Source organism: Clostridium sp. CAG:221, assembly GCA_000435835.1.
Lineage (GTDB): Bacteria > Bacillota > Clostridia > Clostridiales > Clostridiaceae > Clostridium.
Window position 1 is genome coordinate 1 of the sequence record FR883390.1, and the last position, 57,461, is coordinate 57,461.

At 28.8% G+C, this 57,461-nt stretch carries 55 protein-coding genes, 1 pseudogene and 1 riboswitch; of the genes and pseudogenes, 8 read left to right on the forward strand and 48 right to left on the reverse strand.

Annotated elements, in window-relative coordinates:
• Positions 1-542 precede the first annotated feature (542 nt).
• Entirely contained in the window at positions 543-1,718 is a 1,176-nt protein-coding gene (locus Q5O44_RS05410; protein WP_022167375.1) for an MFS transporter, read from the forward strand.
• A gap of 50 nt (positions 1,719-1,768) precedes the next feature.
• Here the strand turns inward: Q5O44_RS05410 and clpB are convergent, their stop codons facing one another.
• Positions 1,769-4,369, reverse strand: coding sequence for an ATP-dependent chaperone ClpB (gene clpB, locus Q5O44_RS05415; RefSeq protein WP_022167376.1), 2,601 nt, complete (start codon positions 4,367-4,369; stop codon positions 1,769-1,771).
• 197 nt (positions 4,370-4,566) lie between these two features.
• On the opposite strand from clpB, the gene Q5O44_RS05420 reads away from it, so the two are divergent.
• Positions 4,567-6,636, forward strand: coding sequence for a helix-turn-helix domain-containing protein (locus tag Q5O44_RS05420; RefSeq protein WP_022167377.1), 2,070 nt, complete (start codon positions 4,567-4,569; stop codon positions 6,634-6,636).
• A gap of 38 nt (positions 6,637-6,674) precedes the next feature.
• Here the strand turns inward: Q5O44_RS05420 and Q5O44_RS05425 are convergent, their stop codons facing one another.
• The 5 genes from Q5O44_RS05425 to Q5O44_RS05445 form a co-directional block, all read right to left on the reverse strand.
• Entirely contained in the window at positions 6,675-7,937 is a 1,263-nt protein-coding gene (locus Q5O44_RS05425; protein WP_022167378.1) for a helix-turn-helix domain-containing protein, read from the reverse strand.
• A gap of 17 nt (positions 7,938-7,954) precedes the next feature.
• Positions 7,955-9,256, reverse strand: a complete 1,302-nt coding sequence (locus tag Q5O44_RS05430; RefSeq protein WP_022167379.1) for a tetratricopeptide repeat protein — start codon at positions 9,254-9,256, stop codon at positions 7,955-7,957.
• Positions 9,257-9,446: 190 nt separating this feature from the next.
• Positions 9,447-9,617, reverse strand: a complete 171-nt coding sequence (locus tag Q5O44_RS05435; RefSeq protein ID WP_022167380.1) for a hypothetical protein — start codon at positions 9,615-9,617, stop codon at positions 9,447-9,449.
• Positions 9,618-9,699: 82 nt separating this feature from the next.
• Positions 9,700-10,614, reverse strand: a complete 915-nt coding sequence (locus Q5O44_RS05440; RefSeq protein WP_022167381.1) for a viroplasmin family protein — start codon at positions 10,612-10,614, stop codon at positions 9,700-9,702.
• Between the two features lie 21 nt (positions 10,615-10,635).
• Entirely contained in the window at positions 10,636-11,592 is a 957-nt protein-coding gene (locus tag Q5O44_RS05445; RefSeq protein WP_022167382.1) for a YkvA family protein, read from the reverse strand.
• Between the two features lie 207 nt (positions 11,593-11,799).
• Here Q5O44_RS05445 and Q5O44_RS05450 point away from each other — a divergent pair, with 207 nt between their 5' ends.
• Positions 11,800-13,551, forward strand: coding sequence for an ATP-dependent metallopeptidase FtsH/Yme1/Tma family protein (locus Q5O44_RS05450; RefSeq protein ID WP_022167383.1), 1,752 nt, complete (start codon positions 11,800-11,802; stop codon positions 13,549-13,551).
• Positions 13,552-13,643: 92 nt separating this feature from the next.
• Here the strand turns inward: Q5O44_RS05450 and Q5O44_RS05455 are convergent, their stop codons facing one another.
• The 17 genes from Q5O44_RS05455 to Q5O44_RS05535 form a co-directional block, all read right to left on the reverse strand.
• Positions 13,644-14,327 (reverse strand): N-acetylmuramoyl-L-alanine amidase, encoded by a 684-nt coding sequence (locus tag Q5O44_RS05455; protein WP_022167384.1) that lies wholly within the window; start codon positions 14,325-14,327, stop codon positions 13,644-13,646.
• Positions 14,328-14,624: 297 nt separating this feature from the next.
• A complete protein-coding gene (locus Q5O44_RS05460; protein ID WP_022167385.1) occupies positions 14,625-15,437 on the reverse strand; it encodes a MetQ/NlpA family ABC transporter substrate-binding protein in 813 nt (270 codons plus the stop codon).
• Between the two features lie 16 nt (positions 15,438-15,453).
• A complete protein-coding gene (locus Q5O44_RS05465) occupies positions 15,454-16,092 on the reverse strand; it encodes a methionine ABC transporter permease (protein ID WP_022167386.1) in 639 nt (212 codons plus the stop codon).
• Positions 16,092-17,057: a methionine ABC transporter ATP-binding protein gene (locus tag Q5O44_RS05470; RefSeq protein WP_022167387.1), complete on the reverse strand. Its 966-nt coding sequence runs from the start codon at positions 17,055-17,057 to the stop codon at positions 16,092-16,094. The genes Q5O44_RS05465 and Q5O44_RS05470 overlap by 1 nt, the downstream gene beginning before the upstream one ends.
• Positions 17,058-17,153: 96 nt before the next feature.
• A riboswitch (SAM riboswitch) is annotated at positions 17,154-17,375 on the reverse strand.
• 90 nt (positions 17,376-17,465) lie between these two features.
• A complete protein-coding gene (locus tag Q5O44_RS05475; RefSeq protein WP_022167388.1) occupies positions 17,466-17,753 on the reverse strand; it encodes a DUF503 domain-containing protein in 288 nt (95 codons plus the stop codon).
• A gap of 40 nt (positions 17,754-17,793) precedes the next feature.
• On the reverse strand, positions 17,794-18,258 hold the full coding sequence (locus Q5O44_RS05480; protein WP_022167389.1) for a hypothetical protein: 465 nt from the start codon (positions 18,256-18,258) through the stop codon (positions 17,794-17,796).
• A gap of 76 nt (positions 18,259-18,334) precedes the next feature.
• The gene (locus Q5O44_RS05485; RefSeq protein ID WP_022167390.1) at positions 18,335-18,763 is read right to left on the reverse strand and encodes an Rrf2 family transcriptional regulator; all 429 of its coding nucleotides are present in this window, start codon (positions 18,761-18,763) and stop codon (positions 18,335-18,337) included.
• A 64-nt stretch (positions 18,764-18,827) separates the two neighbouring features.
• Positions 18,828-20,201 carry a cation:dicarboxylate symporter family transporter gene (locus Q5O44_RS05490; protein WP_022167391.1) on the reverse strand — a complete coding sequence of 458 codons (1,374 nt, stop codon included), beginning with the start codon at positions 20,199-20,201 and terminating at the stop codon, positions 18,828-18,830.
• Positions 20,202-20,336: 135 nt separating this feature from the next.
• Positions 20,337-21,479, reverse strand: coding sequence for a putative lipid II flippase FtsW (gene ftsW, locus Q5O44_RS05495; RefSeq protein WP_291660812.1), 1,143 nt, complete (start codon positions 21,477-21,479; stop codon positions 20,337-20,339).
• A gap of 48 nt (positions 21,480-21,527) precedes the next feature.
• Positions 21,528-23,744, reverse strand: coding sequence for a stage V sporulation protein D (locus Q5O44_RS05500; RefSeq protein WP_022167393.1), 2,217 nt, complete (start codon positions 23,742-23,744; stop codon positions 21,528-21,530).
• A gap of 128 nt (positions 23,745-23,872) precedes the next feature.
• The gene (locus Q5O44_RS05505; protein ID WP_022167394.1) at positions 23,873-24,523 is read right to left on the reverse strand and encodes an HAD family hydrolase; all 651 of its coding nucleotides are present in this window, start codon (positions 24,521-24,523) and stop codon (positions 23,873-23,875) included.
• 147 nt (positions 24,524-24,670) lie between these two features.
• Positions 24,671-25,618, reverse strand: coding sequence for a siderophore ABC transporter substrate-binding protein (locus Q5O44_RS05510; RefSeq protein WP_022167395.1), 948 nt, complete (start codon positions 25,616-25,618; stop codon positions 24,671-24,673).
• A gap of 89 nt (positions 25,619-25,707) precedes the next feature.
• Positions 25,708-26,463 carry an ABC transporter ATP-binding protein gene (locus Q5O44_RS05515; RefSeq protein ID WP_022167396.1) on the reverse strand — a complete coding sequence of 252 codons (756 nt, stop codon included), beginning with the start codon at positions 26,461-26,463 and terminating at the stop codon, positions 25,708-25,710.
• Positions 26,464-26,501: 38 nt separating this feature from the next.
• Positions 26,502-27,470: an iron chelate uptake ABC transporter family permease subunit gene (locus tag Q5O44_RS05520; RefSeq protein ID WP_022167397.1), complete on the reverse strand. Its 969-nt coding sequence runs from the start codon at positions 27,468-27,470 to the stop codon at positions 26,502-26,504.
• Positions 27,470-28,414, reverse strand: a complete 945-nt coding sequence (locus Q5O44_RS05525) for an ABC transporter permease (protein WP_022167398.1) — start codon at positions 28,412-28,414, stop codon at positions 27,470-27,472. The genes Q5O44_RS05520 and Q5O44_RS05525 overlap by 1 nt, the downstream gene beginning before the upstream one ends.
• 155 nt (positions 28,415-28,569) lie before the next feature.
• Positions 28,570-30,063, reverse strand: coding sequence for a HAMP domain-containing sensor histidine kinase (locus Q5O44_RS05530; protein WP_022167399.1), 1,494 nt, complete (start codon positions 30,061-30,063; stop codon positions 28,570-28,572).
• Positions 30,047-30,667: a response regulator transcription factor gene (locus Q5O44_RS05535; protein ID WP_370545565.1), complete on the reverse strand. Its 621-nt coding sequence runs from the start codon at positions 30,665-30,667 to the stop codon at positions 30,047-30,049. Before Q5O44_RS05535 ends, Q5O44_RS05530 begins: the two co-directional genes overlap by 17 nt.
• Between Q5O44_RS05535 and Q5O44_RS05540 the strand changes: the two genes are divergently transcribed.
• Positions 30,597-30,794 carry a hypothetical protein gene (locus Q5O44_RS05540; protein ID WP_022167401.1) on the forward strand — a complete coding sequence of 66 codons (198 nt, stop codon included), beginning with the start codon at positions 30,597-30,599 and terminating at the stop codon, positions 30,792-30,794. The genes Q5O44_RS05535 and Q5O44_RS05540 overlap by 71 nt on opposite strands.
• 21 nt (positions 30,795-30,815) lie before the next feature.
• Here Q5O44_RS05540 and hisE read toward each other — a convergent pair whose 3' ends face one another.
• From hisE to hisZ, 10 genes are read right to left on the reverse strand one after another with little or no spacing between them, the layout of a single operon-like run.
• On the reverse strand, positions 30,816-31,142 hold the full coding sequence (gene hisE / locus Q5O44_RS05545) for a phosphoribosyl-ATP diphosphatase (RefSeq protein WP_022167402.1): 327 nt from the start codon (positions 31,140-31,142) through the stop codon (positions 30,816-30,818).
• Positions 31,126-31,461, reverse strand: a complete 336-nt coding sequence (gene hisI, locus Q5O44_RS05550) for a phosphoribosyl-AMP cyclohydrolase (RefSeq protein ID WP_022167403.1) — start codon at positions 31,459-31,461, stop codon at positions 31,126-31,128. Before hisI ends, hisE begins: the two co-directional genes overlap by 17 nt.
• 10 nt (positions 31,462-31,471) lie before the next feature.
• A complete protein-coding gene (hisF, locus tag Q5O44_RS05555) occupies positions 31,472-32,233 on the reverse strand; it encodes an imidazole glycerol phosphate synthase subunit HisF (RefSeq protein WP_022167404.1) in 762 nt (253 codons plus the stop codon).
• Positions 32,234-32,237: 4 nt separating this feature from the next.
• On the reverse strand, positions 32,238-32,960 hold the full coding sequence (gene hisA, locus Q5O44_RS05560) for a 1-(5-phosphoribosyl)-5-[(5-phosphoribosylamino)methylideneamino]imidazole-4-carboxamide isomerase (RefSeq protein ID WP_022167405.1): 723 nt from the start codon (positions 32,958-32,960) through the stop codon (positions 32,238-32,240).
• Positions 32,957-33,571: an imidazole glycerol phosphate synthase subunit HisH gene (gene hisH / locus Q5O44_RS05565; protein WP_022167406.1), complete on the reverse strand. Its 615-nt coding sequence runs from the start codon at positions 33,569-33,571 to the stop codon at positions 32,957-32,959. The genes hisA and hisH overlap by 4 nt, the downstream gene beginning before the upstream one ends.
• Positions 33,568-34,155, reverse strand: a complete 588-nt coding sequence (gene hisB, locus Q5O44_RS05570) for an imidazoleglycerol-phosphate dehydratase HisB (protein WP_022167407.1) — start codon at positions 34,153-34,155, stop codon at positions 33,568-33,570. The genes hisH and hisB overlap by 4 nt, the downstream gene beginning before the upstream one ends.
• A 1-nt stretch (position 34,156) precedes the next feature.
• Positions 34,157-35,206: a histidinol-phosphate transaminase gene (gene hisC, locus Q5O44_RS05575; protein ID WP_022167408.1), complete on the reverse strand. Its 1,050-nt coding sequence runs from the start codon at positions 35,204-35,206 to the stop codon at positions 34,157-34,159.
• Positions 35,190-36,482, reverse strand: coding sequence for a histidinol dehydrogenase (gene hisD, locus Q5O44_RS05580; protein ID WP_022167409.1), 1,293 nt, complete (start codon positions 36,480-36,482; stop codon positions 35,190-35,192). The genes hisC and hisD overlap by 17 nt, the downstream gene beginning before the upstream one ends.
• 12 nt (positions 36,483-36,494) lie before the next feature.
• On the reverse strand, positions 36,495-37,118 hold the full coding sequence (gene hisG, locus Q5O44_RS05585; RefSeq protein WP_022167410.1) for an ATP phosphoribosyltransferase: 624 nt from the start codon (positions 37,116-37,118) through the stop codon (positions 36,495-36,497).
• Between the two features lie 10 nt (positions 37,119-37,128).
• Positions 37,129-38,226, reverse strand: a complete 1,098-nt coding sequence (gene hisZ, locus Q5O44_RS05590) for an ATP phosphoribosyltransferase regulatory subunit (RefSeq protein ID WP_302637487.1) — start codon at positions 38,224-38,226, stop codon at positions 37,129-37,131.
• Positions 38,227-38,572: 346 nt separating this feature from the next.
• Between hisZ and Q5O44_RS05595 the strand changes: the two genes are divergently transcribed.
• Positions 38,573-39,202 carry a hypothetical protein gene (locus tag Q5O44_RS05595; protein WP_302637489.1) on the forward strand — a complete coding sequence of 210 codons (630 nt, stop codon included), beginning with the start codon at positions 38,573-38,575 and terminating at the stop codon, positions 39,200-39,202.
• Between the two features lie 60 nt (positions 39,203-39,262).
• Here Q5O44_RS05595 and Q5O44_RS05600 read toward each other — a convergent pair whose 3' ends face one another.
• A complete protein-coding gene (locus Q5O44_RS05600; protein ID WP_022167413.1) occupies positions 39,263-40,408 on the reverse strand; it encodes a YibE/F family protein in 1,146 nt (381 codons plus the stop codon).
• 275 nt (positions 40,409-40,683) lie between these two features.
• Between Q5O44_RS05600 and Q5O44_RS05605 the strand changes: the two genes are divergently transcribed.
• Positions 40,684-40,884 (forward strand): PspC domain-containing protein, encoded by a 201-nt coding sequence (locus tag Q5O44_RS05605; RefSeq protein WP_022167414.1) that lies wholly within the window; start codon positions 40,684-40,686, stop codon positions 40,882-40,884.
• Positions 40,885-40,929: 45 nt separating this feature from the next.
• Here the strand turns inward: Q5O44_RS05605 and Q5O44_RS05610 are convergent.
• The 5 genes and pseudogenes from Q5O44_RS05610 to Q5O44_RS05630 all read right to left on the reverse strand — a co-directional run bounded on the left by Q5O44_RS05610 (position 40,930) and on the right by Q5O44_RS05630 (position 46,729).
• A pseudogene (locus tag Q5O44_RS05610) lies at positions 40,930-42,146 on the reverse strand (NAD(P)/FAD-dependent oxidoreductase).
• 255 nt (positions 42,147-42,401) lie between these two features.
• Entirely contained in the window at positions 42,402-42,923 is a 522-nt protein-coding gene (locus Q5O44_RS05615) for a phosphatase PAP2 family protein (RefSeq protein ID WP_022167417.1), read from the reverse strand.
• Between the two features lie 124 nt (positions 42,924-43,047).
• Positions 43,048-44,088, reverse strand: coding sequence for a hypothetical protein (locus Q5O44_RS05620; RefSeq protein ID WP_022167418.1), 1,041 nt, complete (start codon positions 44,086-44,088; stop codon positions 43,048-43,050).
• 131 nt (positions 44,089-44,219) lie between these two features.
• Positions 44,220-45,377, reverse strand: a complete 1,158-nt coding sequence (locus Q5O44_RS05625) for an LCP family protein (protein WP_022167419.1) — start codon at positions 45,375-45,377, stop codon at positions 44,220-44,222.
• Between the two features lie 149 nt (positions 45,378-45,526).
• Entirely contained in the window at positions 45,527-46,729 is a 1,203-nt protein-coding gene (locus tag Q5O44_RS05630; RefSeq protein WP_022167420.1) for a DHHA1 domain-containing protein, read from the reverse strand.
• Between the two features lie 153 nt (positions 46,730-46,882).
• Between Q5O44_RS05630 and Q5O44_RS05635 the strand changes: the two genes are divergently transcribed.
• On the forward strand, positions 46,883-47,257 hold the full coding sequence (locus Q5O44_RS05635) for a PH domain-containing protein (protein WP_022167421.1): 375 nt from the start codon (positions 46,883-46,885) through the stop codon (positions 47,255-47,257).
• A 75-nt stretch (positions 47,258-47,332) separates the two neighbouring features.
• Here Q5O44_RS05635 and Q5O44_RS05640 read toward each other — a convergent pair whose 3' ends face one another.
• From Q5O44_RS05640 to Q5O44_RS05650, 3 genes are all read right to left on the reverse strand, one after another.
• Positions 47,333-48,052: a DUF975 family protein gene (locus Q5O44_RS05640; protein WP_022167422.1), complete on the reverse strand. Its 720-nt coding sequence runs from the start codon at positions 48,050-48,052 to the stop codon at positions 47,333-47,335.
• Positions 48,053-48,171: 119 nt separating this feature from the next.
• Entirely contained in the window at positions 48,172-48,525 is a 354-nt protein-coding gene (locus Q5O44_RS05645; RefSeq protein ID WP_022167423.1) for an arsenate reductase family protein, read from the reverse strand.
• A gap of 28 nt (positions 48,526-48,553) precedes the next feature.
• Complete coding sequence (locus Q5O44_RS05650; protein ID WP_022167424.1) at positions 48,554-48,760, reverse strand: hypothetical protein; 207 nt, start codon at positions 48,758-48,760, stop codon at positions 48,554-48,556.
• 168 nt (positions 48,761-48,928) lie between these two features.
• Between Q5O44_RS05650 and Q5O44_RS05655 the strand changes: the two genes are divergently transcribed.
• Positions 48,929-49,738, forward strand: a complete 810-nt coding sequence (locus Q5O44_RS05655) for a M48 family metallopeptidase (protein ID WP_022167425.1) — start codon at positions 48,929-48,931, stop codon at positions 49,736-49,738.
• A 40-nt stretch (positions 49,739-49,778) separates the two neighbouring features.
• Here the strand turns inward: Q5O44_RS05655 and Q5O44_RS05660 are convergent, their stop codons facing one another.
• The 6 genes from Q5O44_RS05660 to Q5O44_RS05685 form a co-directional block, all read right to left on the reverse strand.
• Positions 49,779-50,942, reverse strand: a complete 1,164-nt coding sequence (locus Q5O44_RS05660) for an AI-2E family transporter (protein ID WP_022167426.1) — start codon at positions 50,940-50,942, stop codon at positions 49,779-49,781.
• Positions 50,943-51,034: 92 nt separating this feature from the next.
• Positions 51,035-52,354 carry an APC family permease gene (locus Q5O44_RS05665; RefSeq protein WP_022167427.1) on the reverse strand — a complete coding sequence of 440 codons (1,320 nt, stop codon included), beginning with the start codon at positions 52,352-52,354 and terminating at the stop codon, positions 51,035-51,037.
• Positions 52,355-52,469: 115 nt separating this feature from the next.
• Positions 52,470-52,868 carry a GtrA family protein gene (locus Q5O44_RS05670; RefSeq protein ID WP_022167428.1) on the reverse strand — a complete coding sequence of 133 codons (399 nt, stop codon included), beginning with the start codon at positions 52,866-52,868 and terminating at the stop codon, positions 52,470-52,472.
• Between the two features lie 119 nt (positions 52,869-52,987).
• Positions 52,988-54,415 (reverse strand): glycoside hydrolase family 32 protein, encoded by a 1,428-nt coding sequence (locus tag Q5O44_RS05675; protein ID WP_022167429.1) that lies wholly within the window; start codon positions 54,413-54,415, stop codon positions 52,988-52,990.
• Positions 54,416-54,419: 4 nt separating this feature from the next.
• Positions 54,420-55,391 carry a carbohydrate kinase gene (locus Q5O44_RS05680; RefSeq protein WP_022167430.1) on the reverse strand — a complete coding sequence of 324 codons (972 nt, stop codon included), beginning with the start codon at positions 55,389-55,391 and terminating at the stop codon, positions 54,420-54,422.
• Between the two features lie 484 nt (positions 55,392-55,875).
• Positions 55,876-57,207, reverse strand: coding sequence for an FAD-dependent oxidoreductase (locus Q5O44_RS05685; RefSeq protein ID WP_022167431.1), 1,332 nt, complete (start codon positions 57,205-57,207; stop codon positions 55,876-55,878).
• Between the last annotated feature and the right edge of the window lie 254 nt (positions 57,208-57,461).

Genomic DNA, 57,461 nt, shown 5'->3' on the forward strand with positions numbered 1-57,461 from the left:
GAACTCCTGGCCCACGCCTTAGAAGGGCGTTGCTCTATCCAGCTGAGCTAAACACGCATGTGTCTGTCGACTACTTTTACTATTATATAGACAAGTTCGACACATGTCAACAGTTTTTTTAAAACTTTCCTCAAAGTTTTAAAAAGTTAACCAGTGAATATAGCTCCGCTAATTCACTTAATTAAGTCGTAACAAGTTACTAGTGAAACGCTTATATTGCTACGCTCATAAGCTAATTAAATTTTTATATACAAGTATATAAAAAATTAAGGAGAGAATTTCTACGAAATTCTTTTAAATATATATTTTAGAAATTCCCTAAGGAATCTCATCCTTAATTCATCATTCATAATTCATAATTCATAATAGTAAAAAGGAATTCCCTTAGGAGTTTCATCCTCAATTCTTCATTTTTCATTTTTAATTTTTCATTCTTAATTTTTTAACTAGCCGAAGGCGACTTAACTAATTAGCATTTTCAATTTCCTCTCCATTATGGTAATATATCTCCATAAAATAAATTCAATACACAGGAGGAAAAAATGAAAAATAAATCTTTAATTTTTATTTTGCTACTTACCCTATTTAGTTCATTAACTTTCAGTATGGCTCATCCAGTAACACCGATGCTTATAAAATCTTTAGGACTGCCATCATTTATGTTTGGTGTACTCTTTGCAGCAATGTCCATTGGAAACTTTATAGGATCTCCACTATGGGGAACATTATCTGACAACAAGGGAAGAATTAAATTTTTAATATTAGGTGCTTTAGGATATGGCTTAAGTCAATTGGGATTTGGATATGTAACTAATCCTTTAATAATTCTTCTTTTCAGATTTACAGGTGGATTCTTTGTGGTTAGTTATCTTACAACATCAATGGCTTATGTTAGCGATGTAACTACTAAAGAAACAAGAGTAAAATATGTAACTTATTACGCAGCATCTAACACTATCGGCTCTGCACTTGGCTCTCTTTTGGGAGGTATTATAGGAAATAATAATTACAAAACCACATTTCTTGTACAATTTATTTTCTGTATTATATTATCTGTTTTAGTTTACTTACTACTAAATGAAACTATAACTCCTTCTAAAGGAAAAATCCAATTTAAAAGAAAGAAAAACAATACTACTACAAACTTTATTAATAAAAGTTTAATCCCTGTATTTGCTGTAATAATATTATTCTTCTTTACTTCTACAAGTTATAATTCAACTATAAATTATTATATTGAAGATGTCTTACACTTATCTTCAACCTTTATCGGCGCTTTCCTGGCAGTAGCGGGAATAGTTGGCTTTACTGTAAATTTAATATTTACACCATTACTTACTAAATATTTTAAAGAAATTGATGTCTTTAAAATAATTACTTTAACTTTAAGCTTATCATTACTTTTAATGCTTTCATGTAACAATACACTATTATTTCTTTGTTCAGCAATACTATTTGCTTCTTTAGCAAGTATACATATACCTCTTCAACAAGCATTAGTAACTAAGCTTTCTCATGGTAACTATGGTTCACTTATGGGCATACTTAATTCTTGCAAGGCCGTAGGTATGGTAATAGGATCACTTACTGCAGGGTTTATCTTTGAATTTGGAAATAAACTTCCTTTCTTTATTTCTGCCATAGCTATTGCTCTTGGATTCATCATCTTGATAATTACAAAACCTAAGGAATCACCAGAGCAAGCTCAACAATACTAATAAATCATAATACAAAAAAGGATATAGCACAGGCCATATCCTTTTTTGTATTATTCACTTTTTATTACTATTTCATCATCATGGCCATCAACAACTACATGAGAACCATAATGTACATCTCCAGCAATTATTTGTCTAGCAAGCTTATTTTCTAGAGTATTTTGAATAAATCTCTTAAGTGGTCTTGCTCCATAAACTGGATCATAACCTTCTACAGCTAAAATGTGTTTAGCAGCAGCTGTAACTTCTAAAGTGATATTTCTATCCTTTAATCTATTTGCAACTTCACCAACAAATATATCAATAATCTTTGTGATACCTGATTCAGATAATGGTTTAAACATAATTATATCATCAACCCTATTTAAGAATTCAGGCTTAAATCTCATCTTTAATTCATCCATAACAGAAGCTCTTATGCTAGGATCTATACTTTCTTCAGAAGTATTTTCAAGCAAGTAGTTACTTCCTATATTAGATGTCATGATAATTATTGTATTTTTAAAATCTACAGTCTTACCTTTATTATCAGTAAGCCTTCCATCATCTAGTATTTGAAGGAATATATTAAAGACATCTTCATGAGCTTTTTCAATTTCATCAAAAAGAATTACACTATATGGTTTTCTTCTAACTGCTTCAGTAAGCTGTCCGCCTTCATCATATCCAACATATCCTGGAGGCGCTCCAACTAATCTAGATACTGTATGCTTTTCCATATATTCAGACATATCGATTCTGATAATATTTTCTTCTGAATCAAAAAGATTTCTAGCAAGTGTCTTTGCAAGTTCTGTTTTACCTACACCTGTTGGTCCTAAGAAAATAAATGATCCTATTGGTCTATTTACATCCTTTAGTCCAGCTCTAGCTCTTAAAATAGCTGAAGTAACTGCAGTAACTGCTTCACTTTGACCAATAACTCTCTTTTCCATTTCATCTTCTAGTCTTAATAATTTTTCTCTTTCGCCTTCTAGAAGATTAGATACTGGAATTCCTGTCCATTTTGAAAGTATTTGAGACACTTCTTCCTCAGTTACTTCCTCTTTAAGAAGTGCACCTTCATAATTTTCCTTAACTTCTACTTCCATTTGTTTAATAGCTTCTTCTAATGATGGAATTTCACTATATTGTATTTCAGCTGCCTTATTATAGTCATAATTTCTTTGAGCTTGCTCTAAGTTGCCTCTAGCTTCATCAAGCTTACTCTTTAACTCTTTAAGCTTATCTATGGCACCTTTTTCTCTTTCAAATTTGGCAGTCATTTCATCATTTTTACCTTTAAGCTCAGCATATTCTTTTTCAAGGGCTTCTAATTTCTTTTTAGAACCTTCATCTTTTTCCTTAGTTAATGCTTCTTTTTCAATTTCAAGTTGCATAAGCTTTCTTCTTACAACATCAAGCTCTGATGGTAGTGAATCTATTTCTGTTCTTATCATGGCACCAGCTTCATCAATAAGGTCTATAGCCTTATCTGGTAAATATCTATCTGATATATATCTATCTGATAATTTAGCTGCTGCAACTAATGCTGAATCATGAATTCTAACACCATGATGAATTTCAAATCTCTCTTTTAAGCCTCTTAATATAGAAATTGCATCTTCTACTGATGGTTCATCCACAATTACTGGTTGGAATCTTCTTTCAAGAGCCTTATCCTTTTCTATATACTGTCTATATTCATCAAATGTTGTTGCACCTATACAATGTAGTTCGCCTCTAGCTAAAAGTGGTTTGATTAAATTACCAGCATCCATTGCACCATCTGTCTTACCAGCACCAACAATAGTATGAATTTCGTCAATGAATAAAATAATTCTTCCTTCACTATTTTGAACTTCTTTCAATACAGCTTTTAATCTTTCTTCAAACTCACCTCTATATTTTGCACCAGCAATCAAAGAACCCATATCTAATGAAAAGATAATCTTATCCTTTAGCCCTTCTGGTACATCACCTCTGACAATTCTTTCAGCAAGACCTTCTACAATGGCAGTTTTACCTACACCTGGCTCACCAATAAGCACTGGATTGTTCTTAGTCCTTCTAGAAAGTATCCTTACCGTCCTTCTTATTTCATCATCTCTTCCTATAACAGGATCAAGCTTATGCTTCTTAGCTAATTCCACAAGATTTGTACCATATTTGGCAAGAGCATCGTATGTTCCTTCTGGATCTTGTGTGTCAACCCTTTGACTTCCTCTAACTTCCTGAAGCACTTTCATAAAACTTTTTTTATTAACACCGTATTTATTTAAAATTTCCTTAGTTGCGCCATTTTTATCTACATCTAATATAGCAAGCATAAGGTGTTCTACACTTATATATGAATCTTTAAATTCTTTTGCTATTTCATCTGCTGCAATAAGCACCCTATCAATATCTCTTGTTATATATGGTCCTGCACCTTCAGAGCCACTGCCTGATACCTTTGGCATACTTTCTAAAACTGATGCAACATCTAATTTCATCATTTTTATATTAATGCCCATCTTTGTGAAAATATTTGGCACCAATCCATCTTCTTGTTCTAATAAAGCAGAAAATAAGTGAATTATATCAATTTGTTGATGACTATATTTTACTGCTGTTAAATTCGCGTCATTTAATGCTTGCTGTACTCTTAATGTCATTTTTTCAACGTTCATTTATTCCACCTCGCTTATTTTTTCTTACTATATTATTATAGTAATACAAAAGTCAAGAAAGTCAAAGTATATTTTAATCTTTTTTTCTTTTTATATTATTACCAGTATTTTTGTTTTATAACAATTTAATTGATATAATATTTACCATAAGCTTAAAATAGTAAAAAATATAATTTCTATATAACAGAGGTGAAATTTTGAGAAAGCAATATATAAATTATCCTTCAAACCTTCCAGTGAATATTTCATATTACAATATTCATAATTATCCCACTCATTGGCATAATTCCACAGAAATTATCTATGTGTTGGAAGGATCTATCAATATTTCTATAGATACTGATAGCTTTACTTTAAAAGAAAATGAAGTTGAAATAATTAACCCTGATGAATGTCATTCTTTCTCTAGTGAAAATGATAATAAAGTCTTAATCTTTCAAATTGATCCTGATTTTTTTGAAAAATATTATAAAGATATTAGAAATGTATTTTTTTATACTAATTCTAATGATGAAGAGGATCAAAACGGAGAAAAATATGATGAACTTAAGTCTCTTTTATGTAAGATATTATGTGAATTTGTACAGACTCTGGAGGATTTTGACGAACAGATAGAAGATATTCTTATTAATTTACTTTATCATTTAATAAATAACTTCCACTATCTTACTACAGATAAAGAGGAACTTAAAGAAAAGTCAGAACAACTAGATAGATATCATAGAATCTCTAAGTACATCTTTAATAATTATAACAATAATATAACCTTACAGGAAATAGCTAAAAAGGAATTTCTTAGTCCACACTATTTATCTCATGAAATTAAATATGCTACTGGACATAGTTTTACAGATTTGATAAACCTTACCCGTATCGAAGAATCAATTAAGCTTCTTTTAGACACTACCATGAGCATAACTGAAATATCCGAAAAAATCGGCTTTTCTCATGTAAGATATTATAATAAAAACTTTAAATCATATTTTGGTTGTACTCCATTGCAGTATAGAAAAAAATATTATTTAAATGAAAATGATTTTGATAAATCTAAAAATGTTACTTCCTTAGATTTAAATGGTGCACTTAACTTACTATCATACAATCTAGAAAATTACGATAGATTTAATTTTGAAAATAAGCTTTGGAATATACATATAAATATGGATGAATCATTAAATATATTTGATAATAATTTTAAAGATATTTTAAATCTTGGTGAAGCCTTTGATTTATTAATTGAAGATAATAAAGATATTTTAGAAGAGGTTCAAGAGGAAATTCATTTCACTTATGGTAGACTAGAAAAAATGTTTCATAACGATATGGGAGTCTTTATAGATTCTGACTTTTATAATTGGAATAGGGCTAAAGCTGTATTAGAATTTCTTTATGACATTGATATTAAACCATTAATAGTCATTGACAATACAGCCTTTACCACTGAAAAATATACAAATGTTTTAAAAAGCTTCATTGAATATTTTTCAGCATTGGACTTTTCACCTATAGAAGACTTAAAATTTCAATTTTCTTCTACTATAAGCAAAGAAATAAAAAATTATCTTTTAGATTTTTTAAATAATGAATTTAGCTTTGAAGTTTTACAGGATGATTTTGTTATTGAGAATACCTTAAATCAAATATATGATACTTCATACATGCTTCCTTATATCATACACAACACCATATTTAAAAAAGATAACCTTTCATTTTTAAGAAATTTTGATGTATTAGAAAAAGCCACCAACATTACTAATGAAGTATTTATTGGGGCCCCTGGAATTGTCAATGATATGGGGATACGTAAACCTTCTTATTATGCTTTTTATCTTTTAAGCAAGCTAGCTAATGAAATAGTATCTATTGATGATGGTTGTATAGTTACTAAATCTGACGATTTATACGCCATACTTCTATATTGCCATAATAATGACATGGACTCTTTAGCCAAATATGAATCTATATATAAAAATGGTATATTAAAAAAGTCTTTTAAAAAGAAATACTCTTTAAATATTGCTAATTTAAAGAGTGCCACAAGGATAATAACTTACACCATTGATGAAAGTACTGGTTCTTCTTATAACTATTGGCTTTCCATGGGATCTCCTAAAAGACTTAACAAAGAAGAAAAAGAAATTCTTCATAAAGCCTCTTATCCTAAGATTGAATTTAAATATAGTATAAAGAATTCTGTCTTAAATATAATCACTGAATTAAATGGCTACGGTGCAAAGCTTATAATTCTACGTAACATAAAACAATAGATCTTTACAAAAAAAGATAAGCAAAAATGCTTATCTTTTTATAGTTTCTTTTCTAAATTCATTGCTAAAGTAAAATATTTTATACATTCTTTAGATTCATTTAAATTATAATATAAATCTGCCATTTCTAAGTATCTCTTATATCTCTCTTCTCTATTAGCAAATCTAAATAAAGAATCTGTAGATAAATTCATATACATTTCTGCTTCTCTATATCTCTTATTTTTTTGTAAAAGCATTCCTTTAAAGTAATATGCTCTTTCAATAAGATGTAAATCATTAAAACATATAGCTAAATTTAACGCCGTATCACAAATAGAGAAAGCTAAATCAATTTCATTATTGCAATATAGAGTATCTATACATTTTATAAGGAACTTTACATATTCTCTTTCACTTTCTTTTGGGAAAATATCTATAGCTTCTCTTATTTCATCTATAGCCTTGACATTATCCCTTATAGCAAAGTAATACTTTCCATTTTCCGCTTTAGAGTTTGCAACTTCAACTAAATCATCACCTTGATATTTTCTAGCAAGATTTATATATTTATCTGTCTCAACTTTGTTTAACAATATATTTAAAGTTGCAAATTCTTGATATATTTTGCCTTTATCCTTAGGATCTTCAATATAATCAATATATTTAACGGCACTGATAATTTTATTATAGCTTTCTTGTATTTCATTTGTTTCTTTGTAGCAAAGTCCTTCTCTAAAACAAATATATACATAGCTTTTCTTATCTTTTATGCCATTTTCTTCAATTATTTCCCTCATCTTGGAGAAATAATTGATTGCTTCATTATATTCTTTCGTCTTCATAAAAAATGAAGCCATATCATTATAATAAATCAAAGTATTTTCATCATTGCTACTTTTTTGATATAAATCATAATATTGCGAAATAAGAAGCTGTATATTTTCAATTTTGTTATTTTCAACATAAAAATTAAATAACCTATGAATTAACTCAAATGCTAAATCTAAGTATGAATAATCCATAGCATACTCTAAACTATAATTTATAAATTCATCTATTTTATCAAGTGGTACTTCATTCTTTCTTAATAAATTAAGGTTTTCTTCTATTTGTTCATAAACATCTTGAACTAGATAGTTATAATCTATATCAAGTTTTTTAGAAATATAATGTAATATTTCACTATCTGCCTTTATTTTACCATTTTCAATACAGCTCATCTTAGAGATAGATATTTCATCGCTACATAACTCCTTAAGCGTTATCCCTTGATAAACTCTGGCTCTTTTTATTTTTTCTCCAGTTGATAATATTTCCATTTCTACCCCCAGATAACCTAATTATTTAGAATACCTAACTCCTTAAATATAGTAACTCCTTGATCTAAATATTTAGCTGCTTCTCTATCTTTCTTTAAATCTATATAGAACTTACCAATAATTATAGCAACTTGTGCCGCTCTCTTCTCTAGTCCATTGTTCTTTGCTAAATTAAATGTATCTATTAGTATATTTTCTGCTTGATTATACATTTCTCTAATCATATAAATTCTATACCATAAAAGATTATATTCAACTAATTGTGGAATACTACTTTCATCTATTAAGCTACGTATTTCATCTAGAACCTCTTCACATTTGTCTAAGTCTTTAAGCTTAATATAATTTTCACAAATATTAATAAGTGTTTCAATAATACTTCCATCTTTACTCTTTAATCTTATTTCCTTAGCTATTTCAAAATGTTTAAATGATTCTTCTAAATTATCAAATTCATAGAATAGTTTACCTAAATTATTTTCTATATTTGATATACTCTTTTCTTCTTGTAATTCTCTGTAAACTTCAAGAGTTTTTTGAGAATATTTTATAGCATTAGCTAAATCACCTTTTTTATTATAATCTTCTGATAATAATAACAGTGCTTTTGCATATTCTTCCCTATTATGTACTTGTTCAAACTTTTGTTTAGCTAGGAAAGAATAATTTATTGATTGTGAAATATTTTCTATCTTATAGTATGCATCTGCCATTTGATAATATATTTCTCCAAGTAAAAAATCATTTCCTATATTATTATCCATATATACTTTTTCAGCTTGACGCAAGTAACTAGTTGCTGAATGGAATGCTTTTAGCTTTAATGTTATCTTTCCTAAATTTAAGAATGTTTTAATAACCTCTTCATAATTATTATTCTTTATAAATATAACATTAGCTGATAGGTAAAATTGTTGAGCTAGAACTAATTCATTTTTACTCATACATATATTGGCTCTTAAGAATAATTTCTTAGCTTTTCTATATTCCAAATGAAACTTTTCATCATAATATAAAGCATTTTCTATATACTTTTCTGCTGTAATATATCCACCATTTAATATATATGATTCTGCAATTTGTTCATAATAAATACTAATTTTTTCTGCTTGTGTTTCCTCTGATTCCATTAGATATTCCACAGAGGTATTTAAAGCTCCAGCTAAGTACTCCAATAAATCCATTGATGGATTAGATCTTCCAGACTCAACTAAACTTATTTGTCCAGGTGTTATTCTATCACCTGCTAAGTCTTTTAATGTCATATTTAATTCTTTTCTTCTTCGTTTAATTTTTTCACCTAATGATAGAATTTCCATGTAATTATTCGTCCTTTACAGTTAATTTATATAAATATATACCAATTTTCCCTATATGTATTAATTATATCATAAATTTATCCAAATATATATTTTTTTTTACTTATTTTAATATAAAAACTATATTATAAAAAAAACTGCTATATTTTTTATAGCAGTTTTTTTATTATAATAAATATAGTTTTAAAACTCATTTCATATAACCCATAATATTGTCATATGTATCATTAGCCATACACATGGCTCTTTTCTTTGCTCTTTTTATATTTCTTTGTGTCCTTCTATCTAATTCTGGAAACATTACAATTCCCATAATAGTACCAATTGCTAATCCTAATATCATTGATTTAATTACTCTCATTATTAACACCTCACTTATTTCACTATGAATATTATATGTAAAACAACTGAGATATAATCAACAAGTTAAAATGTAATTTTTTCTATTTATTTAATGTACATTGAAGAAGATACTTAATAAATTCTTCTTTCTTCTCTTCACTTAATGCAGATATTTTTTTCATAGTAACATCTTTACTTTCTGCATATTCCTTCATTAATTCTTCAAAACTATCTACTTTCTCTTTTACTGTTCTTTTTGGGCTAATTACTATAATATTTTCTTTATACTTAGTAATTAACTTAGAAAGCTTTTCTTTTATTTCTTCATTCACTACTTTTATTTCATTAGTACTTAGCCATTTTTCTACAATTCTATCCGAAGCTATTCCTAATTTTTCCTTACATATCTCATCTGCCAATTCGTTAAATAAGTCTCCAGTGTGACTATCAACTTTTACAAATATTATTTCCATACCACTATTTATGAAATTCTGCATTTTTTCATAATATCTCTTTGAAGACTCTTCTTTTCTCTCCCAAAAACCTGTGGCATGATAGCATATACCTATATAATCATGGAAGATAACAACTTTTTTCTCACCAATTCTCTTAGCATATTCAACACCTTTAACAGTAGCATCTAATTCTCCTGCTATCTGTCTTATATTTCTGCTAGAATCATTAGTTCCAATTCCTCCATCAATATACTCTATAACATTATCCTTCATGGCAACAAGCCCATATGAGTATTGCTCCGTAGCTATATTATAACTTCCATCAACATAAATATGCAGGCAGTCCACTGGATAATTATTGTCTTCTTTTTTAAGTACATCATTGGAATTATATAAGAATTCATTAGCTTCTTCCATACTTTCAAAACTTTTATATTTTGCTCCTTTGACACCTTTAACATATTTTAAACATTCAGCCCATGTATTAACTATAATATTTTCTATCTTCTTATTATTTACCGAATCAAAACCTTCTTTTATTGCATAAACTTTTTTAGCCATTAACATTTGCTCCTTTAATCTTTATATTGAGACTATTTCATCTATTATACCATAGATAGTTTCTACATTTTTTGCCCTAGTAAAATCTGTAACATATTGTGCAAGTGTTTTTAATACGCTTACTATATTATTTTTTCCTTCCCAATTCTCTAAGATCACTTTTGCTGGAACATCTTGAATTATTTTATTTAAAGCAAAAAAGACCACAGCAATATCATCTATCTTTCCAATGAAAGGAATCTTATCTGGTATCAAGTCACTTGGAACCGCTATATAGCATATAACTGAAGATATTATTATCTTAGTCTTAACAGGTACTCTCTTATCCTTAAGGAGTCTGTAAATCAATGCAACAATATCAGGAATTATAAGTATATAGTCACTATACTTTTGTACATTTAATGGCATCTTTTCTTTTATTTTTCCTCTTCCTACGGTGTAACAATCTTCTATCTTCGTAAACTCTTCATCTTCTTCATAATCTTTTGCTACACTTCTATCTATAAGCTGCACATCTTTTTTGATCAATCCTGCCGTTGAAACTTGTACATTACTTACTTCCACATTTATACTTCCTAAATAGCAAAAAATGTTTTCTATATCAAAATCAATATATGGCACATCTTTTAATACATACTTATACTCTATTTCAATTTTTCCTTTATTATAAATGATTCCTTTCTCTTTTAAAGATTTTAAAAGATATTTTATTGCCATATTTTTAATAATTTTTAAGACCCCTATATTTAATACCTTTATTTTTGTTATCTCAACTTTTATTACATTCTCCTCATAAGATTCAAATTTTAAATTCACTAAAAAATCAATATTAAATCCTTTGTTAAGCCTTCCTGTAATACTTATTTCATCATTAATTTTAATGTCTTTTACTTCAAGCCCTTCAACAGATACAAATTCACTATAAATACTTAATAAATCTTCTCCTGTTAAACTTACTTTTATTTTTGTAATATTCATTACTTCCCCCTAAATATACTATGATTTTCCACTTATCGAAACATATATAAAAAGTATACTTCATTTAAATAATTTTTTAAAGTTTCTTCTAAACTCAAATTATATTCCAGTAATTTCATTGGTAAATAATATGTCTTTTATTAGACTTTTTATTTCTTAAGTCTATAATAAAATTAATTTAAGATTATTTATAAAGGAGGACTGTCATTGAAAAATAATAAATTCAACATAATTTTAATTCCAATAATTACAGCTGTACTTTCTTTAATATTCTTGGGATTTTCCTCTCTATATCCTAAAACAAGAAATAGCAAAACATATTCTAATTTTCTTGAGGATTTAAATAACCAGGAAATTTCTCAAGTATCCTTTGATTCATCATCGAAGATTTTAGTTACTTTAAAGGATGGTTACACTTATTCAACAGATAATCCTAAATCTGAAAATTTCAAAGAAAATTTGCTTCTTAATAATATAGATGTTGTGGAAGAACCAGTTGCTCCTCTTAGCAAAACTATACCAGCAACTATTTTGATAATATCAATATTTGCCATTGTGTTCCTTAAAGTCAATAAAGGCTTTTCTGTAAAATCATCCTTTGGTGAATTGAATCTACAAGACTTTAGCAATAAAGATTTAAACAACTATGATTTTAGTAAAGTAGCTGGAAATGCTGAAGCTAAAGAGAGTTTAAATGATATAGTAGACTTTTTAAAAACTCCTGAAAAATATAGTTCTTATGGTGCTAAAATGCCTAAAGGAATTATTCTATATGGCCCTCCCGGCACAGGAAAAACACTTTTAGCAAAAGCTGTAGCTGGAGAAGCCGGTGTTCCATTTTATGCTTTAAGCGGCTCAGACTTTATACAGGTTTATGCTGGTGTAGGAGCCAGTAGAATAAGAAACCTCTTTAAAAAAGCTAAATCTCATGGTAAAGCTGTTATTTTTATTGATGAAATCGATACCATAGGTAAAACAAGATCTGGTGGAAATACTTCTTCTACAGGAAATGATGAACGTGATCAAACTTTAAATGCACTTCTTACTGAAATGTCAGGTTTTAAGGATTCTGATGGAATAATAGTTATAGCCGCAACCAACAGGCTAGACACTTTAGATCCTGCTTTATTAAGACCTGGTCGTTTTGATAGGCATGTGGAGGTATCTCTTCCTGATTTAAAGGCCCGTGAGCAAATATTAAAGCTTTATTTAAAAGATAAGCCTCATAAAACAATAAATATAGAAAGCTTAGCAAAAAAAACAGCTTATTTTTCTGGTGCCAAATTAGAAAGCTTGATAAATGAAGCTGCAATTCTAGCTGCTAAGCGAAATAAGGGATACATTACTTCCAATGAAATAAATGATTCTTTTTCACTTGTACTAGCTGGAGCTAACAAGAAAGAAAGATCACATTTAAAGAAAGAAGATTTATTATTAACAGCTTACCACGAAGCAGGTCATGCGCTAGTATCTTTAATTGTATTGCCTGAAGAAACTATATCAAAGATAAGTATAATTCCTACTACCAAAGGAGCTGGCGGCTATACAATTACTATCCCTCAAGATAGTAGCTATCAACGAATTAATTATTTAAAATCAAAAATCATGGTTCTTTTAGGTGGCAGAGCTTCTGAGGAGCTTATTTTTAATAAAAGCCAAATTTCAACAGGAGCTCAAGGCGATTTAGGCCAAGTAACTGATATTGCCATTGCTATGATTGCTGAATACGGCATGGGTGAAAGCTTAGGATTGCTTAAAGTTTCCAACTTGGGTGACTTAACTTCAGGTTATAGTCATTTAATTGTAGAAGAAGCTAAAATTCTCATAAATGATTTATACAAAGAAACCTTAGATTTACTAAGTAATAATAAATCATCTCTTGATAAACTTGCTCTTCTACTTCTAGAAAACGAAACTCTCCACGAAGAAGAAATTAATAATTTTAGAAATAATATTTAAAAGGAATTCCTCCAGGAATTCCTTTTAAACACTATTCTTTATTCTTAATTCTTAACTTTTCATTTTTAATTTTTAATTTTTCATTCTTAATTTTAATCCCCCTCATACGGTACTACATAAGCATCTTTTATTCCTTCTTCATTTAACTCAAGAGCTTTATTCATTGCAGAATCATAATCCTTATAATATCCTACACATACTCTATAGGCTCTTTTTTGCATTTTTTTAGGCACCATTCTTTCACCAGTAAGAAGAACTTTATCTTTATATGCCAAGCAAGCTTTAGCCACCATATAACCATATTTTTTACTATCAAAATTCTCCATAACTTTAATATTGCTAATATACTCACCATAAACTATTATTGCATTGCTATTAATATCATTATATAAATTGCTTTCATTTATAACGCCACAATCTACTGTATTCAATTCACTTTGTATTTCACACTTTATAAGCTGTGCTAAATACTCCATGTCATCAGACCTATTTACATAAGCTACCTTTACACCTTTTATGTTTATATCATCACTACTGTTCATACGAAAAATAACCAATACTTCTGTACCACTATCATTTATTATAGTAGTTCTCTTGTCATCACTTATATACTCATCATTTTTTCTTGTAATTATAGTTTTTTCCCCATTTCTCTCCAAGTGCTTTTTTGCCTCTAAGGCAGCTTCAAGTGCAATATGACTTTCCTTTTTTCCATATGCACCTATGTGTCCTGTTTCTGCCCCTCCGCCAAATGGATCTAATAACCACAATGACATGACTTTTTCTCCTTACACTAAAATCTCATTATAATATATTTTATTTTATATAACTTTGTGTCATTTTAGCTAATAAAATATACTTCTGTACATATTTTAAGAAAAATTTAAACAGCATGCCCCCACATGCTGTTTACTTATACATTCCCCTATATTTATTGCTTATATTTATTACTGTTTACTAATTTCTAATCACCTTTTGCCCCTCTTGGTGATTGCTGTCTTTCCCCATACATAACAGCTTTTTTCCTCTTCTTTAAATTTAGCCCATTTAGGAGGAGATATTAAATTTCTTTATTAGAACACTGGTACTACAGCACCTTTATATTGTTCTTCTATAAATGTTCTAACATCATCTGAAGTTAACACTTCTATTAAATCCTTGATTTTTTCACTTTTTTCATTTCCTTCTTTAACAGCTAAAACATTTCTTCTAGCTATCATTTCTTGTGAATTTTCATCTTCAACAAATATTGCATCCTTAGTAACATCTAAATCAGCATCTAATGCATAATTTCCATTTATAACAGCTATATCAATATCATCAAGTGCTCTAGGAAGCTGAGCTGCTTCTAATTCTGTAAATTGTAAGTTCTTTGGATTTTCAATTATATCTGCCACTGTAATAAGATCCCCTTCTTTAACCTTTATAAGTCCTGCTGAAACTAATACATTAAGTGCTCTAGCCTCATTACTTGGGTCATTTGGAACTGCCACAGTTGCTCCTTCTGCTATATCATCTATACTTTTATATTTATATGAATATGCACCCATTGGCTCTACATGTATTTCTGCTGCACTTACTAAGTGAGTCCCATTATTTTCATTGAACTCTTCTAAATAAGCTAAAGTTTGAAAATAGTTAGCATCTAATGCACCATCTTCTAATGATGTATTTGGTTGAACATAATCTGAAAATTCAACTATTTCAACTGTATACCCTTTTTTCTCCAATGTAGGTATTACATGTTCAACTACTTCCCTATGTGGTACTGGTGTTACTCCTATTTTTATTGTTTTGTCATCTGCTGCATCTTTGCTACCACAGCCCATTAGCCCCATTGTTAAAACACCTGCTAGTGCTAGTGATAAAATTGATTTTTTCTTCATGTTAATTCCCCCTTAATTATTTGTTTAATTTTTTATATAAATAATTACCTAGCATTTGTAATGCTTGTACTATTATTATCAATATTATTACCGTTACAATCATCACATCTTTTTGGAACCTTTGATATCCATAACTTACAGCTAAATAACCAAGGCCTCCACCTCCAACTGTACCAGCCATTGCTGAATATCCTATAATACTGATTATTGTAAGAGTAAGTCCTGATACTATAGAAGGCACTGCCTCTTTCAACATAACCTTGAAAATAATTTGAAAATCTGATGCACCAAAAGATTTTGCTGCTTCAATAACTCCTTTATCCACCTCTCTAAGTGATGATTCAATAATTCTTGCTACAAAAGGTGCTGCTGCAAAGGTTAATGGAACAATAGCTGCTTCTTTACCAATGGACGTTCCCACTATAGCTCTAGTTAATGGAATTATAAATACCATCAAAATGATGAATGGAAAGCTTCTTAATATGTTTATTATCACATCAAGAACTTTATAAATTATCTTATTAGGTCTTAAACCATCCTCTGCTGAAATGGTCAATATAACAGCTAAAATAAATCCAAGAATCACTGAAAATATTGTTGAATAAAATGTCATAAATACTGTTTCATTAAATGCTTTTAAAATTATATCCCCCATTACTTTAGCACCTCCAAAATAATATCTTTATCTTGTAAATATGATAAAACTGTATCTTTTTGACTTTCATCAATATTAATTACCAAGCTTCCTAATACATCTTCTCTGAACTTTTCAAGCTTTCCTCCTACTATAGAAAAATCTATTGCAAGTTCTCTAGCCATCTTAGTTATAATTGCACTTTCAGAACACTTGCTTGGAAATAAAATTCTTATATTTACTCCACTTCTTGGTAACGTATCATTTTCTTCTTCTCCTAAAAATTTCTTTATGGATATTCCTGGTTTTAAGAACACTTCTTCCACTGCTCCCTTGGCAACCAATATTCCATCTTCAAGTAAAGCTACCTTTTCACATATTTCTTTTACAACTTCCATTTGATGAGTAACAACTACAATGGTAATACCTAGTTCCTTATTTATCTTATTTAATAAAGCTAAAATATCTTTTGTTGTTTTAGGATCTAAAGCTGATGTAGCTTCATCACATAAAAGAATTTTAGGATTTAACGCAAGAGCTCTAGCTATTGCTACTCTCTGCTTTTGTCCACCACTTAATTGTGCTGGCTTACTATTTATTTTATCTTCTAAATCAACTAATTTTAATAACTCCAATACTCTTTTTTTTATCTTATCTTTATCATATCCCCATACCTCTAATGGTAATGCTATATTTTTATATACAGTCTTTCTATTTAACAAATTGAAATTTTGAAAGATCATTCCTAAATCTTTTCTAAAAGCTCTTAATTCATTTTTATTTAAGCTTTTAACTTCATTGCCCATAACATTAACTAAACCATCATCATAGCTTTCTAATCCGTTTATGCATCTAAGTAAAGTAGATTTTCCTGCTCCACTGTGTCCTATAAGTCCATAAATTTCTCCCTCATTTATCTCAATTGAAATATCTTTCAATACTTGCACATTTCCAAAGCTCTTCTTCACACCCATTAATTTAATCATAGTTATCCCACCCATCTTCATCTAAATTTGTTTTACATAAACAAAAAACGCGCTAGAGAATAAATCCAGCACGTTAAAAAATACTACCAATTCATTCTCTCATCTATCAGCTAAAAAGCTGCAGGAATTAGCACCAACTTTTTTTCAATTATGAGTTATGAATGATAAATGATGAATTTAGGAATAAACTTCTTACGGAAGTTTAAAATAATACTTACTGAAATTCTTTAGAATTTCAACAACAATTCATAATTCGTAATTAAAAAACTAGGTTGCTGGGTTTCACAGGGCCAGTCCCTCCACCACTCTTGATAAGATTCAATATTTTATTTTCCTCAAACTTTATGTTTAAATAATAAATTATTTATACATATTTGTCAATATTTTCTTTTTTATTTTTTGTATTTTTTAAAAACTTTCTATTTCTTCTTGGATATTTATTATTTCTGCATCAGTATTTTCTTCGATAAAATCTAATATCTTTTCCTTCATTGCTTCTAAAATTTTCATAGATACTCCTATAACTGCAATGCCAATTACAATACTTTGATGGATATCTTGATCATCTACTTCTGCAATAGATAAATTAAAATTATTGCTTAATCTTTTAGTCAAGCTAAGTAATACCATTCTTTTTTCCTTTAAAGAATGGACCCATGATGCTCTTAAAGTAATTCTTAAAACTAATACCTTCATCTTTATGTCCTCTCAAATGTAATTATCATTAATGCTTCTTTTAGTTGATCTTAATAAGATTTCTAAATTCTAATACTTTCCTTTCCTCTTCTATATATATAGATGTAATAAACACATACCCCAGTATTATATTAAAAATAATCATAAAATTATAAATAGTCATTATAATATTATCAACTTTACCCTTTAAGCAAATTATAATAATTATTGCCCAAAAAACTGGCGTGGATAACACAAAAGCTGGAAGTCCCACAATAATCAGTTTCTTAAAATCAAATCTCCATTTTCCTTCTTTGCTATTTTCCTTGATTAAATTATCAATGCCTAAAATAGCTCCAACACCACCATAGGTTACCAAGTTAATAAAAAATTGCTTTGTAAAGCTGATTTTATTACTTTCTGCCAACTCATTATAATATCCTGCTGTCAGTTTGCCTCCTATCATTAAAAGAACTACTATAACTACAAAATATAATAAATATCTTTTATACTTCCTATTTCTCAATCAACTCTCCCCTTTTGCACTATTATACCATATTTTACCATGTATTGTGCTATATTTTTATTTTCTTTTAGGAAGTTTAAATATAATACATTATTGTAATTTTCCCCTCAATATAGTCCTTTACTAGTTCCTCTAATGTTATTGAATTGAAGTATGTCTCTATTTGTCTATTTATATTATTCCAAATTTTCTTCTGCATAAAACATTCTATATCATTTTTTTCCTCACTGGGTGATACTATTTTCAAATATCCCTCTAATATATTTAAAATTTCACCTACTGTTATATCTTTAGGTTTTCTAGCTAAAAAATATCCACCTTGTGCTCCTTTTTTAGAATTTATTATGCCACCTTTTTTAAGTATAGAAAAAATTTGCTCTAAATACCTCTCAGAAATATCCTGTCTTTTAGAAACACTTTTTAATGTAACTGCTTCACTTCTTGAATATAAACAAATATCCATTAAAGCTACTAAGCCGTATTTTCCTTTACTTGAAATTATCATTTAAAATCACCATTCCCATATTAAAAGTCTTTGTAATATAAATTACAAAGACTTTTAATTCTAATTATTCATTAAATTTCTCTTTATTAATATCTCCAAATGAATTTGCTACAGTTACTGCAGTGACCATAGTTCCATTTACATTAAGCATTGTTCTTCCCATATCTAATATAGGATCAATTGCTATTATTCCTCCTACTAGAGGGAAAGCTGCTCCCATACCCATACCAGAAATAACTACTGATACCGCCATAGTAGCTGTCCCTGGAAGTCCAGCTATTCCTAAAGAACTTATCACTATGATAACTAATAACATTCCATAGAAGCTAAAATCCATTGGAGTTCCTGACATATTAGCAACAGTAACTGCCATTAAAGCTGGATATATTGCTGCACAACCATTCATTCCTGCATTTGAACCTAAGCTTCCCACAAAGCTGGCAACACCATTATCAACTCCTGCCTTTTCAGTTAAAGTTTCAATTGTTACTGGAAGAGTACCTAAGCTTGATCTTGATGTAAAAGCTAATATTAATGGCTCCATAACATTTTTTACATACTTAAATGGATTTAATCCATTTAAAGCTATGATAATTAAATGAATTATAAACATTATAGCTACACTTACATATAAAGCAATAATAAAATCAACTACTCCTAAAATTGCACCTACACCTCTAGCGGCTATAGTATTTGCAAGCAAAGCTACTACAGCATATGGCATAAATTTAATTACCGTCATTGCTACACTTGTTATTATTTTATAAGATGCTTCAACTAAATCCCAAGCTGGCTTAATTACATCACTATACTTTTTATTTAATCTCTTCATTGAAGTTCCTATGAATGCGGCAAAGATAACCACCGCAACTATATTTCCTTCTGCCATTGCATTCACTGGGTTAGAAGGTAATAATCCTCTTAGAGTATCTACTATAGAAGTTATTTCTCTCATATCAGTATTAGAAGTTATTAGTACTTCTCCTGCTCCTAAGTTAAATAAATTTCCTACTACTAATCCTACTATTGCAGCAAGAGCTGTTGTTCCTAATAAAACCGTTAATGATTTTAATGTAAGCTTTCCTAAATTTACACCATCTTTCATATTGATGATAACTCTTATTATAGATACAAAGATTAAAGGCACAACTAGCATCTTTAAAAGATCCATAAATCCGTTACCAACTAATCCATACCATTTACTAACTTCCTCAATCCATCTTATTGACGATGGATCTTTTGGAAATCCTGCTACCAATTGAATAAAAAGACCTAACACAAGGCCTATTCCCATGGCGGAAATCATCCTTGTAGAGAATTTAACTTTCTTTTTCTCCATTTTTCTTACTAAAACAAATATTGCCACTAAAATTGCAATAAATGATATAGTTTTTATATTAGTTATAAATAAAAACTCACTTAAAAATGTACTTTCCATATTGTCCTCCATAATTTCATAGTATTACTATCGTTTTAGTATATTTCATATAATATATTATGGTTATATTATTGTCAATTTTAAAAAAACTATAGCAAGGTAATAAAATTACCTTACTACAGTTTTCTATGATAACTACTTGTTCTCTACTGCTTTACTTACTTTTGCTATATTAAGTACTATTCCCATTGCTGCCATAATAAACACCATAGAAGTACCTCCATAGCTTATAAATGGCATTGGAATACCTGTAACTGGCATGCTACCTGTTACAACAGCAACGTTTATTATAAGCTGTATTGCTACAACTGATATTATTCCTGTGGCTAAAAGTCTACCATACATATCTTTTGCTTTAATTGCAACATTAATACCAGCAGCAATTAATACAAGGAATAATGATATTATCAACATACCGCCTAAAAATCCTGTTTCCTCAATTATAATTGAAAAAATAAAGTCATTATATGGCTCTGGAATATATAATGCTTTTTGCTTAGATTGACCTAGCCCTACACCAAAAAAACCACCTGATCCTATGGCATATAAAGAGTGTATAAGTTGGTACCCAACATCAGTTGCATCTTGCCAAGGGTCAAGAAAGTTTAAAAATCTAGCTCTTCTAAATGATGTACTAAATATATAACCTATAGCTCCTATTACTCCCATTACACCAACAGTAAATACATGACTAAACTTTCCTCCTGCCACATAAATCATTATAAGTGTCACTGCCATTATTATTATGGTAACACTTAAACTATTTTGTAACAATACTAATATAGCCATAAATGCTCCTACACCCAAATAGACTAATACTCCAGATTTAAAGTCTACTATTTTACTTTTTCTCTTATCCATTAATGTTGCTAATGCTATAACAATAGCATATTTAGATAACTCTGAAGGTTGTATTGATAGTGGTCCTAAATGTATCCATCTTGTAGCTCCTTTTATATTAGGAACTAAGCTAGTAAATCCTAGCTTTGCTCCTACCATAACACCTAACAAAAGTAGAAAAACACTTATATATATTGGTTTGGCTAATTTTTTATAATAATGATAATTAAAATTCATAGTGATATACATTGAAACAAATCCTATAATTGTCCATAAAATTTGCTTTTTAACAATTTTATATCTATCGCCATTATATTCAAAATATGCTGAATAGGAACTTGATGAAAATATCATTATAAAACCAATTGCCACTAAAACAACTATTGTCCAGAATATTACTAAATCACCAATACCCTTCTTGCTTTTTTTTCTGCTTATTTTCTTACTTCTTTTTTTAGCTTTCTTCTCCTTCACTTATTTCCTCCACTAATATTCAGATTCTTCCTTAAATACTAATTTCACTTTTGTACCGCTACTTATTAATTCTCCGCTAGAAATACTCTGCTCAACAACTTTTCCACTTCCTTCATATTCATATTGAAGTCCTAAATTATCTAAAAGGTTAATGGCAAATTCCACTGTTGTTCCAGCAAGATCAGGCATAATTATTTTATTATCTATTGAAGATTTAGATGATGCTGTCAGTGTTATCTTTGAACCTGCTTTTACAGTAGTTCCTGGATATGGATTTATAGAAACAATAGTATTTCCCTCTCCCTCAACTTCACATCCTAAACCATTTTCTTCTAAAATAGTTTTAGCCTCTTCTACTGATTTCCCTCTTACTTCAGGGATAACTACGTCTTTTGAAATTGAATAGCTTGCTTTACCTGTTGGAGACTCAATATATGCGAATATATGTGAAAATAGCTTTTTCATCAATGGTGATGCTACTTGTCCACCATAATACACACCGGTGCTTGGCTCATCAACTGATATATATACTGTTAATTGAGGGTCATCTACTGGTGTCATTGCAACCATTGATGCAATATATTTATCTGCTGAATAAGATCCTGTCTCTATATCAACCTTTTGAGCTGTTCCTGTTTTTCCTCCAATATCGTATCCTTGAACAAAAGTCCCTGCTCCAGCATCTTGTGTAGCAGTCCTTTCAAGATACTCTCTTAAAGTTGCGCTTGTTTTCTCTGAAAGCACATTTTCCGTAGTCTTTCCTTCTATTGTCTTATCCACAATAGTATTGCCATTGGAATCTTTATGAGTGATTTCTTTTACAATATGAGGCTGTATTAAATTTCCACCATTAGCAACTGCATTAACTGCTGTTAAAAGCTGAAGGGCATTTAATGTATTAGTTTGTCCAAATGCTATTGTTGCTAAATCAATATCACTGATGCTATTGGTACTCTTCACAATACCTTCTGCTTCACCAGGTAAATCTATTCCTGTAATACTACCAAAACCTAATTTTTTAATATATTCATTTAACTTTTCAGCACCTAATCTTTCACCTAATTCCATAAACCCAACATTACATGAATTTTTAAGTATTTCTGCTGCTGTTTGTGCACCATGCCCTGACAAGTTCCAACAATGAACATGAACATCTCCAAAGGTCTTACTTCCATTACAAACAAACACATCATCATCATGAATTAATCCTTCTTCCATAGCAGCAGCCATGGTAATTATTTTAAATGTAGATCCTGGTTCATAAGTATCACTTACAATAGAATTTCTCCACATATTTTGAATTTTATCATTTTCAGTGTCTCCTTCAAAGTTTTCATACCCTTCATATGGATTATTTGGATCATATCCTGGTGCATTTGCCATAGCTAATATTTCTCCATTATTAGGATTCATTATTGTTATGGATACTCGCTTTGCTTTATGTGTTTCAAGGCCTTCTTTAGCTACAAGTTCTGCATAATATTGAAGATTTTCATCAATGGTAGTAACAATGTCCTTCCCATTTATTGCATTAGTTTGTTTTCCACTTACAAATGGAAGATCATTAGAATTAGCATCAATACCTCCTATACGTATTCCTGATAGTCCACTTAAATAATCATCATATTGAAGCTCTAATCCTGTTAATCCTACACCTTCTGAATTGATTGTACCTAAAACTTGAGATAAATAATTACCATTAGGATAATATCTTTCTATTTCATCATAATAAACTAACCCAGCAATTTCTAAAGCTTTTACCTTATCTATAGCATCTTTTTCAAGTCCTTTAGATAAAATTATAAATTTATTTTCTTTATCACTAAGCTTTTTATAAATATTATCATAGGAAGTACCTATCGCTTCAGCTATATTGGCAGATACTTTCTCTATAGTGGTTTTTTCATCATCAACATATGCTCTTAATGTATCCATATCTACTTCAATTCTATAAACATTAGTTGATGTAACTAGAATAGAACCATTTCTATCTACTATATTACCTCTCATAGCCGTTAAATTCATTTCTGATTTCCATTGTGTTTCAGCTTCCTCTGCTAACTCTGAACCCTTTATAATAGTAAGATATAACATTCTTAAAAGTAAAACTACTATTACTACACCTATAGATATGCCTACAAGTATTAATCTATCAATGGACTGTGCATTTATTTTCTTTAAATCAAAAGGCTGTAACTTTTTCATTTTTTTCTTTTTTAACTTATTCATTCTTCTACCTCTATAATATTAATAAAAAATTATACATTATTGTTTAACCCCTATTTAAATAACAAATATATACCAATTTACATTTTATTTACTATCGTTATATTAGTGTATATACTTTAATTTTAACATTATTTGATAATTTCACTTAATAATTCTTCTGAAGTATATACTATTTTATCTGCCCCAGCAGCAGATAACTCTTCAGCACCTCTAAATCCCCACGCAGCACCAATAGAAAAAATACCTGCATTTTTTCCTGTAAACATGTCAACATCAGAATCTCCAATATAAACAGCTTCTTCTTTTTTGCATTCAAAATAATTTAATGTCTCTATTACAGTTGTTGGATCTGGCTTTGCCAAATATCCTTCTCTCTTTCCAAAAACTATATCAAAAGACTTAGCAAAATATCTTTCTACTATTTCTACAGCAAATTCATGTGGTTTATTGGAAACAACTGCTGTTTTTATTCCTGCTTCTTTTAAAGCTATTAATAAATCTTCTATGCCATCATATGGCTTAGTAAAATCACTCTTATGCTTTTCATAGTATTTTTTAAATTCTCCTAAGACTTTGCCTATTGTTTCAGCATCTTTTTTACCTATTGGTAATGCTCTTTCTATTAACTTATATGCTCCATTTCCAAGAAAATATTTATATTCTTCAATTTGATGCTCTGGAAATCCATATGACCTTAAAGCAAAATTACAAGCATCAGCCAAATCTTTCAAAGTGTCCAATAATGTTCCATCCAAATCAAAAATTGCTACCTTATACATTACATCACCTATTATATAATATTTTTCTATTCATTATCTCATAAATATTTAAATAAATCTATAACTCAACAAATGTAATTTTTACATATATATCTTTATATTATAAAAAGTCTTTGCTATTAATTGCAAAGACTTTTTGTATTTATATTATGCTTTTACTGCTGATAAAACTTCTTCTATCATATTTAAAGTTGAAGTATATCCACCTGATACTGTATACCAGTTAACTGAATTTAAATACACTATATTTCCATTTTTATAAGCATCTGTTTGTTTTGTTAATTCATTTTCAATAATTGACTGAGCTGTTATGTCTTTAGAACCTGTAATTGAATTTCTGTCAATTACAAATATATATCCTGGATTTTTTTCTACTAAATATTCAAATGTAACTTCTTGTCCATGTGTAGAGTCATCAATATTTTCATCTGCTGCTTTAATTCCTAATTCATTGTGAATAAGTGCAAATCTTGATTTTGCACCATAAGCACTGATATTTCTTCCATTAACCATTATTATTGATGCATTAATATCTTTCTTTGCTATTTCAGCATTCGCTTCTTTAACTTTTTGTGCTACTTCTTCAATTATTTCTGTAGCTTTTTCTTCTTTATCAAATATATCACCAAACATTGTTGCCGTTTTATTAAAACTATTTATATAATCTGCACCATCACTTTCTACATATACAGTTGGTGCTATTTCAGAAAATTCTTCATAATAATCAGACATTCTTCCAGCCATTACAATTAAGTCTGGATTTAATTCATTAATGGCCTCTAAATCTGGTTCTTTTACACTACCAACATTAGTATATTGTTCTCCTGAAAACTCTTCTAAATATTCAGGTAAAGTTCCTGATTTAGGTAAACCAACTATATTTACATCCATTTCACTAAGTACGTCTAATGCTCCAAAGTCTAATACTACTACATTTTTAGGTGCTTCATTTAAAACAGTAGTTCCTAATTTATGTGTAACCTCTATAGCTCCTTCACTATATGAGCTTTCTACTTTGTTATCTTTTAATAAATATGCTCCTCCTGCTACTACTACAGCAGCTGCTGCAACTATTGCTAAAACTTTTTTATTCATTATTATTCCTCCTAAAATTTAAATGTAATATATATTTATAATGAGTTTCATTATCAATTAATCCTTAAAAAATAAGCAGAGCCTATTTTTTAGAAATAAATACAAATTTTCTTATCTTCCATATCTTGTATTTTAAATTCTGTATTATATAAATCTTCTAATACTTCATTATTGATGATGGATAAAGTTTCTCCTTGCTTATACATCTTTCCATCTTTTAAAGCTACAATTATATCCGAATAGCATGATGCAAAATTAATATCATGTAATACAGTAACTACTGTTTTTCCTAGATCATCAACAAGGCCTCTAATTACCTTCATCATCTGTACACAATGTTTCATATCCAAATTATTTAATGGCTCATCAAGGAATATATATTCAGTATCCTGAGCAATTACCATTGCTATATATGCCCTTTGCTTTTGTCCACCACTAAGCTCATCTAAATATCTATGCTCAATATCTTCAAGCTGCATATATTTAATGGCTTTATCGATAAATTCATTATCTACTGCTGTTATATTCCCTTGAGAATGTGGAAATCTTCCAAATTCAACAAGCTCTCTTATTGTCAAACGTAAATTAACATCATTTGCTTGTTTTAAGATTGAAATTCTCTTTGAAAGCTCTTTGCTATCCCACTTGGATAGTTCAGTACCGTCTATAATAACCTGTCCTTCATCCATGTCCATCAGTCTTGTTATCATTGATAATACTGTACTTTTTCCTGCACCATTTGGTCCAATTAGAGAAATCATTTTACCTTTTTCTATATCTAAAGATACATTATCAACTACTTTTGTATTTCCATATTTCTTAGTTAAATTTCTTACTTCTATCATAGTGTTTCTCCCTTACTTTAAAAATATTTTCTTATTCTCTAAAGTTTTGATTCTTTAAGCAATAGATATAAGAAATATAATCCTCCTATAAAGTTTATTATAACGCCTAGAGTCGTAGTGAACTTAAATATTCTTTCAACAAATATAAGTCCAACTATTATGCTACAAATACTTATTAATATTGAAGTATTAATTATGTATTTATGTTTAAAGCTTTTTACTATCTGATATGTTACATTTACAACTATAAGTCCTAAGAATGTTAATGGTCCTACTAATGCTGTAGACATTGCTGTCATAACAGCAACTACTATTAAAAGCTTTTTCATAACTTTATCATAGTTTACCCCTAAATTTATAGCTTGTTCTTTTCCCAATGCCATCACATCAAGTAGTTTTAATTCATCATATATAAAAGGAAGTATACATAAAATTATCAGAATACATAAAATAATTATATCAGTATTTACATTATTAAAACTTGCTATAAGCTTACTTTGTAATGTTAAATACTCATTAGGATCAATAATCACTTGCATAAATGATGTAAGACTGCTAAAAAATGTTCCCAATATTAATCCCACTAATAATAAATGCATTATTCCATTATTATTTCTTCCAAAAACAAACTTATATAGTAAAGTTGAAATAATCAACATTCCTATTAACGATAAAATAAAATTTAAATTTTTATTGGTCATTACAATGCTTGTACTACCAAATGCAAAAACAACTATGGTTTGTATAAAGCTATATACTGAGTCTAACCCCAATACACTAGGTGTTAAAATTCTGTTATTGCATATTGTCTGAAATAGTATGGATGAAAAGGCTATTGCCCCACCACTTATAGATATGGCTATTAATTTTGGAATTCTTTTTGCTAAAAGATAATCCATATTATTTTTATTCATACCAATAGTGACAAACACTATGGACGCTATTATTGTAAATATTAATAATATAATTATCTGCTTCTTGGCTTTTTTGTCCCTGCTAAGCTGCATTATTTTTTCCTCCTCATAACTAAGTATAAGAACATTGCACTACCTATAACCCCTACAGTAAGACCAATTGAAACTTCATATGGGGCAATGATAACTCTGCCGATTATGTCACATAGAAGTACAAAGCTTCCTCCAAAAAGGCATGTCTCAACTAAGGAATTTTTTAAATTATCCCCCTTAGTAATGCTTACTAAGTTAGGAATAATAAGTCCTAAGAAAGGAATATTCCCAACCATAACCAAAGTCAGTGCCGATACTGCTGATACTAAGATTAAACCTATATTTACTACTCTTGCATGATTTAATCCTAGATTTGTGGCAAAGCTTTCTCCCATTCCTGCTATGGTAAATTTATTTGCATATATAAATGCTAAGATAATTGCTGGTATACATAAATAAAGAAGCTCATAATTTCCTTTCATCACTGTAGAAAAACTTCCTTGAAACCAAGCATTTAATGATTGATTCATGTCTTTATAGTAAGATATGAATGATGTTATGGAGCTAACAAGATTTCCAAACATCATACCTACTAAAGGTACAAATATTATATTCTTCACTTTTAACTTCTTTAATATCGTCATAAATATTAAAGATCCTAGTAACGCAAAGATAAATGAAAAAACAGCCTTTGATATTACCCCTGCCTTTGGCATAAATAACATTGCAAACATTAATCCCATTTTAGCTGAATCCATAGTCCCTGCTGTTGTAGGTGATGTAAACTTATTTCTACTTATCTGCTGCATTATAAGACCACTTATACTAAGTCCCATACCAGCAATTACTATGCTGATAAGCCTTGGCAATCTGCTTATTAAAATTATCTGCATCTTACTGCTGTCACCAGCTAATATATCTTTAATACTTATATTGCTTACCCCTATAAATAGAGAAATAAGCGATAGTATTACTAAAGCTATTGCTAAATATCTTTTTTTCATTTTATCCTCCGCAACTTACTGATATATATTATCTTTCTGTATTGATATTCATTATCATCTATATTGGTATAATACAATCTCATAGTATTTTTGTCAACATTATTTTTACACAAACATTAAAAATCAGTCATTTTTTCCCATAATGACTGCTTTTTTTAGAATTCCACCACAAACTCCACAGAATTTTCCTTTGAATTCATTTTATATTTAATATTTCCATGTTTATCAAAGATAGTCTTTACAATATATAAGCCAAGCCCTGTTCCACCAGTCTTTCTATTTCTAGATTTATCAACTCTATAAAAGGCATCAAATACCTTTGCAAGTTGATTTTTTTCAATAGTTACACCTGTATTTTCCACAGTAATTTTGTGAAGCTCTCCTTTTATTATTATATGCTCTCCTCTTGGTGTATGAGTAATTGCATTTTTTATAATATTAGTAAATGCCTTTTTTATTAAGTTACTATCACCTTCAACTATAATATCTTTTTCCAAATCAATTTGTATATTTATGCTTTTTTCTTCTATAAAATATTTTAGTTCATAGGCAATTTCATTAATAAGATTTGTTAAATTTACATATTCTTTTTTACATTTTACCATGCTATTTTCTTTTTCCGTAAGCTGTAATAACTCTTGTACAAGTTCTCTCATGTTTTGTGTAACATTAAAGCTCTCTTTTAAATACTTATCTCTATCCTTATATTTACCGATTCCATAAATCATACCTTCTAATTGTCCACTAATAACTGTAATTGGAGTCTTTAATTCATGTGAAATTACCCCTATAAACTCTCTTCTTTCTTTTTCAATATTTCGCTCTCTTTCAATATCTTCTGTAAGCTTCAAATTAACTCTTTCAAGCTCCTCTAAAGTTTCTTTCAAATTCTTACTCATATAATTTAAACTTGTAGATAATTCAGCAATTTCATCTTGCCCATCAACTTCTATATAATTATCAAAATCAAGCTTTGCCATCTTCTTAGCTGCTTCATTTATTTTTATCAGCGGCTTACTCACCACTCTTGAATAATAGGTAGATATTAATAACGCCATAACAAGACTCACCAATATTGCAAATGGGAAAAATAATGATACTATTGTTGTTGCTTCATCTATTGGCTTTACATATACATGCACTCTTAGAATACAATATTTATCCAAACTTTTAATATATACCTCATTGACAATATTATCAGCATTACCAAATGCTCTTTGATCATTAAAATTCATCTTTTCTTTGCCTAATTTATCTCTATTTGCTTCAAACTTAAAGTCATTGGGCTTTTGTGTACTATTACCTGACGGTATATTGATTTGTTTTGAATCCTGTCTTTCTGAACTATACACTATATTGCTCATTCCATTTTCAGTATTCTCATCTAAAACCAATGTGCTGACATTATTATTATAAGAAAAATCATCTAAAACTTTATATAAATCTATATGCTCATTTTCGCTGAGCTCTGTTTGTAATTCCGATATATTTGCATATATCTTATTCATCTTATATGTATTATATACTTTGGGCATGAACACATATATTACACTATATAGCAAGATAAATGAAATACCTATCAATAGAGTGCTGGTAATAAAAATTTTCTTTTTTACTCCTAAGCTCTCCCACTTATTTCTCCAGAACATATCCTACTCCTTTGATAGTTTTAATATAATCCTCTTTGATTTTTTTTCTAATATTCTTCATATGAGCATCAATTACTCTTGTATCTCCATAATATTCATAGCCCCAGACCTTATCCATTAGCATTTCCCTAGATACTACCATAGGATAACTTTGAATCATAAATTTAAGAATATTAAACTCTTTAAGTGTCAGTTCCACTTCCTCTTCATCAACATAAACCTTATAAGTATCTAGTTGCAGCTTTATACTGCCAAACTCCAGTGTCTCAAGCTTAACAGGTTCTTCCTTCTTCCTTCTAAGGACAGCTTCCACTCTCTTTATTAATATATTAAATGAAAATGGCTTGCTTATGTAATCATCAGCCTTTAAATCAAATCCCTTTACTTCACTACTTTCATCGCCTAGTGCTGTCAGGAAGATTATGCTTACTTCTGCATCATTTTTCTTAATCATCTTACACAATGAATAACCATCTAATTTAGGCATCATCACATCTAAATTAATATAGTTAATATGAAAAAGGAGTGTTCTTATGAAAAATAATATATATAAACTAAAAAAGACAATTTTATTTTTAACTTTATTATTAATTATTACCTTAATAGTTAACTATATTGATAATTCCTGTAAAGAAACAAAAAATTTATCTTCAAGCAAATCCATCAGCCTTGCCTTAGAAGTTGATTTAGAATCTGATAGTAGCTATGAAACTGCTTATGCTAGTATATAACTCTATGATAAAATCATAGAGTTATAATTTTTCTATATTTTTTCTTTCACCTTTGAAGTTATTGATCTTCTTACTTCTTTTAATTAGTTCTTCTTCAATTTCCTTAATAGAAATATTTCTATCTACCATCAATACCAAAATATGATAGATTAAATCCGCAAACTCATTTATCTGTTCTTCTTTATTGTCTTCTTTACAAGATATAATTACTTCAGTGCATTCTTCTCCAACCTTTTTTAAAATTTTGTTAGTGCCCTTATCTAGTAAATACTTTGTATATGATCCATCATTCCCCGCTTCTTTCCTATTTATAATTGTCTCATACAATTCTTTAATAATCTTCTCCATATATCCTCCTAAAGAAGCAAGTATATGATCCTGTATGGCATGCCCCACCTATTTGATGAACTTTTATAAGTAATGTATCTTGGTCACAATCTAACCGTATCTCTTTTACTATTTGATAGTTTCCTGATGTCTCTCCTTTATGCCAAAGTTCATTTCTACTTCTACTAAAGAACCAAACAGTACCATCTTCAATGGTTTTTTGAAAGCTTTCCTCTGACATATAACCAAGCATCAGTATCTGTCCGCTATTAAAGTCTTGAATAATTGCAGGTACTAAGCCACCATTCTTATGAAAATCTATTTTATAGCTATTGTTCATAATACTTCTCCTATTCTCTAACATCTATTTTTTTACTTCTAAGATAATCTTTAAGTTCTAAAATTTCCAATTGATTATAATGAAATAAAGAAGCTGCCAGTGCAGCATCAGCTTTTGCATATTTAAAAACTTCATAAAAATCTTCTTTTTTTCCTGCTCCACCAGAAGCAATAACAGGAACATTCACTATATTATTAACAGCTTTAGTAAGTTCAATATCAAATCCACTCTTTGTTCCATCAGCATCCATTGATGTTAACAATATTTCTCCTGCTCCTAATTTAACTGCTTCTTCAATCCACTTTAAAGCATCAATACCTGTATTTATTCGCCCCCCATTAACCATTACTTCCCATCTACTCATTTCTTTATTCCTTTTGGCATCTACTGCTAGTACTATACATTGATTTCCAAAATAATAAGAGCCACTTTTTATAAGCTGTTTATCCTTCACAGCTGCTGAATTCAAACTTACTTTATCAGCACCAGCCCTTAAAATTCTTTTTATATCTTCTATACTACATATTCCGCCTCCCACAGTAAAAGGTATAAATATGTTTTCCGACACCTTTTCAACTACTTTTTCCATTATACCTCGTCCTTCATTAGTTGCTGTCACATCAAGAAACACCAGCTCATCAGCACCAGCTTCATAATAATATTTACCAAGCTCAACTGGATCTCCCACATTTATTAAACCTTTAAAATTTATCCCCTTTACAACTTTACCATCCTTCACATCAAGGCATGGAATTATTCTTTTAGTATGCATCTAATCACCTGCTTTCTTTACAGATAGTGATTGCTTCTTTTAAATTAAGACTACCATTATAAACAGCCTTTCCTGTTATTGCAGCATATATATCTATGTTTTTTAACGCCTCTATATCTTTAATATCCTTTATACCTCCTGATGCTGTCACCTTCATTGAGGTAATATTCTTTATATCTTCTATTAACTGCAAATTTGTCCCTTCCATGGTTCCATCCCGATTTATATCTGTTACTATGATATTTTCAATACCCAGTTCTTCTAACTTTTTTATAAAATCTGTATAATATATTTTACTTTCTTTAAGCCATCCATTAACGCATAGATATCCCCTTTTACAATCTATTCCTATGGCAATCTTTTCTCTAAATTTTTTCACTGCTTTTATTAAAAGCTCTTGATTCTCAATGGCAGAAGTACCTAATATAACTTTGCTTACGCCATTTTCTATGAGATATTCAATATCCTCATATGTTCTTATTCCTCCTCCTGCTTCAACTGGTACATCTACTAATCTTGCAACTTTTGTTATTATTTCACCATTAACCATATGGCCTTCTTTAGCTCCATCTAAGTCCACCATATGTATAGCACCTGCACCTATTTCATTAAAATACTTGGCAATATCCATAATCTTTTGTCCAATAATCTCTTTTTTACTATAATCACCTTTATATAACCTTACTGCTTGTCCCTCAATTATATCTATTGCTGGTATTACTATCATTTTATCATCTCCCCAAACGATCTTAAAATCTTTAAGCCCTCTTCACCACTTTTTTCTGGGTGAAACTGTGCTCCAATTATATTATCTCGTCCCACCAAAGCAGGGATATTTATTTTGCCATATTCCGTTTCAGCAATTACTTCATCCTGCTTTGTTCCAACTGCCATATAGCTATGAACAAAATATACATAAGCTTCTTTAGATAAATCCTTTAAAATTTTATGATTCCTCTTTATTTCCAATCTGTTCCATCCTATATGTGGTATTTTAACATCTTCTTTAGGTTCCATAAGCTTAATACTTCCTTGTAAAAAACCAAGACCTTCACTTCTTTCACCTTCATATCCTGCTTCATAAAGCATTTGCATCCCAAGGCATATCCCTAGAAAAGGATATCCCTCCTTTACCTTTTCTCTAATAGGTATTATAAGTCTTCTTTTTTGCAAGTTTTCCATTGCGTCCCTAAATGCTCCTACCCCTGGCAATATAAGTCCATCTGCTTCATAAATATCTTTTTTCTCTCCAGATATCTTATATTTAATCCCTAATTTTTTTAAAGAATTCTCAACACTTCTTAAATTTCCCATGCCATAGTCTATAATTACAATCACCCTATCACTCCCTTGCTAGATGGAATATTATTACCCTCAATTGCTACTGCTTCCTTTAAAGCATGTCCAAAAGCTTTGAAAAGTGCTTCTATCTTATGATGATCATTTTCTCCATAGAAAATATTACAGTGTATTGTCATTGCTGCATTAAAAGCTATAGCCCTAAAAAATTCCTTCACCATTTCAGTGGAAAAATCACCTATCTTTTCTCTTTTAAAATCACCATTAAAACATAAATAAGCTCTTCCACTTATATCTATTGAGACCATTGCCAAAGATTCATCCATAGGTAAGTAAAATGTGCCATATCTCTTTATGCCTTCCTTGTGATTAAGTGCTTCTTTTAATGCTATTCCTAGTGCTATTGCCACATCTTCTACTATATGATGATCACAAACGTCCATATCTCCAGTGGCCATAACTTCTAAATCAATATTGCTATGAAAAGAAAAAAGAGTAAGCATATGATTTAAAAAACCAATAGGTGTATCAATTTTATTTTTGCCTTCTCCATCTAAAAAAAGTGATACACTGATATTTGTCTCTTCTGTTTTTCTGCTATATTGTGCTTTTCTTTCTTTCATCTCAATCCTCCATACTAAAAATCACTTTACTAATCACTCTTAATACTTGATCATTTTCTTCCCTTTTTCCTATAGTAATCCTAAAACTATCGTCTTTAAAATATCTAATAATTATCCCTTCCTCTTCTAGTGCTTCCTTTAATTGTTGTTTATACTTACTTCTAGCAAAAATAAAATTTCCCTGGGATTTATAAAACTTAATTTTATTTTTCTGTAAATTCTCTAATTCTTTAAATGCTTTGTATAAACGGTTTCTCTCATCTTTAATGATTTCAATATTTTCAAATATCTCTTCTTTATAGCTTAATATCTTTATTGCAATTTCTTGAGAAATACTATTAATGCTATAAGGAACCATAAAACTTTCCAATTCCTTTATATTCTTTTCATTTGAAATTACAAATCCAATTCTAAGAGCTGCTATTCCCCAAGCCTTTGACATTGTTCTGGTGATATATAAGTTTTCATATTTTTCAATTAGATTTAATGCACTTTCGCCACCAAACTCTATATATGCCTCATCTACCAGTATCTTTATATTTCTAAAATTACTTAACAACTCTTCTATTTCTTCTACAGAAAGCTCATATCCTGTAGGATTATTAGGATTGGAGAAAATTATCATCTTAGGTGATTCCTTTTTTCCTAAAGCAATTAAATCTTTAACTGCAAACTTTCCTTTTTTACCTATATCAAGCTTTACTAGTTGCCCTTCATTTAAGGAAGCATAAAAATCATACATTGAAAAATCCGGTTGTAATGTTAATATTTTATCTCCTTTATTGATATATGATGAAATCACTACTCCTATTAATTGATCAGATCCATTTCCAGCTAATATATTTCTATAGCTATAGCCAATAAACTTTCCATATGCCTTTCTTAACTCTTTTGTGCTAGTATCTGGATATCTATTAAAATTATCTAGCTGCAGACTTAAGAGCATATCAATAATTTCTCCTTTAGAAAATATACTATTGCTCTCATTTGCGTTTAACCTTATATACTGGCCTTGTATTTGTTCTGCTTTATATTCATTTATCTCCTTCATCAGCCCACCTCACTTTTATGGAATTTCTGTGAGCCATAAGTCCCTCTTCTGCAGCAATGGACATTATTTTTTCTCCATCCCTTTCTAGTGCTGCTTTTGAATAATAAATATATGATGATTTCTTAACAAAATCATCAACAGAAAGAGGTGATGAAAATTTTGCAGTTCCACCTGTTGGAAGAACATGATTAGTACCAGCAAAATAATCTCCCACTGGTTCTGGAGTGTACTCTCCTAGAAATATAGATGCTGCATTTTTAATAGATTCTAAATATTCCATGGAATTTGTAACCATAAGCTCTAAATGCTCAGGCGCTATTTCATTAGCTATATTTATTGCATTTTCTATGGAAGTGCACACTATAGCTTTACCATAATTCTTTAAAGATTTTGCAATAATATCTTTTTTATTTAAATCCTTCATTTGAATAGAAATTTCTTCAATAACTTCCTTAGCTAATTTTAATGATGTGGTTAATAATATGGATGATGCTCTTTCATCATGTTCCGCTTGAGACATTAAGTCTGCAGCAATAAACTTGGTATTAGCCTTTTCATCAGCAATTATTAATATTTCACTTGGTCCTGCTATCATATCTATATCAACTGCACCAAAAACCATTCTCTTTGCTTCTGCTACATAGGCATTTCCAGGGCCTACAATTTTTAAAACCCTCGGAATGGATTCTGTTCCATAAGCTAATGCTCCTATAGCTTGTGCACCACCTATTTTAAATATCTTATCTACACCAGCAATTTTAGCTGCTGCTAAAATATTTTTGTTTATCTTGCCATCACTTTTAGGCGGAGTAACTATAATTATATTTTTAACGCCAGCTACTTTTGCTGGTACTACATTCATCAATACAGAAGAAGGATATGCTGCCTTACCTCCAGGTACATAAACACCAACACTTTCAAGTGGAATTATCCGCTGACCCATATATACGCCTAAATCCTTGCTATATAAATACCCTCTATTTTTTTGTAACATATGATATGACTCTATATTTTCCTTACTTTCTTTAAGCGCACATATGACTTTTTCATCGACTTCACTATAAGCTTCTTCAATTTCCTCCTCTGAAACTAAAAACTCTTTTATATCTACACCATCAAATTTTTTAGAATATTCTCTTAAAGCTTTATCACCATTTATTCTCACATTACTTATTATTTCTTTTACTTTTTCCGTTATATCATTTTCATCATATCTTCTTTCTTCTATTAATTTTTTTACTGCTAAAACATCATTTTCAAAAATTATATTAAACATAAGTTTTCTCCTTTAAATTACTGCTTTAATTCTATCTAAAAAAACATTTATTTCTTTTCTTTTTAACTTATAACTAGTTTTATTTACTATAATACGTGCACTTATATCACATATTTCATCTAAAACTATTAATCCATTTTCCTTGAGAGTTGTCCCCGTCTCCATAATATCTACAATACCTTGACAAATTCCAAGCAAAGGTCCTAATTCCACAGATCCTTCAATCTTAATTATTTCCACATCCATACCTCTAGATTTAAAATAATCTTTTGCTACTTTAGGATACTTGCTACCAATTTTTACATGTCCAACGGTATTAAATAAATTTACATTAGGTAATGCAGCCACAATAAATTTACATTGTCCTATAGCTAAATCAAGAACCTCATAATAATTTGGCTCAGCTTCTAAAAGTGTATCCTTCCCTACTATGGCAATATCTGCTGCCCCATGCTCAACATAAGTTATTGTATCTTTTGCCTTTACTAAAAAATATCTAATATCTTCTTTAGAATCATTAAATATCAATTTTCTTCCTTTATTCTTTAGTTCCTCAATGCCAAAACCAGCCTTTTCCATTAACATAACAGCATTTTCTTCTAACCTTCCTTTAGTAAGTGCAATACTTATAGCCATATTTCTTCTCCTAATCTTTATATTTAAATTTAATTTCTTTACCTTTTTGAGTACTTAAAATTGCTTTTCTTACAGCTTCAATTTCATTATCCTGTTCCAATATAATTTCTTTTATCTCATCTTGATTTTCTTCAGTGATATTATCTAAAAGCAATTCAACTCCAATGGAAAATCCTACAGCAGGCATATCTCTGCCAAATGATTTAATGAGCCTATCATATCGTCCGCCTCTTAAAACATTTCTACCTACTCCTTCAATATATCCTCTAAAAATAATGCCTGTATAATAATCTAATCTTGGCACCATAGCCATATCTATTGAAATATACTGTTCATATCCAAGTTGTTTTAACCCTAAATATATATTTTCTAAATAAGTAATACTTGCTAATATATTTTTATTTTTAGTAAGAGATTTAGCCTTAATTATGACATCCTCTTCACCAAATAAATTAGGAAAATCAATTAATAGTTCTTTTTCGCTTTCATTTATATTTAATGATTTAACATATTCACTTAAAGAAATTAAGCTTTTCTTTTCAATTAAATCAGCAATATATTCTTGCTGATTTTCAGTTATCCCCATTTCATTCATGGCAGTTTTTAATATATTTACATAACCAATATCTAATTTAAAACTCTTATTAGTTACATTTTTTAATGTTTCTATGGCAGTTGTGATTATTTCTAAATCACCTAACCTATCCTTTACTCCAATAAGTTCTACTCCACAATCTAAATATTCATTTCTTCCTCCAAGAAAGCTTTCATGAACCCTAAAAATGCTGGAACAATAAGAAAGCTTCAGTGGTGTATCTAAATCTTTTAACTTTGTTGCAACCATTCTTGCTACTGGTACAGTCATATCTGGCCTTAAAACCAATATATGGCCTCTATTATCAAAAAATTTATACATTTCTTCTTCTTTTAGTGTTTTTGTTTTACTGTTAAAATTATCAAAATACTCAATGGTGGGGGTTGATACCTCTCTATATCCCCATAAGCTAAAAATATTTTTAATTTTCTCAATAATTTTATTTCTTTTAAAACATTCTTCTATGGTGTAATCTCTTGTACCTTCTGGTATTACTTTTTTTATTTTACCCACCTCCACTTCAATACTTTAACTCGCTAAAGTATTCATTGAAATAATACCACTTTTTACCAAAAGTTGTCAAGGGTTTTATGTAATTATTGACATATAAATTAAATATCGGTAAAATTAAAAAGGTTAGTATATATTAACTTAAAGTTTACTCTTAGTAAACATTGTATTTTACATTTTAGGAGGTTTTATGAATAAAGCTTTTTTACTAGTGAAATATTTATCAATTGGATGGACGAATCTACAGAAGTTGCAAGAGGTGTTGTTGATAAAATAAAAGCTTTTGCAAATGGAATTTATGATAATATATCAGTAAAATTCAAACCGGAGGGAATGTAATATGAGCAATATGGAACTATGGTACACTGAAAATCAAACTAATAATGTTAATTTTTCAATGAAAGTAAAAAGTCATCTTTATTCAAAACAAAGCGACTTTCAAAAAATAGATATAATCGACACTTACGAATTTGGTAAGGTTTTAGTAATAGATAATTGGACAATGGTAACTGATGAAAGAGTTAGTTTATTCTTTGAAGATGGTATTAAATTCGTTAAAGGTAAAGAAAATCTTTATGATTTAATCATTATAGATTCTACAGATCCTATTGGACCAGGTGAAGGACTATTTACTATGGACTTCTACACTGATTGCTTTAATGCTTTAACAGAAAAAGGCATCCTTATCAATCAATGTGAAAGTCCTTATTATCCTTTAAATTCAAAAGAAATGAAGCGTTCATTTAATAAATTAAATTCCTTATTCCCTATATGTGAAGCATATCAATATCATATACCAACATATCCTTCAGGCCATTGGATGTTCTGTTTTGCTTCAAAAACATTTCATCCAATTAAAGATTTAGATGCAGCATACTGGAATTCATTAGGACTAGAAACTAAATATTATAATACAGATTTACATGTAGGCTGCTTTGCTTTGCCAAATTACGTAAAGGCACAACTTATTGAAGAATAATATAAAAAAGCATAAATTGTTGATTTTCAACAGCTTATGCTTTTTAATTAACTAAATGTCTTATGACTCCTTTTTCCTACATAAATAGCTTCCTACAGCAGCAGTTATTGGCACTGACAACACTATTCCAATACTACCAGCTAAACCTTGAATTATCTCTATTGCTAGCACTTCAAGATTTATAAATTTATTATAAGGCATGTTAGCAGTAAAAATTAATATCAAAGTAGTGATAGATCCTCCTGCAAAAGCTAGAATTAAGGTATTAGTCATTGTTCCTATAATATCCTTTCCTATATTCATGGAACTTTTAAATAAATCTATTTGTTTGATATTTTTATTTACTTCATATATTTCAAATAAAGATGATGATATGGACATTGCTACATCCATTACCGCGCCTAGTGATGCAATTAATATTCCTGCAAACATTATTCCCTTAACCTTAAGATTTGTCCCTTCTGCTATATATATAAGACTTTCAGTATCGTTCATTGTCATCCCTGAACTATGAGTTAACTCACCAAAGATATAAGCAATGATTCCTGAAATTACAACTCCCGAGATAGTTCCTATAATAGCTGTAACTGTCTTCTTATTAATACCTGAAACTAAAGACAAGGTCACTATGATACTTAATGTTGCAGATACAACAGCAGCCAACATAGGCTCTACTCCTCTAAACATTAATGGCAACATTAAAAAAATCACTGTCACAAGGGTGAACATAAGAGAAACTAATGATTTAATTCCTTTTACTCCTCCAATTATAATTACCACTATGATAAAAATACCTGCTAAAACATATATCATACTACTTCTATCATATCCATATACATCCCAAATCATATTTCCATTATTTTGTTTGTAAAGAATCAATACAACTTTTGTTCCTTCTTCAACTTTATAGTTATAAAGCCTACTTATGTTATTTTTTATTTCATATGTATTATCTTTATATTGACCTTCTGTTACCTTAGCAATTACTTTTTGATAACCTATTTCTACACCATCTAAAATAGGATCTTTATTTAAATCTTCTTCAATTATTTCAGTAATTACTCCATTATAAAATTCTGCTCCCTTACCATATCTGTCCTCTATAAATCCATCTGGAAATATACTTTTTGAAACCATAATAATTGCTATACTTATGATTAATACTGAAACTATGGCAAAAATGTTCCTCTTCATTTCTTTTTTCATATTTATCCTCCGTGTCTCACCTTTTAATGTATAAGTTAGTCATTTTTACCATGTAATTTTATCATTTAGTTTTAATACATTCAAGTTGTATTGTTCGTAATACACCAAAAAAAAAGAAGGTAAATATTTAATTTTATTTCGCCTTCTAAATGTAATAAATGAAATTATTGCTCTATTTTTTTCATAACCATTCTCCTTTAAAGATTTTTTTAAATATCTATACCTTTAGTGGAGTTTTATAGTATAATTTATAATTATAAATGTGAGGTGATACTTTGAAAAAAAGATTATATAAAATAACTGCTGAAAAGAAAGTTGCTGGAGTATGTGCTGGCTTTGCAGAATTTTTAAATCTTGATGTAACCTTAGTAAGGGTAATAGCATTATTTTTAATACTTGCATCATTTTCTACAATGCTAATTTTTTATTTTATCTGTGCTATAATCATGCCAGATAAAAATGATATATATCAGTAACATTTATTTTTAAGAAGGAGCTTGTTTAGGCTCCTTCTTACTTTATTAATTAAATCTATCTACTCTAAAAAGTTCTAAATCCTCATTATAATTTCCACAATATAATTCACTTAACATTACTCCACCTAAAATAGCAAATAAAATTCCATTAGCCCCATACCCTAAACAATACCAAAGCTGTGGTTTTTCTGGATCCTTCCCCAAAAACCCCAAGTTATCATTTGTTGATGCAAATGCACCACAATATTTATATTGTGCTTCTATATTTTCTATGAAAGGAAACATTTTCTTTAATCTTTGTTCTAGTATTGCATATTTTTCTTTCCCATTATCCTCATTATTAATATCAGGTATAAAGTTTACATCTTCTCCACCAGCTATAATCCTATTATCTTTTGTTGTCCTATAATAGTTGTAAGGATCTTTATTATCTCTTATTAAAACCTTATTGCTCCATCCCTCAAAAGACTTTACAGGCTTAGTTACAATATTAAATGTGGTACTCTTGGTACCAAAGGTCCTATTGGTAAATAATTTTGTGTTATATCCTGTTGCTACTATAGCTATTTTCCCTGTAACCACATAGCCATATTTTGTAATTGCTTTCACTTCATCATCTTCATACTTTAATTGTACTACTTCTGTATTTTCAAAAATCCTACTACCATTTTCCTCTGATATAGTTAATAATTCCATAGTAAACTTATATGGATCTATTTCTGCTCCTCCATTTATTGAGTATACTCCTGCCTTTAAATCAAAGGAAAATGGATTAGTTTTCTCATCAATAAATTTAACATCTATTCCGTTTTCTTTTCTTATTGCATATTCATTCTTAATTTCTTCATACTCTAATTTTTTACCTGTATATAATAATGTATCTCTTACTTCATAATCACATTCATTACCATACTCATTTATAATATTATCTATTTCTTTTAAAGCCTTTAAGCCAAGCTTATATGCTCTTATTATATCTTTACCTTTTGAATATTGCTTTAGTTCACTATAGTTTCCATCTAATTCATATTGTAATAAAGCTGTAGTAATTCCTGTACTTCCATGTGCAACCCTTTCTTTTTCACCACCACATTACTTATATCTTTCTTACTAAAGTAATATGATAAAATATCTCCAGTGACTCCACCACCTATGATAATTACTTCAGTATCTATATCTTCAGTTAAATACTTATATTGTCTAGTGACTTTATTTAACCTATTAAAAAAAGGTTCTCCCTTCACATATTGTATATTTTCCATAAAAGCTCCACCTTTCCCTAAAACTAAATTTATTTTTTCCTAAAGAATTTTTAATATGCAATTTTACGTATATATTATTTAAGCAATGTAAAAAATATATTTATAATTTATTGAAAGAAGATATATTATATTTATTCCTACTAGAGTCATATTTGAAAAAGACTCATTAAATTATGATTTAGGTAAAAATTTATATGATTACTTTTCATCTAAGTTGGATAGGAATATATTTATGTATGCCTTAATTATTCCTATTCATTTAAATATCATCACTACTATTGTTCCTGAAAAAACTCCCAATATTATTCCACCTATAACATCAGATAAATAATGAACTCGTAAATATAATCTTGAAAAAGATATTAAAATAGCTATAACTACTATTAAATATGTAAGCCTCATATCAGTTCTTATAAATACAGTAGCTGCTGCAAAAGAAGATGCTGTATGACCTGAAGGAAATGAATATGTTCCAGGCTGAGAAATCATTAATTTTATTATGTTATTTTTAATGAAAGGTCTCTTTCGCTTTACTATGTGCTTAATTATTCCTTCTCCTAATATAGAAGCTAATGCTATAGCCAATAATACCATAATAGCTTCCTTAGTATATTTGGTTCTGCTAAATAAGAAAAAAGAAATTATAATCCATATAATACCTAGTTCACCACTTAAAGTAACTGCTATCATTAGCTTATCAATAAATCTATTCTTATTGTAGATAAATCCTATGATTTTCTCACCAAAAGCATCTATTTTATTAATTAAATCTTTCATTTATACTCTCCTAATAAATATATATATATATTTATTTTTGCCAAATTTACTTAGAGTATAATATAAATATAAACTAAATAGAAAAGTTGAAAAATTCAACTTTTCTATTGAGAAGAGTATATGACTATCTACATTGAAACATATTGTACATATACATTATCCTTCTTCTTAATTCTTGCTGTGCCTTCATATATCCCATCCTATATCCTACCTGTACACCCTTTCGATATGACATATAAGACCTATTCCTTGTTTTTTTATTCTGCTTCTTTGGTTTACATTCATTATTTTGTAAGCAATTTTGTGAATTATAATTATAATCATAATCGTAATTATAGTTACAATTATCTTGACATTTATCTTGACATTTTTCTTCTACATTATATTTGAACTGATTAATGTAAGGTTGTTCCTCATCGAATCTATCTTGATTAATGTAAGACTCATCTTCATTAAATCTATTTTGCTCAACATAATATTCTTCTTCATTGCGCCTATTTTGATTTTCATTGCACATATTTGGGTTAATATAAGGCACTTCTTCATTACACCTATTTTGGTTAATATAAGGCACTTCTTCATTACACCTATTTTGATTAATATAAGGTTCTTCCTCATTACACTTATGCTGCTCAATATAAGGCTCATCATCATTATACCTATGCTGCTCAATATAAGGCTCTTCCTCATTACATTTATGATGCTCAATATAATGTTCTCCCTCATTACACTTATGATGCTTAAAATAATGCTTTTCTTCATTACATTTGCACTGCTTACTGCAAGGTTCTTCTTCATTACATTTACAGTGCTCACTGCAAGGCTCTTCTTCATTACACTTTTCAAAACTGCTTATAATGAATTCTGCATGATTATTACAAGATCCTTTAGATTTACAGTGCTCACTGCAAGGCTCTTCCTCATTACATTTTTTAAAACTGCTTATAATGAATTCTGCATGATTATTACAAGATCCTTTAGAATATGAAGCTTTTTCTATATCTATACAGTCAATATTATCAAAGTTATTGCAACTTTTTATATCATCATCTTCTACTGTTATATCCATGTTTCTGCCTTCTTGTGCATGTTCAAAACCTCTTACATCACATATATCTTCAAATTCTTCATATCCTTCATATCCTTTTAGTTTCTCATCGTACATAATTATATCTCCTTTGTGATATATTTTTTATATTTTATTATATGAAAGTTAAAAACAAATGTTATTATTTGTTTTATCATAAAAATAAAATAGGTAACACTAAAATATATTAGTTTTACCTATTTATCTTGCTATTCAAAGTAATAATACTCATTTCCATCATATATATTATATAAGGGTTCTTCTTCACTTTCATTTACATAATTATTATTCTCATTACTATAATTATATTCTTCATTATAATTGTTTCCATGTACATAACTTCTTTGAACTGCTTCATATTCCATAATTAATGATAAAATTTTATCATAAGTAAGAGTAATTTCATCAGAATCAGTGTTTTTATAAATAAATCTATTAAGTATTTTTGCATTTTGCTCTAAGTCAGTTATAAGTACGCTACCATAATCTTTATATTCCATATCCTTTGTAATATCAAGTATAGGAATACTAATTTGTTTTATTTCTAATTTGTCAAAAGAATAAATTGTATAGGCCATATTTACTGCATCTATTGGATCAATATCTGTTTTTATATATTTAAGCATCACATTACCAATACCTAAATATTTAATGGGGTTAGTTTCCTTTATCTTTTCTGCAATTTTTACCAATACTTCTCTCTGCCTTTCAGCTCGTTCATAATCATCTCCACAATTATATCTTATTCTGGCATAAGCTAGTGCCTGCTTTCCATTTAGCAGTTGCGGACCACTTTCATTGACAGGACAATCATTTCCACCTGTTGATTCTCCAATATATTTATTTAGCTCGGAAAGTAAATGCTCTTTTACATCTATTTCTATGCCGCCTACTTCATCAATGACTTCCTCAAAACCATTAAAATTAATAGTAATATAATCTTTAATTGCTATTTTGTAATTATCTTCAATTGTTTTTATTAATAAATTAACTCCACCTAACTGATATGCAGAATTTAATTTTTCTTCTCCATATCCAGGTATATTAACTAAAGTATCTCTATATAGGGATGTAAGTTTAATATTTTTATTATTATTATCTAAAGTTGCAATTATCATTGAATCTGACCTTGCACCTTCTTCCCCTTCTCTTTCATCGCTACCAATTAAAAGCACATTAGTTATCCCTTCGACTTCTTCATATTTTACATCATCAATATTTTCTTCTTCCTTACCCTTACCATTATCTTCACTGGCTAAATTATTTTCTTCATAAATATTATTCTTAACATATAAATATGTTCCTCCCATTAAGGTACATATAATTATAAAAGACACAGCTAAAAAAACAATTATTTTTTTCAACATTATAAACACTCCTACATCAGACTTTATTATAATTTTATACTTTTATGTTATTTTTTTCTATACATTGGCATGATTTTAGTAAATTTCTCACAAATTTCACACTACATATAGTTTTTATTTATTATCTAAAATAGAAGAGTTAAATTTAATTATTTTAATTGTTTATTTATTTTCATCATTGCATATTCCATTGCAGATTTAAGATTACTATTATTCTTTCCACCGCCTTGAGCTTGATTATGACTTCCACCGCCTCGACCATCAATTAAGCTTATAGCATCTTTTAAAAGGTCATTCATAGAAATATCTTTAACTTGGACAGAAGATTTAAATATCATATTAGCTTTATCATCTTGTACTAGAGCAAATAATACAATAGCTTTGCTTCTTTCTGTAATTCTATCTGCTAATCTAATAAGACTTTTCATATCTGTATCTTTATATATATTTTTTATAATCGAAATATCCTTTATTTTTTCTGAACTTTCTAGCATTTCAACAATCTGATAATCTGATAACTTAATATTTAAGCTCTTATTTTCATCACTTAACTCTTTTATATGGTTTGATAAATTATTAATTGTATTAATAACATCATCTTTTCCACAACTTAGATATTTACAAATATCATTGCTAAAATTATCAACTTTTAAATAATCATTAAAAGCTCTATTTCCTACTAGATATTCAATTCTTGTATTTCCTTTATGCTTTTGCCATTTTTTTATTTTTATTATTCCTAAATCTAATGTTGAAGAAGGATGTACTCCACAACAAGCATTAATATCTAAATCGCCAATTTTAACTATCCTTATCTCCTCATCAGTATTTGGTAAATCTCTTCTAACTTTAATTTTTTTCAATTCTGACTTTGTAGGAGTAAGCATTTCCACTTTAATATTTTCTCTAATACAGTCATTGGCTTTAATTTCTGCCTGTCTTATTTGCTCTTCTGTCAGTATTCCTTGAATATCTACTGTTGCAATTTCTTTTCCAACATGCACACTGACAGTATTAGCATTAAATAGCTGATAAAAACATCCAGATAAAACATGCTGTCCTAAATGATGTTGCATTCCATCTAATCTTCTTGCCCAATCTATAGAACACCTTACTCTATGTATCTTAATAAGTTTTTTATCTAAAACATGATATACTTCCCCAGATTTTTCATATACATCAATTACTGGTATATTTTCAATAAAACCTAAATCATTTTGTTGTCCGCCTCCTCCTGGAAAGAAAGCAGTTTCATTAAGCCTTACATGATATTTGCCATGAATTTCCTCAATAGATTCAACTTCCGCTACAAATTCTTTTTTATATTGATCTTCATAATATATTTTTCTCATGCTGCACCTCCACATTAATACCTTTTCTAAAGTTTACTTTATTACCTATACTTTTTCAACAGAGGAAAAATATTTTTAAGATAAATTACTTTATGGTATTATTTAAATAAAAATATTAAAATAATAATAAAAACTTTTAAGGAGATTTTTCTTATGATTGATTTTAATAATGGCGAATACGTAAAATTAAGACAAATTAATAATAAAGATGGATTAAACGCAACTGCTGATTTTCTAATTGATGGCGAAAGCATATCCTATACATTTTCAACTATAAGAGATATGGTTATCTTCACCAATAAAAGAATTATAACTATTAATGTACAAGGTTTGACAGGCAAGAAAAAGGATTATACTTCTCTGCCATTTTCTAAATTACAGGCTTTTTCTATAGAAACCTCTGGGCATTTTGATTTAGATTCAGAACTTACCCTTGCCTATTCTGGTTTAGGCACAATTAAGCTTGAATTTACTGGTTCTACTGATATATTAGAAATTAATAAATTCATCAGTATGAACACCCTATAATTATATAAAAGAGGCACATTAAAGTTATATTTTTGCTAAAATAAGCAAAGCCTTAACTTTATGTGCCTCTTTTTATTAACTAATTCTATTTTTTATTTCTTCATAAAAGTTTGTGTTTGCAAGCATTACATAAGGATTCACCCATAAAGCAGCTATTCCCAATGTAAATATGGAGAATATCCACCATCCAATAAAGGAGAATTGTAATTTGAAATACTTAAATTTAACTCCCTTCATCATCTTTCTACTTCTCTTCATGCACTCAATTATTTTTATTTCTGGATTTTCAACCATTATATAATTTATTTGTGAATATATTATCTGAATAATTAATAAAAAAATGGATACAGCTAATGAACTTATAAAAATTAAAGAAACACTGCTAACTGATAATTTTACATTCATTACACCTTCAATTAAAGAGCCTTTTGTAATAAATATAATTAACATTGGTATTAGCATTATCACAGCTTCCATAATAAATATTATTAGTCCCATGGCAAAGACTTTTAAAAATATATTGAACTGTGAAAATAAATCTAATAACTTTGGTTCTTCTTTTCCTTGAACCATATTTAACAAGAACTTGCATCTTCCTGCTTGTATTGGTGCAGAAATAAATAAATATCCTATGGCAAATAATATGTAAAATGGTAAAATATTATCATCTGTAATATCCAACATTACATTTACTATATTAAGTAAAATTGTAGAAAGCAATATTGTTCGAACTGCTAGTCCCATTCTATCCTTAAGCTGTCTTCTAGCTTTGCTTCTTATGATGTAGTTTTCCATATGAATCTCTCCTTTCGCTTAGTATTTTAACATATTCCTAAAGCATTGTATATTGATGATAGACTTATCTTCCTTTAATTTAAAATAGAACTGCTTTATCTGCAGTTCTACTTTTAGTTTTATATAATTTCTTTATAATTTTCTTCCTTAAAACCTACAAGTACTTTATCATCCATAACTAATAATGGTCTTTTTACAAGCATTCCATTAGTAGATAAGATTTCTATCATCTCTTCCTTTGACATAGTCTTAATCTTATCTTTTAAATTCATTTCTCTGTATAAAACACCTGAAGTATTAAAGAACTTCCTTGGTTCTAAACCACTTTTCTCCATCCATAAAGCTAATTCTTCTGCACTTGGATTTTCTTCTACTATATTTCTATTAATAAATTCTATATTATTTTCCTTTAAAAACTTTTCTGCCTTTTTGCATGTGCTGCATTTAGGGTAATTTATAAATAATTTGCTCATCTTCTTATTTCCTTTCTAAAAATATAATTTAACTTATTTGTTCAATCTTAGATACTACGTTCATAAATCCAAATTTCTTAAAAAACTTTTCTACGGCCTCATGTTTATCCTTAGCATAAACATATTCTAATTCATCTTGAAAGTAAAAATCATTTATAATATCGCCTACTGGATTTCTCTTCTTCTTTTTTATACAATAATATACTTTAAACTTATGTCCTAAATTATTATTCATAAATATATAGATAAAATTTATCTATTTTTCACCTCACATAATATATTTTATATTTAATTATCGTAGTATCAACTATAAACTTCATAAATAAAAAAATATTTTCTTTAGTATTTTTGTAATTTATTGTATAATATTCTTTAATAATTATTAAATATATAGGTGGTTAAAATGGGAAAAATAAAACAATCTACAATTTATGTATTATTATTTATTATAGCATTTTTAGTGATATTATCAATTAATAAACTTCTAGCCATGGTATTACTGCTAATAGTTCTCTGCATACTTATTGGCAAAAACCTCTATTTAGGAAAAATTATAAAAGCAAACAAGTTATATGCTTCAAAAAACTATGAAGAAGCTTTAAAGCTTTACCGCCAAACTGTAACTAAGGAAAATATTCCTGGTTTTATCATTAACAATTATTTAATTATGGAACTTAAATATGGAGATTGTACTATAGCTGAAAATTATATTAACTCTCTATCTTTAGATAATTCTAAAATTAAATCTGCTGATTTACTTTCTATTAATATATCTAAATCATTAGTTGCTTGGAAAAATAATAAAACAGAAGAAGCTATACGCAATCTTAAAAGGCTTTTAGAAGAAAGTGAAACAACTTATCTTTATGAAACACTTACTTCTCTCCTTATTGTCAGTAATAAAATAGATGATGCCTTAACTATCATAAATAAAGGCCTAAACTATAATGATTCTAGTGATGTGCTTAAGTCAAATTTTGCTGAAGCTAATTATTTATTAGGAAACTACAATGAAGCTGAAGAAAAATTCAAAGCTCTTGTTGACAGCAATGTATCCTTTATGGAACCCTATTATTATTTAGGTTTAATCTTACTTAATAAGCAGGAAAAAGATGCTGCATTAAAAATATTAAATAAAGCTACCTCATTTAATGATTCATTAGTATCACTTGTAAACTGTGAAAAGATTAATAGCCTAATTACTTCTATATAAACAAAAAAGATAGTGAGTACACTATCTTTTTTATCTATGTTTATTTATATTTTTCTGTTTCCACTGGCAATCCCTTTGCTTTTAATTTTCTTTCTACGTTTTCCTTAATTATTGAATAAATTATTGCAAATATAGGAACACCTATTATCATTCCTATAAGCCCCAGGAATTTTGCAAATATAAGTAAGGAAAATAATATCCAAAAAGCTGATATTCCAATGGAATCTCCTAATATTTTAGGTCCTATTATATTACCATCAATCTGTTGTATAACTAATATGATTCCAATAAACCACAATGCTTTTATTGGAGATACACATAATATAATAATAGCTGATGGAATTGCTCCAAAGAAAGGTCCGAAAAATGGTATTATATTAGTTATCCCAATAACAACTGATATCAGAAGTGTATATGGCATCTTAAATATTGTTAAGATGATAAAAGTCAATATACCAATTATTAATGAATCTAAAATCTTACCACTTAAAAACTTACCAAAAGTATCATTACTTCTTCGTGCTAATTCTACTATTCTCTTTGATCTTTCTTGTGAAAAAATACTAAAAGTAATCTTTCTTGATAAAGCTATAAACTTTTCCTTATCTATCAATATATAAATTGATACTATTATTCCTATTATTATATTTAAGATACTTGAACCTAATGTCATAATAAAATTACCTATAACAGGTATTAGATTTGTCAGTAAAGTAATAATATAATTTAATAGTTCATTCCATTTTTCCACTATCATATTCATATATTTACTTTCTAAATTAAACTTTTCACTAATTTCTGCAATAACATGTGTTGCATCATTAACATATTCAGGAATATTATTAGCTAATCCTACGATACTGTCTACTAATTGTGGCAATACAAACTGCATGAATAAAGCTATTAATATAATAGCTGTAAAGTAAGAAAGTACTAGCCCTAATCCCCTTCTATATTTTCTATTTAATTTATTTATATATTTTAATTCAAAAATTACTTTTTCATAAAAGTTCAAGATAAAATTAATTATGTATGCTATTGCTGCACCTATTATAAATGGTTGCATTGTTGCAATCATTCCACTAAGCTTAAGTTTTAAGTCTTCAGCCTGAGATGCCATAAGATACACTATTATACTTGAAGCTATTACTAAAAAAGCATAAATAGCTATGGTTGTATATTTTTTATTCCAATCTACTTTCATTTTGCCCCTCCATATAGTCTTTAGTATTATTTTCAGTATATCATAAAAAAACTGCTACAAACATTTTTCTAACAGTTTTTTTATCTTTTTTATTAATGATTATTTTTATGATGATTGTAAATATAAAATGGAATCCCTGCAAGCATTAAAATGAATCCCCACATTACAGTTTCTGCACCTGAGCCATATATCGTCCATAATGTATAAACAAAAGCTATAAGTGGCACAAATGATTTCTTTATAAAACCTGTGAAAGTAATTTTTTCACCTTTTTTAAATGAAAGCATTATTTCAGCAGCTACAGTTAATAAATATACTGGCAAGTACGATAATGTTGCTAGTATTGTTATAAACGTAAATGATGATACCATGCTTTTTTGGTAATTCATTACAAGCAATATATTAACTAAAACAGAACCTATAATTATGGCATTTGCTGGTGTATCATACTTTGGATGTATCTTACCAAAGAATTTAGGGAATACTCCATCTTCTCCAGCTGCATAGGCTACACGCGCTGTAGACATAAGCCATCCTATAGTAGTACCTAAAATACATATAACAACAGCTGCAGTTAATGCCTTACCAATTGAGCTACCTAAAGCATTAGTTAAAATACTTGTTAATGGAGCGGAGCTCATTGCAAGCTCACTATTTGACATTGCACCCATGCTGGCAACACTAATTAAAACATAAATTGCTGCAGTTATAATTATTCCATAGATAGTACTCTTCTTAACATTTTTTTCTGGATTCTTAATTTCACCTGCAGTCACTGTTGCACTTTCAAGACCAACAAATGCCCAAAGTGTTGAAGTTGCTGCCAATGGAATAGTATTTAATCCCTTTCCTTCTGGTATTAATGGCACTATATTTGACATATCAAAATTAAGAAACGCTACAATAATAAACAATGCAAAAAATGCAATTTTAAATACTGTTACAAAGCTTTGTACTTTACCAGCTTGTTTAACACCCACAATATTAATTATTGTGAATATCCATAATACTGAACTAGTAAATATAATTGATATTAGTGGTTTATTTAATATAGGAAATATGCTTGATGCATAACTTGCAACTGCTACTATTATGGCTGAATTTCCAATCCATGATCCATTCCAATAAAGCCAAGCACTTAAAAATCCAGCAAATTCACCAAATGCAGTCTTTGTATATTGATATGCTCCACCTGTTTCAGGATATTTTGATCCCAAATTAGCAAACGAAACTGCTATTAATACTGAACCTATAGTGGTAATTATCCATGCTAGTATGGTGGCCATAGGTCCTGATACCTGCGCTAAAGTCGCTGGCAGCATAAATACACCTGAACCTATCATATTCCCACATACAAGCATAGTAGCCATAAATAGACTTATTTCTTTCTTTAGTCCTGCTCTATTTTCCATACTTTCCTCCGATTTTCTTTTGTTCATCATATCAGCTAATCTATAGCTGATTTCATCCATTAATTATTTAAGCAACATTTTAATAGAATGTCAAATATATTACCTATATTTTATACTATTCTCTAAATGTGATTACTTTATTTAAAGTAAATTGCATTAATCCACTTATTGCTGTAGATATTAGTTTTGTTAAGCTCTCGCTGATATTTATGAAAATTACTCCATAATGTAAAAATACCATTGATATGGACATTCCAATATAACCAATGATAAAAAAGTATCCTCCTCTTTTAACTAAGTTGTCAGCCTTTTTAAAGTTTATAAAAGTATTACAAATAAAGCTAACTGTTAATCCACAATTAACTGATATAAAATTCGATACGTACATACTCAAATTAAAGTTTCTTAAGTAATTAAATATAACATTATCACTGCCTACTGCTACTATCCCAATTAAAACATACATGACAAAATGCTTTATATCATCTTTTTCCTTAATACTATTGATAATCATCTTAATCTACCACCCTACCCATTTAGAAACAGTAAATACATTTTATACTATATTTTATAAAAATTAAAGTTTTTTATAGTAATAAAGAGTTGATATTAAATCAACTCTTTATTACTATACTAAATATTCCATTTTCTTATTATAGCTGTGCCTTCACCTTCAAGAATAACATTTGTATCTAACATATCATTATAAACTCTACTAGTAAAAACTTCTTCACCATCATTAATAAATATTTCTATAGATGAATTATCACTAAATATATCTATGCTTCTAAGATTGCTTATATAAGCAGCTCTTTCATTTCTTCCATAGCCACTCTTTCCTTGTGTAAGTTTAAATACACCTTCAACAAAGGATAATACACAATCTTCTCTGAATTTCATATTAAACTTATTACATTCCTCTAAGTCAACTCTTAATTCAAATGTATTTCTATCTATGATATTTAAAACATCATTGCTATCTAAGGCTACTTTATTTTCAATTAAATCTTTTCTTAAAGTTTCTAATTCCTTTAATGGCAACTGATATAATTTATTATTAATTATCTTTAATTCTCTTGGAAGAGTTAATTGATGCTGCCAATAGTTTTCTACCGTTGGATTTTTATGTTCTACTGCATCAGGAACTCCCATCCAACCAATCATTATTCTTCTACCTTTTGCATCTTCAAAAGTTTGAGGTGCATAGAAATCAAAGCCTCTATCCAGTTCTACGAACTGATCTAACTTAAGTTCTTTTTTATCATTTACAAAATTTCCAAAAGCATAGCCACTTTGATAAACATTATTATATTTAAATCCATCAGCTTCTAATCCTTGTGGTGAAAACATAAAGACAGTCTTACCATCTAAATAGAATAAATCTGGGCACTCCCACATATATCCCATATTTTCTTCTCCACCAGCTGGTACTGAATGTAGTGTCCAATTATAAAGATCTACTGATTTATATAATAACACATATCCTTTATCATTCTTACCTCTAGCTCCAAGAACCATATAATAAATTCCATCCTCTTCCCAAACCTTTGGGTCTCTTACATGAAGTGACATATCTTCTGGAAAATCTGAATTTCTTAAAAGAATCTTCTTTTCTGAAAACTCTATTCCATCTTTACTTGTAACTAATATTACATTTTGTTCTCTTCCTGTAAGTATATAATCATGATTTCCTTGATGCTTAACATTTCCTGTATAGAAGAAATACATTGTATCATCTTTTGCTAATGCTGAACCAGAATAAACTCCATCCTTATCCTCTTCAATATCTGGATATATGGCAATATCTCTTTCTTCAAAATGCACTAAATCCTTAGATACATAATGTCCCCAGAATTTCATGCCACCTTTAGCTTCTAAAGGTGAATATTGATAAAAGACATGGTATTGATCTTTGAACTGACAAAGTCCATTAGGATCGTTTATCCAACCAATTGGCGCCATTATATGATATTTACTTCTCCACTTATCTGAAAGCACCTTTGACATATTACTATTTATATGCTTTTTGATTTTTTGCTCATATTCCGCTCTAGTAATCATATATTTACCTCTCACTGATTTTTGCTAAAACTTCTTCTTTTAATGGTAATGCACCTATAGCACCTTTTTTACATACAGTTAAAGCTGCTGTAGCATTAGAGAAAGTTAATATTTCTTGCACTTTTTCTTCTGATAAAGTTACTAACTCCTCTAATGAATATTCACCTTCTGCCACTTGATATAATAATGATCCAATAAATGAATCTCCTGCTCCTGTTGTATCTTGTGCTGAAACTTTAAATGAAGGTGAGAAAATAACTCTTTCCTTAGTAATAAATTCTGCTCCATTAGTTCCTTTTGTATATATTATAACTTTTACATCACCAGTTAATAAAGAATCTAAAGCTTCTTTTTCATCTTTTATACCAGTAATAAATTCCAACTCTTCATCACTTATCTTAACTATATTTGATAAAGGAAGAAATTCTAATATTGCCTTTCTGCAATCTTCAGGTTGTTTCCATAATGGTAATCTTACATTTGGATCAAAGCTTATTAAGCATCCTTTTTCTTTGGCTATTTCTATAGCTCTTCTATGTGCTTCTTTAATTGGTGCATCTATTAAGCTTACTGAACAAAAATGTAATATATCTCTTTCATTAAAGTCTTCTGAACAGATTTCTTCTGCACTTAATAGCATGTCTGCACTTGGATTTCTGTAGAATGAAAAATCTCTTTCTCCATCTTCTCTTAATGACACAAATGCTAATGCTGTATTAGCTTCTTTTGTTCTTGATATTCTTGAAACATCTACTCCTAAAGGCTTTACTTCATTTAATATTGCATCACCAAATCCATCTTGTCCAAGCTTAGTAAGCATTTGTGATTTCCCGCCTAATTTAGCTACTGCTGCCGCAACATTTAATGGTGCTCCTCCAGGTACTCTTAAAAAGTTTTCTACATTATTTAATGCTCTTCCTTTTTCATGTGGTATAAAATCAATTAAGGCTTCACCTATAGCTATTACTTTTTTCATATTATTAATCCTCCTTAAACAATCATTTACAAATATTAATACATATTAATATGTATATCTTAATAAGGGAACGTTCCCATCATCCTTAAAAAATATATTAATTCTAAATATATTATATATTGTAAAATAATTTTAGTCCACCTTTAAAATTGAAAAATCAATTTTAGTTAATCAGTGAATGTTGCTTCGCTTATTCACTTAGTTAAATAGCCATAAATGGCCAAAATTAATTAAGTCGAGCATATACTTTCAGTAATGCTCTAGTTAAGTCGTCACAAGTGACTAATTAAACACTTATATCGCTACGCTAATAAGCTAATTAAATTTTTGCATGCAAGCATGTAAAAATTTAAGGATAGAATTTCTACGAAATTCTTAAAAAATATATATTTCAGAAATTCCCTAAGGAATTTCATCCTTAATTCATCATTCATAATTCATAATTCATAATAAAAAAAGGACTCGCTAACGAGTCCATTTTTTATTATAGAGCTTTAAGTGCTACTGCATTTAATAAGCTCCATGGTTTATTATAGTGTGGTTGGAAGAAGAAGTCTGTCATTGCTAGTTCTTCTATTGTCATATTATTTTGTATAACAACTGATAAAGTATTCATAAATTGAGTTAAATCTATTTTAGAAATTATTTGTCCACCTAGAATTCTTCTTGTGTCTGCATCATAAACAATTTTTATTGTTGCAGGTTCATAAGTCGGCATAAACTCTGGTCTATAGTTATCAGTTAATGAAACTGTAGCAATATTCATTTTTGTTGTAGCCTTAGCTACTTCTTCAGTCATTCCTGTAGAAGCTATATTTTGCTCGTATATCTTTATTCCTGAAGTTCCTTGAGTTCCCATATACTTAAGTGTTGGCTTAACTATATTTCTAGCAACTAAAGTACCCATTCTTACTGCATTTGTAGCAAGTGGAATATATCTTGTATCTTTTGCAGGGTTGTATGTTACTACACAACAATCTCCAGCAGCAAATACATCTTCTCTGCTTGTTCTCATATATTCGTCTATTATTATAGCTCCATTTGGTAATGTATCTATTTTACCTTGAACTAATTTTGTATTAGGAGCAAATCCTATACATAATACTACTAAATCTCCTTGGTATGTTCCATTTTCAGTAACAACTTCTGTTACTTTTCCATTTTCACCATTAAATTTTTGAACCTTTTCTCCAAGTACTAATTTTACTCCTCTATCTGTAAATTCTTTTTCAGCTACATCTGTAAAGTCTTTATCTAGATATTTAGCCATTATTCTCTTTTCAGCATCTATTAATGTTACATTCTTTCCTTGCATTTCAAATGCTTCAACAAGTTCAACACCAATATATCCAGCACCTATAATAACAACATTCTTAGCATCTTTTGATTTTTCTATTATATTTAATGCATGATCATGATTTTTACATAAAACTATGTTTTCTAATTCTCCACCTTCAAATTTTGGTACTATTGGCCATGACCCTAAAGTTAATACTAATTTATCATAATTGTCTTCAAAAATTTCTTCTGTAATTAAGTTTTTAACTCTTAGAGTTTTATTTTCAAAATCTATATCTAAAACTTCATGCTTCATATTAGTTACAACACCTAACTTAGATAAATTTTCAGGTGAGTTATAGAAAAGGCTCTTAGTATCTTTTATTACTTTTCCAACATTTAATGCAATACCGCATGATAAAAATGATATATTATCATTTTTTTCATATATTGTAATATCACTTTCTGGATGAAGCTCTTTTAAATTAACTACTGCTGCTGTTCCTGCATGTGTACATCCTACTACTACTATTTTCATTTTCTATTCCTCCAAATTATAAATTTTCTTAATCAATTTTGTTTATTAATTAACAATGATTATCCTTAGATATAGATTACTCTTTTTTTTTTATTTTGTAAATACCTATCTTTAGTTTTTTATTTAAAATTTTTTTTATGCATTTTCTTGATTTATTAAGAATTTAAACGTTTTTATATATTTTTTAACTTAACTAACTTTTCTGTTAAATTATTATCATTTAACCATTACTTACCTGTACTTTTTTATTTTTT

Coding starts and splice junctions, on each gene's coding strand:
- Q5O44_RS05460 (WP_022167385.1), bottom strand. CDS start 15,437: ATGAAGAAAAAATCAATTTTATCACTAGCACTAGCAGGTGTTTTAACA.
- Q5O44_RS05425 (WP_022167378.1), bottom strand. CDS start 7,937: ATGGAAATATTATCAACTGGAGAAAAAATAAAAAGAGCCAGAGTTTAT.
- Q5O44_RS05440 (WP_022167381.1), bottom strand. CDS start 10,614: ATGGCTAAAAAAGTTTATGCAATAAAAGAAGGTTTTGATTCGGTAAAT.
- Q5O44_RS05595 (WP_302637489.1), top strand. CDS start 38,573: ATGGAACTATGGTACACTGAAAATCAAACTAATAATGTTAATTTTTCA.
- Q5O44_RS05685 (WP_022167431.1), bottom strand. CDS start 57,207: ATGAAAATAGTAGTAGTAGGATGTACACATGCAGGAACAGCAGCAGTA.
- Q5O44_RS05530 (WP_022167399.1), bottom strand. CDS start 30,063: ATGTTCTGGAGAAATAAGTGGGAGAGCTTAGGAGTAAAAAAGAAAATT.
- Q5O44_RS05665 (WP_022167427.1), bottom strand. CDS start 52,354: ATGGAAAATAGAGCAGGACTAAAGAAAGAAATAAGTCTATTTATGGCT.
- Q5O44_RS05485 (WP_022167390.1), bottom strand. CDS start 18,763: ATGATAATTTCAAGTAAAGGAAAATACGGCTTAGTAGCTTTAATGGAT.
- Q5O44_RS05630 (WP_022167420.1), bottom strand. CDS start 46,729: ATGAGAAAAATATATTATGAAGATCAATATAAAAAAGAATTTGTAGCG.
- Q5O44_RS05525 (WP_022167398.1), bottom strand. CDS start 28,414: ATGAAAAAAAGATATTTAGCAATAGCTTTAGTAATACTATCGCTTATT.
- Q5O44_RS05620 (WP_022167418.1), bottom strand. CDS start 44,088: ATGTACGATGAGAAACTAAAAGGATATGAAGGATATGAAGAATTTGAA.
- Q5O44_RS05645 (WP_022167423.1), bottom strand. CDS start 48,525: ATGAGCAAATTATTTATAAATTACCCTAAATGCAGCACATGCAAAAAG.
- Q5O44_RS05670 (WP_022167428.1), bottom strand. CDS start 52,868: ATGATTATCAATAGTATTAAGGAAAAAGATGATATAAAGCATTTTGTC.
- Q5O44_RS05650 (WP_022167424.1), bottom strand. CDS start 48,760: ATGAATAATAATTTAGGACATAAGTTTAAAGTATATTATTGTATAAAA.
- clpB (WP_022167376.1), bottom strand. CDS start 4,369: ATGAACGTTGAAAAAATGACATTAAGAGTACAGCAAGCATTAAATGAC.
- hisI (WP_022167403.1), bottom strand. CDS start 31,461: ATGAACAATAGCTATAAAATAGATTTTCATAAGAATGGTGGCTTAGTA.
- Q5O44_RS05435 (WP_022167380.1), bottom strand. CDS start 9,617: ATGAGAGTAATTAAATCAATGATATTAGGATTAGCAATTGGTACTATT.
- Q5O44_RS05455 (WP_022167384.1), bottom strand. CDS start 14,327: ATGTCATTGTGGTTATTAGATCCATTTGGCGGAGGGGCAGAAACAGGA.
- hisA (WP_022167405.1), bottom strand. CDS start 32,960: ATGATAGTAATACCAGCAATAGATATAATTGAGGGACAAGCAGTAAGG.
- Q5O44_RS05510 (WP_022167395.1), bottom strand. CDS start 25,618: ATGAATAAAAAAGTTTTAGCAATAGTTGCAGCAGCTGCTGTAGTAGTA.
- hisD (WP_022167409.1), bottom strand. CDS start 36,482: ATGTTTAATATAATTTTTGAAAATGATGTTTTAGCAGTAAAAAAATTA.
- Q5O44_RS05430 (WP_022167379.1), bottom strand. CDS start 9,256: ATGGAAATTCTATCATTAGGTGAAAAAATTAAACGAAGAAGAAAAGAA.
- Q5O44_RS05490 (WP_022167391.1), bottom strand. CDS start 20,201: ATGGAAAGTACATTTTTAAGTGAGTTTTTATTTATAACTAATATAAAA.
- Q5O44_RS05465 (WP_022167386.1), bottom strand. CDS start 16,092: ATGGGGGATATAATTTTAAAAGCATTTAATGAAACAGTATTTATGACA.
- Q5O44_RS05520 (WP_022167397.1), bottom strand. CDS start 27,470: ATGCAGCTTAGCAGGGACAAAAAAGCCAAGAAGCAGATAATTATATTA.
- Q5O44_RS05470 (WP_022167387.1), bottom strand. CDS start 17,057: ATGATTAAATTAATGGGTGTGAAGAAGAGCTTTGGAAATGTGCAAGTA.
- Q5O44_RS05475 (WP_022167388.1), bottom strand. CDS start 17,753: ATGAAGGTATTAGTTTTAAGAATTACTTTAAGAGCATCATGGGTCCAT.
- Q5O44_RS05660 (WP_022167426.1), bottom strand. CDS start 50,942: ATGAAAGTAGATTGGAATAAAAAATATACAACCATAGCTATTTATGCT.
- hisC (WP_022167408.1), bottom strand. CDS start 35,206: ATGAAGGAGATAAATGAATATAAAGCAGAACAAATACAAGGCCAGTAT.
- hisF (WP_022167404.1), bottom strand. CDS start 32,233: ATGCATACTAAAAGAATAATTCCATGCCTTGATGTGAAGGATGGTAAA.
- Q5O44_RS05655 (WP_022167425.1), top strand. CDS start 48,929: ATGGGAAAAATAAAACAATCTACAATTTATGTATTATTATTTATTATA.
- Q5O44_RS05615 (WP_022167417.1), bottom strand. CDS start 42,923: ATGAAAGATTTAATTAATAAAATAGATGCTTTTGGTGAGAAAATCATA.
- hisE (WP_022167402.1), bottom strand. CDS start 31,142: ATGGAGAAGATTATTAAAGAATTGTATGAGACAATTATAAATAGGAAA.
- Q5O44_RS05410 (WP_022167375.1), top strand. CDS start 543: ATGAAAAATAAATCTTTAATTTTTATTTTGCTACTTACCCTATTTAGT.
- hisB (WP_022167407.1), bottom strand. CDS start 34,155: ATGAAAGAAAGAAAAGCACAATATAGCAGAAAAACAGAAGAGACAAAT.
- Q5O44_RS05515 (WP_022167396.1), bottom strand. CDS start 26,463: ATGATAGAAGTAAGAAATTTAACTAAGAAATATGGAAATACAAAAGTA.
- Q5O44_RS05625 (WP_022167419.1), bottom strand. CDS start 45,377: ATGTTGAAAAAAATAATTGTTTTTTTAGCTGTGTCTTTTATAATTATA.
- Q5O44_RS05540 (WP_022167401.1), top strand. CDS start 30,597: ATGAAAAATAATATATATAAACTAAAAAAGACAATTTTATTTTTAACT.
- Q5O44_RS05600 (WP_022167413.1), bottom strand. CDS start 40,408: ATGAAAAAAGAAATGAAGAGGAACATTTTTGCCATAGTTTCAGTATTA.
- Q5O44_RS05635 (WP_022167421.1), top strand. CDS start 46,883: ATGATTGATTTTAATAATGGCGAATACGTAAAATTAAGACAAATTAAT.
- Q5O44_RS05680 (WP_022167430.1), bottom strand. CDS start 55,391: ATGAAAAAAGTAATAGCTATAGGTGAAGCCTTAATTGATTTTATACCA.
- Q5O44_RS05445 (WP_022167382.1), bottom strand. CDS start 11,592: ATGAATATTACAAAAATAAAAGTAAGTTTAACAGGAGAAGATTTATTA.
- Q5O44_RS05640 (WP_022167422.1), bottom strand. CDS start 48,052: ATGGAAAACTACATCATAAGAAGCAAAGCTAGAAGACAGCTTAAGGAT.
- Q5O44_RS05505 (WP_022167394.1), bottom strand. CDS start 24,523: ATGTATAAGGTAGCAATTTTTGATTTGGATGGAACATTATTGGACACT.
- Q5O44_RS05500 (WP_022167393.1), bottom strand. CDS start 23,744: ATGAATAAGTTAAAAAAGAAAAAAATGAAAAAGTTACAGCCTTTTGAT.
- Q5O44_RS05675 (WP_022167429.1), bottom strand. CDS start 54,415: ATGATTACTAGAGCGGAATATGAGCAAAAAATCAAAAAGCATATAAAT.
- hisG (WP_022167410.1), bottom strand. CDS start 37,118: ATGGCTATAAGTATTGCACTTACTAAAGGAAGGTTAGAAGAAAATGCT.